General features: G+C 44.4%; 47 protein-coding genes (2 of these 47 cut by a window edge). 9 read left to right on the top strand and 38 right to left on the bottom strand.

What is annotated here, in order from left to right; translation table 11 throughout:
* The 10 genes from MKY23_RS28210 to MKY23_RS28255 form a co-directional block, all read right to left on the bottom strand.
* On the bottom strand, window positions 1–273 hold the 5' portion of the coding sequence (locus MKY23_RS28210) for an S-layer homology domain-containing protein (RefSeq protein ID WP_339834218.1). 3777 nt of this gene lie to the left of the window's left edge; 273 of the gene's 4050 nt are visible here — the first part of the coding sequence; its start codon is at window positions 271–273; the stop codon falls past the left edge of the window.
* Window positions 274–530: 257 nt separating this feature from the next.
* Window positions 531–1781, bottom strand: coding sequence for a TerD family protein (locus MKY23_RS28215; RefSeq protein WP_339834221.1), 1251 nt, complete (start codon window positions 1779–1781; stop codon window positions 531–533).
* A 240-nt stretch (window positions 1782–2021) separates the two neighbouring features.
* The gene (locus MKY23_RS28220) at window positions 2022–2432 is read right to left on the bottom strand and encodes a VOC family protein (RefSeq protein WP_253498920.1); all 411 of its coding nucleotides are present in this window, start codon (window positions 2430–2432) and stop codon (window positions 2022–2024) included.
* A 141-nt stretch (window positions 2433–2573) separates the two neighbouring features.
* On the bottom strand, window positions 2574–2849 hold the full coding sequence (locus tag MKY23_RS28225; RefSeq protein ID WP_339834225.1) for a hypothetical protein: 276 nt from the start codon (window positions 2847–2849) through the stop codon (window positions 2574–2576).
* A 68-nt stretch (window positions 2850–2917) separates the two neighbouring features.
* Window positions 2918–3622 (bottom strand): hypothetical protein, encoded by a 705-nt coding sequence (locus MKY23_RS28230; RefSeq protein ID WP_261769291.1) that lies wholly within the window; start codon window positions 3620–3622, stop codon window positions 2918–2920.
* Between the two features lie 145 nt (window positions 3623–3767).
* Complete coding sequence (locus tag MKY23_RS28235) at window positions 3768–4544, bottom strand: class B sortase (RefSeq protein ID WP_336121525.1); 777 nt, start codon at window positions 4542–4544, stop codon at window positions 3768–3770.
* A 22-nt stretch (window positions 4545–4566) separates the two neighbouring features.
* Window positions 4567–10629 (bottom strand): carboxypeptidase regulatory-like domain-containing protein, encoded by a 6063-nt coding sequence (locus MKY23_RS28240; RefSeq protein WP_339834232.1) that lies wholly within the window; start codon window positions 10627–10629, stop codon window positions 4567–4569.
* Between the two features lie 329 nt (window positions 10630–10958).
* Window positions 10959–12449: an aldehyde dehydrogenase family protein gene (locus tag MKY23_RS28245; protein ID WP_154985174.1), complete on the bottom strand. Its 1491-nt coding sequence runs from the start codon at window positions 12447–12449 to the stop codon at window positions 10959–10961.
* A 15-nt stretch (window positions 12450–12464) separates the two neighbouring features.
* On the bottom strand, window positions 12465–13550 hold the full coding sequence (locus MKY23_RS28250) for a 5-methyltetrahydropteroyltriglutamate--homocysteine S-methyltransferase (protein WP_154985173.1): 1086 nt from the start codon (window positions 13548–13550) through the stop codon (window positions 12465–12467).
* A gap of 222 nt (window positions 13551–13772) precedes the next feature.
* Window positions 13773–15512, bottom strand: a complete 1740-nt coding sequence (locus MKY23_RS28255) for an ABC-F family ATP-binding cassette domain-containing protein (protein ID WP_154985172.1) — start codon at window positions 15510–15512, stop codon at window positions 13773–13775.
* Window positions 15513–15976: 464 nt separating this feature from the next.
* Here MKY23_RS28255 and MKY23_RS28260 point away from each other — a divergent pair, with 464 nt between their 5' ends.
* Both MKY23_RS28260 and MKY23_RS28265 read left to right on the top strand, forming a co-directional pair.
* Window positions 15977–17260, top strand: a complete 1284-nt coding sequence (locus MKY23_RS28260) for a hypothetical protein (protein ID WP_154889706.1) — start codon at window positions 15977–15979, stop codon at window positions 17258–17260.
* Between the two features lie 73 nt (window positions 17261–17333).
* Window positions 17334–17732: a hypothetical protein gene (locus MKY23_RS28265; RefSeq protein ID WP_154889704.1), complete on the top strand. Its 399-nt coding sequence runs from the start codon at window positions 17334–17336 to the stop codon at window positions 17730–17732.
* Window positions 17733–17894: 162 nt separating this feature from the next.
* Here the strand turns inward: MKY23_RS28265 and MKY23_RS28270 are convergent, their stop codons facing one another.
* The 3 genes from MKY23_RS28270 to MKY23_RS28280 are packed head-to-tail and all read right to left on the bottom strand — an operon-like array spanning window position 17895 to window position 19134.
* Window positions 17895–18179 (bottom strand): aldo/keto reductase, encoded by a 285-nt coding sequence (locus tag MKY23_RS28270; RefSeq protein ID WP_318294955.1) that lies wholly within the window; start codon window positions 18177–18179, stop codon window positions 17895–17897.
* Window positions 18080–18748: an aldo/keto reductase gene (locus tag MKY23_RS28275; RefSeq protein ID WP_339834248.1), complete on the bottom strand. Its 669-nt coding sequence runs from the start codon at window positions 18746–18748 to the stop codon at window positions 18080–18082. Before MKY23_RS28275 ends, MKY23_RS28270 begins: the two co-directional genes overlap by 100 nt.
* On the bottom strand, window positions 18748–19134 hold the full coding sequence (locus MKY23_RS28280) for a metalloregulator ArsR/SmtB family transcription factor (protein WP_261769315.1): 387 nt from the start codon (window positions 19132–19134) through the stop codon (window positions 18748–18750). The genes MKY23_RS28275 and MKY23_RS28280 overlap by 1 nt, the downstream gene beginning before the upstream one ends.
* A 335-nt stretch (window positions 19135–19469) precedes the next feature.
* Here MKY23_RS28280 and MKY23_RS28285 point away from each other — a divergent pair, with 335 nt between their 5' ends.
* From MKY23_RS28285 to MKY23_RS28310, 6 genes are all read left to right on the top strand, one after another.
* Window positions 19470–20441: a YndJ family protein gene (locus tag MKY23_RS28285; RefSeq protein ID WP_261769290.1), complete on the top strand. Its 972-nt coding sequence runs from the start codon at window positions 19470–19472 to the stop codon at window positions 20439–20441.
* 132 nt (window positions 20442–20573) lie between these two features.
* Window positions 20574–21026 (top strand): HEAT repeat domain-containing protein, encoded by a 453-nt coding sequence (locus tag MKY23_RS28290; protein ID WP_154889698.1) that lies wholly within the window; start codon window positions 20574–20576, stop codon window positions 21024–21026.
* A 229-nt stretch (window positions 21027–21255) separates the two neighbouring features.
* Window positions 21256–23286: a right-handed parallel beta-helix repeat-containing protein gene (locus MKY23_RS28295; protein ID WP_339834252.1), complete on the top strand. Its 2031-nt coding sequence runs from the start codon at window positions 21256–21258 to the stop codon at window positions 23284–23286.
* Window positions 23287–23640: 354 nt separating this feature from the next.
* The gene (locus MKY23_RS28300) at window positions 23641–24351 is read left to right on the top strand and encodes a hypothetical protein (protein ID WP_154889694.1); all 711 of its coding nucleotides are present in this window, start codon (window positions 23641–23643) and stop codon (window positions 24349–24351) included.
* Between the two features lie 47 nt (window positions 24352–24398).
* Entirely contained in the window at window positions 24399–24965 is a 567-nt protein-coding gene (locus MKY23_RS28305) for a hypothetical protein (protein ID WP_154889691.1), read from the top strand.
* Between the two features lie 13 nt (window positions 24966–24978).
* On the top strand, window positions 24979–25827 hold the full coding sequence (locus MKY23_RS28310) for a hypothetical protein (RefSeq protein WP_154889689.1): 849 nt from the start codon (window positions 24979–24981) through the stop codon (window positions 25825–25827).
* Window positions 25828–26025: 198 nt separating this feature from the next.
* Here the strand turns inward: MKY23_RS28310 and MKY23_RS28315 are convergent, their stop codons facing one another.
* The 5 genes from MKY23_RS28315 to MKY23_RS28335 form a co-directional block, all read right to left on the bottom strand.
* Window positions 26026–27222: a DUF418 domain-containing protein gene (locus MKY23_RS28315; protein ID WP_308723238.1), complete on the bottom strand. Its 1197-nt coding sequence runs from the start codon at window positions 27220–27222 to the stop codon at window positions 26026–26028.
* 335 nt (window positions 27223–27557) lie between these two features.
* Window positions 27558–28037: a 23S rRNA (pseudouridine(1915)-N(3))-methyltransferase RlmH gene (gene rlmH / locus MKY23_RS28320; RefSeq protein WP_123067026.1), complete on the bottom strand. Its 480-nt coding sequence runs from the start codon at window positions 28035–28037 to the stop codon at window positions 27558–27560.
* 335 nt (window positions 28038–28372) lie between these two features.
* A complete protein-coding gene (locus MKY23_RS28325) occupies window positions 28373–28540 on the bottom strand; it encodes a CxxH/CxxC protein (RefSeq protein WP_090923561.1) in 168 nt (55 codons plus the stop codon).
* Window positions 28541–28937: 397 nt separating this feature from the next.
* Complete coding sequence (locus tag MKY23_RS28330) at window positions 28938–29459, bottom strand: hypothetical protein (protein WP_339834265.1); 522 nt, start codon at window positions 29457–29459, stop codon at window positions 28938–28940.
* A 594-nt stretch (window positions 29460–30053) separates the two neighbouring features.
* Entirely contained in the window at window positions 30054–31334 is a 1281-nt protein-coding gene (locus MKY23_RS28335) for a trypsin-like peptidase domain-containing protein (RefSeq protein WP_339839759.1), read from the bottom strand.
* A gap of 597 nt (window positions 31335–31931) precedes the next feature.
* On the opposite strand from MKY23_RS28335, the gene MKY23_RS28340 reads away from it, so the two are divergent.
* Window positions 31932–32144 carry a hypothetical protein gene (locus tag MKY23_RS28340; RefSeq protein ID WP_253498880.1) on the top strand — a complete coding sequence of 71 codons (213 nt, stop codon included), beginning with the start codon at window positions 31932–31934 and terminating at the stop codon, window positions 32142–32144.
* Here the strand turns inward: MKY23_RS28340 and MKY23_RS28345 are convergent.
* From MKY23_RS28345 to MKY23_RS28440, 20 genes are all read right to left on the bottom strand, one after another.
* Complete coding sequence (locus MKY23_RS28345; RefSeq protein WP_339834270.1) at window positions 32113–32919, bottom strand: MBL fold metallo-hydrolase; 807 nt, start codon at window positions 32917–32919, stop codon at window positions 32113–32115. The genes MKY23_RS28340 and MKY23_RS28345 overlap by 32 nt on opposite strands.
* 6 nt (window positions 32920–32925) lie before the next feature.
* Window positions 32926–33669 (bottom strand): two-component system regulatory protein YycI, encoded by a 744-nt coding sequence (gene yycI / locus MKY23_RS28350; RefSeq protein ID WP_090923623.1) that lies wholly within the window; start codon window positions 33667–33669, stop codon window positions 32926–32928.
* A gap of 521 nt (window positions 33670–34190) precedes the next feature.
* Window positions 34191–35471: a two-component system activity regulator YycH gene (yycH, locus tag MKY23_RS28355; protein ID WP_339834272.1), complete on the bottom strand. Its 1281-nt coding sequence runs from the start codon at window positions 35469–35471 to the stop codon at window positions 34191–34193.
* Window positions 35455–37305 (bottom strand): cell wall metabolism sensor histidine kinase WalK, encoded by a 1851-nt coding sequence (gene walK / locus MKY23_RS28360; protein WP_154985163.1) that lies wholly within the window; start codon window positions 37303–37305, stop codon window positions 35455–35457. Before walK ends, yycH begins: the two co-directional genes overlap by 17 nt.
* Window positions 37305–38027, bottom strand: coding sequence for a response regulator YycF (gene yycF / locus MKY23_RS28365; protein WP_154889677.1), 723 nt, complete (start codon window positions 38025–38027; stop codon window positions 37305–37307). The genes walK and yycF overlap by 1 nt, the downstream gene beginning before the upstream one ends.
* A gap of 291 nt (window positions 38028–38318) precedes the next feature.
* A complete protein-coding gene (locus MKY23_RS28370; RefSeq protein WP_339834276.1) occupies window positions 38319–39851 on the bottom strand; it encodes a peptidoglycan DD-metalloendopeptidase family protein in 1533 nt (510 codons plus the stop codon).
* 469 nt (window positions 39852–40320) lie between these two features.
* Window positions 40321–41079: a methyltransferase domain-containing protein gene (locus tag MKY23_RS28375; RefSeq protein ID WP_339839762.1), complete on the bottom strand. Its 759-nt coding sequence runs from the start codon at window positions 41077–41079 to the stop codon at window positions 40321–40323.
* Between the two features lie 378 nt (window positions 41080–41457).
* Window positions 41458–42138, bottom strand: a complete 681-nt coding sequence (locus tag MKY23_RS28380; RefSeq protein ID WP_339834278.1) for a hypothetical protein — start codon at window positions 42136–42138, stop codon at window positions 41458–41460.
* Between the two features lie 161 nt (window positions 42139–42299).
* The gene (locus MKY23_RS28385) at window positions 42300–43586 is read right to left on the bottom strand and encodes an adenylosuccinate synthase (protein ID WP_090923571.1); all 1287 of its coding nucleotides are present in this window, start codon (window positions 43584–43586) and stop codon (window positions 42300–42302) included.
* A gap of 444 nt (window positions 43587–44030) precedes the next feature.
* A complete protein-coding gene (gene dnaB, locus MKY23_RS28390) occupies window positions 44031–45392 on the bottom strand; it encodes a replicative DNA helicase (protein ID WP_090923572.1) in 1362 nt (453 codons plus the stop codon).
* A 1-nt stretch (window position 45393) separates the two neighbouring features.
* Window positions 45394–45837 (bottom strand): 50S ribosomal protein L9, encoded by a 444-nt coding sequence (gene rplI, locus MKY23_RS28395; RefSeq protein ID WP_090923573.1) that lies wholly within the window; start codon window positions 45835–45837, stop codon window positions 45394–45396.
* Window positions 45834–47831, bottom strand: a complete 1998-nt coding sequence (locus MKY23_RS28400) for a DHH family phosphoesterase (RefSeq protein WP_090923574.1) — start codon at window positions 47829–47831, stop codon at window positions 45834–45836. The genes rplI and MKY23_RS28400 overlap by 4 nt, the downstream gene beginning before the upstream one ends.
* 11 nt (window positions 47832–47842) lie before the next feature.
* Complete coding sequence (locus MKY23_RS28405) at window positions 47843–48754, bottom strand: DUF2232 domain-containing protein (RefSeq protein ID WP_090923625.1); 912 nt, start codon at window positions 48752–48754, stop codon at window positions 47843–47845.
* A 5-nt stretch (window positions 48755–48759) separates the two neighbouring features.
* Complete coding sequence (locus MKY23_RS28410) at window positions 48760–49062, bottom strand: MazG-like family protein (protein WP_090923575.1); 303 nt, start codon at window positions 49060–49062, stop codon at window positions 48760–48762.
* Window positions 49063–49266: 204 nt separating this feature from the next.
* Complete coding sequence (locus tag MKY23_RS28415; RefSeq protein WP_062836539.1) at window positions 49267–49692, bottom strand: CBS domain-containing protein; 426 nt, start codon at window positions 49690–49692, stop codon at window positions 49267–49269.
* 194 nt (window positions 49693–49886) lie between these two features.
* Window positions 49887–50921: an LCP family protein gene (locus tag MKY23_RS28420; protein ID WP_339834284.1), complete on the bottom strand. Its 1035-nt coding sequence runs from the start codon at window positions 50919–50921 to the stop codon at window positions 49887–49889.
* Between the two features lie 253 nt (window positions 50922–51174).
* Entirely contained in the window at window positions 51175–52767 is a 1593-nt protein-coding gene (locus MKY23_RS28425; protein WP_090923578.1) for an MFS transporter, read from the bottom strand.
* A gap of 265 nt (window positions 52768–53032) precedes the next feature.
* Complete coding sequence (locus MKY23_RS28430; RefSeq protein ID WP_339834286.1) at window positions 53033–55459, bottom strand: alpha/beta fold hydrolase; 2427 nt, start codon at window positions 55457–55459, stop codon at window positions 53033–53035.
* A 114-nt stretch (window positions 55460–55573) separates the two neighbouring features.
* Entirely contained in the window at window positions 55574–56470 is an 897-nt protein-coding gene (locus tag MKY23_RS28435) for a D-alanyl-D-alanine carboxypeptidase family protein (protein WP_154960421.1), read from the bottom strand.
* A 156-nt stretch (window positions 56471–56626) separates the two neighbouring features.
* Window positions 56627–57671: the 3' portion of an oligopeptide ABC transporter substrate-binding protein gene (locus tag MKY23_RS28440; protein ID WP_339834289.1), read on the bottom strand. The gene runs 782 nt beyond the window's last position; the window shows 1045 of its 1827 coding nt (coding positions 783–1827); the start codon falls outside the window, past its right edge; its stop codon occupies window positions 56627–56629.

A 57671-nucleotide genomic window follows, 5' to 3' on the forward strand; every position in this document is an offset into this window, starting at 1 on the left:
AGCAGTATTTCCACTGCCCATCATCCCTGTAACTTGTTCTATGAACGTCACATACAACTGGCCATCGAACAATGCAGCGCTTGAACCTCGATAGTTTGCATTGTTTGATGAAGAACTTTTAATTCCCCCATCATCAATAAATTGCCATGTTCCCTGCTGAATCGGAGTAGCACCCACACCAGCAGGTGTTATTCCTCCCAGCAAAAGCAGAAAAACTAAGAAGATGCTGATAATCTTTTGTCCTCGTTTGTTGAATACATTATGTATGTTCAATCCATTTCCCCCCTTATTCTATTACACTCGTGTCGACGCTATCGCAAGTATATCATGCAATCTCCAAATTTTTTCATTTTTCGACAAATAAAATAATGTACCCAATCACAAAGCATGGAAACTAACTAGTAATCTTGTATAAAACTCCCCGGATGTTTTTCCTGAGCTACGCTAGAGTTATAATCAAAAGCTAAAAGCCCAAGCCACTTTTCTGCTTGAGCTTTATCTCTTTACCCACACTTGAACGAACCATTTTACTACTTATAGTCATTCATCGGCCCTTTATCCATGATCACTTCTACCATTTTGGAAGATCCCATCTTGAGCTTGGGCCTGAACTCTGAATTCGGTTTACTATAGAGCTCCAATGGGCTTATGATTACACCGTCTGGTGTGTTATACAGTATTCCTGGTACACAGGTATATATCTTATCATTGTTATTAGCATTCTTAGCCGAGATCGTAACAGAGGTTCCCTCATGATTATCTATACTCATCGAGACCTTGTATCTGTAGAAAGAACCCGTCCCATTGGACTGAGCTGAATAAACGACAGGAACAACCGCGAGGATATCATCTCTTAATCTTAATTTGATCACCTCTGTCTTAATGGCTTGATTGCTTCTCCCCACATCACCCTTATGTTCCACAGCACCGTTACCAAAGCTTTGAAGTGGCGGTACGCCCTTCGCACCAAACATAGCTACATCAATCTGCTTACCATCCTTGGTGTAGACCAAAGCGTAGATATCATAATCCGTTCCAGTCTCCCATGATACTGTAGCTGTAATCTCTGGTGTTTTATCTATGAGTACTGACTTTTGCCCTTTTTCGAGGTTAATCTTACCCGTTACCTTTTGAAGATTTAATGATGATTTAGATGATTGAGTATTTGTCTGATCAGCAGTAGCTCCACTCAGTGAATCAGACACTTTTGGTGATGGATTTGGAGTAATGTGAGGCTCAGCAGGTTTGCTTGGTTCGTCCGCTTCAACCTCAACACCATAGTTTTTACACAATCCTTCAAGCCCTGAATTAAATCCGCGCCAGATTGATTTTGCCTTGGTTTGTCCATTTCTTAGATATAATTCCAGAACTACGATTCCATTTTCGTTCGTGAAGCTGGAGGGAGATAACTGAATAACTGTATTATCAGTACATATTTCAGCTGTCAGATTTTTCACATTCGAAAATCCTGTGTTATGATCCTCTGTCAGTGTTATAGCTATTTTGGTTATCCCTTCAGGAACTTTATCCATATCGAAATCAATTCTATGTACTTTGGTATTGCCTGCTTGCTCGGATGGTAAAAGAGTGGCTACACCTGTGGAACTTGTTGGTTGATTGTAAAAAATGATCCCGCTATCTCCTTGCACCTTGTCGGACTCCGTTAAAAGGAAGGCCGTTAGTGAAACATCGATGAGAGTAGAAATCTCGTGGCTAATCTTGATACTCCCTTTTGCCGCACTTAAAGTTGTATTTGCTCCCATCTGAAGAAACTGACTCATTCAAAATCACTCCCTATCCATTGATGTCTCGTACTCAAGCTGATCTTTTCGTTCCCAAAGCGCAGAATATGTACTGACTCACTTATATTACCACAAGAAGGAAATACTTAGGAGCTGAATCGCTGCCGTAGTTATGAGTTGCTTTTTTCCGCCAAATACAGATTTAAAAACGCCCTGTCTACTGATTTATTGAAAATCGTAAACAAGACGTGAGCTGATTTTTATGCGTATATTTACAGGTTAATGTCTATCATTTAATCGTTGAATCGCTTCTTTGGTTATCGGTTGAAAGAAGTTTACCATGTTGCCATCCGGATCACGAAATAGCATTGAGCGGTTTCCCCAAGGCATTGTGGTTGGTTGTTGCACCCAATCATGAATGTATGTTTTCAGGCGCACGTATTCCGCTTCGATATCAGCAACATGGAACTCCAAAATGACTGGATGGTTCACGGCCCAGGATGCATTGGTAGCATCCACTCCAAATAATGCTGTGGTCTGGGTGTGCCCGATGGCAAGTATGCATGATGGTAAAACAAACTCTGCAAATACAGGCGCAGGGCGCTCCGCTGTAACCCCAAGAACGTGTTCATAGAACGCCACAAGACCCTCTACATTGTCAGTAATGATACGTACAGAAGCAAAATTCATAACAGATCATCCTCCCTAATTTTCTACATTATTTATCCCTAAATCTTGTTACTTACCTGTCTCCCTTGCTGTACTGATCTGATTATAAAAAAACGCCACTGACAACGTAATGTCAGTAGCGTTTATAGGTACTCTTTGGACTTACATATCACGAAGCAGCGACTTATCCAATTCGCCTCTCCCCAAATAACCGCTGCAGAGAACAGGACGGTTAAGGATTTCATATAATTTTTTATTATTCGTTGTATGATCCTCAGACCACACTTCGAACGAGTCGAACTCTTCCTTCGAAACTTGATGGTACTCCGGGGAGTCTGTTATGCCGGTTAAAATCTCATATGCATAAATGTTATTGCCAAACATCCCTACAGATTGGGCACTGCCTGTTTTTATGCGGACATATTCGGTGTACCTCACGATGATCACTCTTCCTCTCATAACTTCCGATTTTCTTCTATTGCACTTAAAAAATTCGTCTATTGCACTTAAGAAAACTGACAGAAACCGGCTACAGGGTGTTCTATTTCAGTTCCCATTTTGGCGAAAATATATAGCGAACCAAAACCAAATGGATAATTGCCATCCTCTTGAATCAATGTATCGGGATAACCATCTTCATCGACTTGGAAAAAGAATGATAGTGACTCTTTCTTGAGTTCTGCGAAATAATAGTCTTCATCCTGAATCAGTCTCGGATTACCGCCCACCTTAATCAAAAAGGGCTGCTCCATGGATTCTTCGTCCATGCTTCTTTCTCCGTGTGAGATGGAGTGTCTTATCAGATCTTTGTGAGTAAAAGACCCCTGGATGCTTTCTGCTGAAACAGGATGTTCAATCACCTTGATCGAGCAATCAGGATAGATGTTATTTTCCAGATAGCTTTCACGATTTTCAGGGATAAAGATCGAGATCATGCTCTCTGGTTTGAAGGGATGGTTAAGGCTCAGATAAAAAGCATACTTTTGGTTACCTTCGTGGATGAGTTCAGATTGGTCGTCAAAAAACTCAGGTGCATTACCGCCGATCCAGCCTGCTCTATGTTCACTGGTTAAGAACGGTTCGGCATAATAAAGAATAGATTCTACTCTAGTCGTCAACATATTCGCTTGATTCTCTATCGGCACTTTACAACTCCCTCTCCGGAATCTGATATTTACTTGTTTATTCGCATATATAACACTCATCTCCATTATAAAGAAGACTCCTCTCTAATCCACCTACGTTTAACCTCAATCCTGGAACTTCATTAAAAGTCAGGGGATAACACAAAAAAACGTGTCCTCTAAAGAGGACACGCGAGATGAAACCCATTCATTTGGTGTCTGGTCATCGGCCTTAACGCTTTTTAGCAACTACCGCTAGCCGGCCATTTTCAGTCGAATATTCACATGTGGACAGTACAACAAGTTTATCACCATACTGAGCGTTTACACCTGTGTCGTAAAGAGCGAGTTTTTTGATATTCTGAACATATGAATCAAACTCGGTGGACGTCTGTACATCCCCAATTTGATAGTACTTAAACACGTCATCTGATTTACGATACACTTTGGATAGAATCACAGCAACAATCTCGTACTCTTCCTTTTCGTAAAGCGTACTAAACTCGAATGTAGCGTGCTCTTTATAAAAGCTTTCACTCTTGTATTTCATTAGGTCTTTAAACATCCAGCCACTTTTCATATGATGTCCGTGAATTAGCAAAATATCTGAACCCCTGATCTGGCTATGCCTGTCCAAAAAAGGAAGGCCACCTTGGGTTTCCTTCTTATCGAAATCATGATCCAGATAATAATCCGCATCCTGTGGATTTTGCATGACAGGATATTCAATTCGAGTGCCGTTAATCTTCAGCCAGCCCACAATGTCCGAATTCCGCTCGTAAAGGACTTGAAATTCAGGAAGCATGACTCGCTTTTTCTTCTTACTGAACAAAAAAGAGGGGATTGCATCCCCTCCGTTTTTATTCGACCCTTCCTCCCACATGTTCGCCAACTCATCTATTTTCTGTTGCTCAGCATAATCTCGCAGCAGCGTTCTTGAAATACCGATGAGAGAGAATACCAACACAAGGGAGGAAATGGCGATAAGAATTTTTTTGGTTTTGCTCATGTTCTTACCGCCTTTCCGGTCATTAAATGTGCTTTTTCTTCTTGTTACCGAGCAGACAGAAAGCGATCGTGATCAAGGACATCAGTGCCAAAATCATATAGAACATTGGCGATATACTGTTGTCTCCTGTTTTCGGAGCATCGTCCAACTCGTTGCTGACGTTATCCGTAACCTGGTCACCTTTGGTCGCTCCATCGTTGCCATTGTTGGTTCCGGTGTTGCCCGTGTTTGTTCCTGGAGTACCACTATTGGTTCCGTTGTTGTCGTTGTTCGTTCCCGGAGTACCGTTATTGGTTCCGCTGTTGCCAGTGTCAGTTCCTGGGATACTGTTATCGGTTCCTGGAACACCATTATCTGTTCCACTGTTCCCATTATTCGTTCCCGGAGTACCGTTGTTGGTTCCTGGAATACCATTATCGGTCCCACCGTTCCCATTGCTCGTTCCGGGAGTACCGTTGTTGATTCCTGGGATACCAGGGTCGGTCCCACTGTTGCCAGTGCTCGTTCCTGGAGTGCCGTTGCCGGTTCCACTGTTGCCAGTGTTGCCTCCGCTGTTACCACCGGAGCCACCACCTGAACGGATCGGCTTCATTGGCACATCGTATTTGACAATGTCAAAATCTACAGAAATCGTACCGCTAGTGTGCGTTTCGTATCCATCCTTCGTTACGACCAGATAGTAATCTGCTTCAGGGAATACCATGTACGCATAGAATCCATTAACATCGCTATCCTGCTCTGGACTCTTGTTGTCGTGCGGCGGGAAATTCGGAACCGCTGGAAGGGTTACTTTTGTACCCGGAATGCGGCCTTTGTCTCTATTCCGCTGTGTATCCGCATAATACAGTGTAACTTTGGCTCCTTCAATTTTCTTGCCCGTGCTCGCATTTCCTGTAGTTTCATCATAGACCGTACCGTAAGGGTCAACTAATTCCTCAGAAATATTCAGCTCCCCGTTAGCTTTCACGTCGAGTTGCGTCACTTTGAGAAGTAACTCCTCACCAGTCTCCACTTGATAACGAACTTCCATGGTGTACTTCTGTTCGCTTAAGCCTTCCACGGAGAACGTTCCGTTCGAAGCCATTGGAAAAGCCTTAGGACGACCATTTTCCGTAATATAATTACCGTCTCTGTCTTTCAGGTAGATATACATATGGCTGGTATGCAAGCTGTTAAATAGCTCTGTTGTTCCGTCCATTTGTTTGAGCATAATGATACCTACAGCCGTGATATCCGCTGGAATGGTCTCGTCTGTAACACTGCTGTTTACATTTGCTTTTTGTGTAAACTTAACAGGTACATCTCTCCCGCCTACCCGATACAACTTCGTATATGTGATCGTGTAGTCCGTATCAGCTACGGCTGGGACTGCATATTCACCCTTCTCATTCGTCTCAATCTGAAGCTCTTCACCTGTCTTCAGATCAGTCACCGTGATGGATGCATTCGGAATGACTTCTCCTGTATTGTTGTCACGCAGTACACCTTCCAGATAAGGGCGAGTATTTTTAAATTTAGCTTCAGCCGCTTTTTTCTCCGGAATCACACCCGTGCGAACAAAGCGTTCAGGGTCTGTCACATAACCATCTTTCGTATAATCGTCCTGCGTTACCGTATACTCCAGAGATGAAGGGAGTCCTTGCACAATAAGTGTCTGGCCATCGGTAAGCTCGAAGCTATCACCGTTCTTGATCATGCCCTTGCTGCCATCTGACTTCTCATAGGCGTAGGACTCATCTGATCCCTCACCTGTGAAGGTGATGGTGTACTTAAACAGCTTACTCTTATCTTCGTCTTTGCCTTTCACTGTGTTGCTGATGAGTAGTCCGCCCTTCAAAACGCGCACGTTTGTGAATGGAGCTTCTTCATCCATGCCTTTCATCACTTCGGAATAATACCGTTCCTCAGGAGTAGTCATGTATTCATCGGTTGTGTAATCTTTTTGGCTAACTGTGTACCTCAGATGTTTAGGCAGGCCTGAAATATCCAGTGTCTCTCCGTCCTTGAGGCGGAAGGTGTCGCCAGACTTGATCGTGCCTGTACTATTATCCGACTTCATGTAAGAGTAACTTTCATCTTTGCCTGTTTCTTCAAAGTGAATGGTGTACTCGAACTCCTTCGTCTTATCGCCACCGTTGCCCATGACCGTATTACTAATAGTCAGCTTGTTAACGGTTCGTTCGTTGATGAAGTCCGCTTTATGATCACCTTTGTTCACAATGGAGCCGGACAGCTCTCTCGTATCAGGTGTGGTCGTATAGCCATCAACGGTCGTATAATCGTCCTCAGTCACGGTATAGACCAGATTCGCAGGCAAAGCAGGAAGTATTGCAGATTCCCCATGCTTGAGGACGATCTTGTCTCCATTTTTGAGCGTTCCAGACGTATTATCCGATTTCTTATAGACATACTCTTCGTCCTGACCTTCACCAGTGAAGGTCACAGTGTATACAAACCCTTTGTTCGAATCACTGCCGTTGCCTTCTACCTTATTGGTAATGGTCAGCTTGCCTTGGGCAGGTGTTGGCACAATCAGTGGCTGATCCGAGGTTACTTTTACCCCGTCTACCCAGAGAGGTTTTCCCGGTGTATTACCTACATATACTTGATAAATCTTTGTTGTAGGCAACCAAGTATTTGTATCAATGTATGTTTCCTTCAGCTCATAGTAGCCTGGGTCAGGGAATAGAAGATTAAGTTTCCCTAAATTATCGGTTTTCCCTTTGATCACTGTTGTTCCGCTGTCTTTTTTATAGAGTGTAAATTCTACATCTTTCAGCGGATTTCCATTCGGGTCTACTTTTCTCAGAGGCAACAAGGCATTGGAGCTTGAACTACCTGCTACGTCTGAACTGTCCAGTGTACTTTCACTTCTAGCACTGACAGCACTCAGACTGTCATCGCCCTTCAGTTTTACCTCGTTGCCCATTTTGTCTCCGGCTTTCGCTTTCGAAGGGTCAACTTCAGTTTGGTATACAAACTGGTAAAATTTATTCGGGTTGTTCATTTTGAATTTGAGGACGGTAGTCCCATCTGCACCTGGTGCAACCTCTACTTGAACTTCGCTATTAGGGTCGCTCAGGTCGAGGGCTTCACCTCGTTCCAGAGTACCACTAGCTGTTAGTTTAGCAGGGTAGACGGCCATGCTAGGTGATGTCAGCACAAGCTTTCCGTTAACTTCATAACGTAAGTTCATGCCTGCACCCAGGGTATCCTCCAGATAAACGCCCTGCTTCATGTTAAACGGCGGAGTATAGTTTACTGTCCATTCCAACACACCTGGAACAGGTTTAGTTACCGACTTGCCCAGAGTCTGGATCGGCACGATAATCTTACGCTGTTCAGAGACAATCTTTTCTACTCCACCCCAAGACATATGGAGGTCAGCTTTGTTATATACCACTTGCTTGTCCGTGCCATTCGTCGTGTATTCGTTCAAATATTCCTCTAAAGCTTCGTTAGAAGGTCTTGCCTTCACCAAGATAACATAAGGACTTTCCAGTTTAGAGAAAGTGAACGTTCCTACGTTGCCATTATGGGTGAAGGAGCTTACGACATGAGCGTCAGTGCCTGGTTCAATAATGGTCTTGGCATCGTTTCTCGTACCGTAATCTGTACCTGAACTGTTGTCGGAAAATCCTTTCCAAAGCTCATAGTCTTTACCTTCGGAAAAAGGAACAAACTCCCAGCCTTCAGGCAATGTGTCCACTAACTTCATATTACTAATGACTCGATTACCGCCATCTTTAGCCATTTCTTCTGTGTTATATCCGGGCATGTTTACCCCTAGACGGAAGGTGACTGTCTTGGTTGTCCGGTCATAAGCAGAAATCGTCCATGCATCATTACTATCGTTTCTAATGTAACTGTTAACGTTATTTGGGCTAACATTTTCAAGTGTGCCATCGACTTTCAGCGGCCTTGAAGCAAAGAGCATATCCTTGTTCAGCATACGCAGGTGAAGATTGGCATTGTTTTGTGCTTGTCTTACGTTCTCACCATCAATGAGCAAAGCGCGATTAGAACTTGTTTTGCCTACGTTGATGTCCTGTCTGAAAAGGATGTCCGGGTTGGTCTCCAGTGCACGGAAGCTGAAGGATGCGGAACTATCCGTATATCCAGTCACCTTGATTAAATCCGCCACCACTTTACCATCCACCGTTAAAGGGATTGCCTTCATCGTCAGATTGGCTTCACTCGTCTTCAGCGTTCCTGCCTTATACTGCTTCCAAAGCTGTGCGGAAGTTACATTTGCTTTGATCTTCGCAATGGTTTCTGCACTCACTTCACCACTTACATCTACGGCATTGTCCAAGACGTCCAAACTACCACCATGTACGAGGACATCATATACTGCTGCATTCGGCAGAGCATATTGTGGGGCAAGGTTAACCGTCCACGTGATGCTACCTTGATTATAATCCTCTGTAGAAACAGCACCTGATTTGGTGAAATTATGTGCTCCAATGTTGACGATGGCCTCGTCCGTTACTGCCACAGGCCATTTACCCGTCGTTACATCGTTGTTCTGTATACCAGCCGCTGTATCCAAATTCCAGTTGGCGCGAGGATCAATTCTGAAGCTGGAACCACTTATTACTTTACTTTTAATAAATAAATCCACTTTACTGTTAATATTTCCAAAATTATACACACTATTTGCATCTGGTGTAATGGGTGTTAATCCAGATTCGGTGCCATCCTCTTGCCATTCAGCCGATACAAAATTCAGCCCGGCAGGTAAAACGTTAGTAATCGTAAAGTCCTTTAACCCATTTTTGTTATATCGGTTAACTGTGACTTTCCAGGTAATGGTCTCACTCGCATGATCGTATGAAGCACTGGATTGAATCCAGTCGGGAGCAAAGGACATCTCCAGCCCAGCCTGTACCAGCATGCTATCGTCTTGTCTCAGTTCCACTTTACCATTCATATCCCGGTGGTTACGTCCCAGATTGGTTGGTGGATTCCGATACTCGTAATAATACGATTCCTTAGGAATCCAGGTTTTATATTCTACTTTTGGTTCCAAACCTGTTCCCTGTGGAAAAATGTAAGTCAGCGATCCGTCTGCTCCAACAACTGGTGCTACGTTCTGATCGTTAACTTTGAAGGAGCCCTCCATATAAATACCGCGTGAATTTCCAGGGTTTGTATTATATGCTGAGGGATTCGTATAAAATGTCTTCCCGTCTAATGGCAATTTGATCGTTTTATCAAACTGATCGGATGCGGATACGGTTGACTGCCAAGTAATCGTGCCTTCTACGAATTGGGCCGGTTGAATTCCGCGATAACTATATTGATCCCACCTGATCATTCCAGGCGAGGTTAACGTGATACCGTACTCTGCTGTAACATTTGGATTCTCTAGCTGATATGTACTACCAAAGATGTTGACAGGCTTTTTATCTCCATAATTCAATCCCGTTACATCTGCATCAGCTGTCGTTTCGAAACTGAAAGTAACACCTCGTCCAACACCATTGAAAAAGTTATCATCACCATCGAAGACAACTCGAATGCTATTTGGAGTAAAATAGGTAGTACCCAGTTGTTTAGTGCCTGAGTCAGTCTGTGCATACAAGGTTCTGGTCGCTGTTGGAAGCACGACTTCCTTGAAGTGATCTTCTCTTTTCAGCTCAATCCAGTCACCCTTTTGAATGTATTTCTCAGGATCTGCATTCGTTGGATTGGCATCATCTCCATTGACAGGTATCTTGAGCCCTTCCGATTTGAGCGTAAATGGTTGTCGTCCCTTAATAATACCGTTCAGATCAATGACCACATTCCCTTGCTTCAACTCCAGCGGAAAGGATACATTAGATTCCATAAAAACTGCTGTTTTATCCATTGGGACAGCTGCCAGCATTATGGAATTGTTGGGTACATCATATACTGCCTCGGATACTGAAGTTGGTTCTTCCATACTCATCGAGTCAGATTCGCTAACTGCGCCCATTCCATTATCGTTAGGTACACTCTCTGCATATGCGGCAGTGGAGAACATCACTGTCTGCATAACAAGCATAATTGCCAGAAATAAGGACAATAGCGGTTTACCTACATTGCGTCTTTGCTTCAATACGAGAATCTCCTCCATTTCTAAAATTTATGGCGAAACTGGCATACCTGACCATTATAAATTAGAGGTCTAACCAAATTCTGACCACCCGTATATTTGCCCTTTAGAGATGATATGTACTGAGTTGCCTCCATTAAATATGTGTTACATTTATAGCGTTATAATATTGGTTAAGAATCTTATATGTAAGCAAAAAAAGCGCTCTGTCTACTGATTAACAATCAGTAAACAAAGCGCAAATGAAGAGCCTACATTCAATGTTTAATTCTAATTTCACATCATATTTATTCCCTGCACACTGTCGATGTGGTGTGTTATTCGATTAAACTCTATTCAGGTATATATGGAAGATCCAGCATCTTCGGAACGTTGATCACATGTTTTTCCGTATACGTGAGAATACCCTCTGCGCCGTATTCACGGCCAATACCCGATTGCTTGAAGCCACCAAAAGGGAACCGAACATCAAGCCCCTGCACAGCAGCTGTATTAATCATGGTTGTTCCAGCTTCGAGTTGACGTGCCAAAGAGATGGCATCCTCTTCTTTTCCCCACACAGAACTCGTAAGTCCATATATGCTCTCATTGTGCAGTTTAATAACCTGCTCTTCATCGTCAAATGGCAGAACCGGAACCGTCGGACCAAACTGTTCCTCCACGACAATCGGATCATGAACATCGCAATCCAAAACAAGTGTAGGTTGCAGGTAGTAACCTTGTTCAAACCGCTTTTGATCGAGGATTTGGCCGAGAGGGATGACCTTGGCCCCTCGCTTTTGCGCATCTTCAACCAGACCATTCACGTACTCTCTCTGCTTCAGATTATTAACGGGCCCCACCGTCGTATTTGGATCAAAAGGATCGCCAATTCGAATCCAGCGATTGGCCGCCTCTATATATTTTTCCACAAAAGCATCATAAATCGAACGGTGTACATATACGCGTTTGGCAATCATACAGATTTGGCCTGTTGTCAAGAAATTAGAGATGACAATTCGGCGCATCGCTCGCTCATCCTGAACATCAAAGCTTTCCAAGAAAATCGCTGCATCATTCCCACCAAGCTCCAGCGTCATATCTTTAATCGTTTCGGAAGCGGCTTTGATAATATGTTTCGCTGTTGCAGTTCCACCTGTAAAGGCGATTTTCGTCACAAGAGGATGACTCGTCAGTTCAACGCCCACATCCGCATCACCATATACAACATTGATTACACCTGCCGGGAACTCGCTTGCAATGATCTCTGCCACCTTCGCCGCCGCCAGTGGTGCATATGGACTCGGTTTAAGCACAATCGTGTTGCCCGCAAGTAAGGCAGGAGCGATCTTGATTGTAGATAAAGCAATAGGATAGTTCCATGGACTAATCGCTGCCACCACACCGATTGGATCATAGGATACAATCGTTTTACCATGGTCATGCTCCTGAACCTCGTCCGCCAGAACGGATGCAGCTTCATTACAAGCAAACTCCATCCACATCAGCGAAACAAAAATTTCACCATGTGCATCATACAGAGGCTTGCCATGCTCTCTAGACAGCAAATGCACAATGTCATTCTCCGCTGCTCTAATTTTCTCTATCGCCTTGCGCATCCGAGTAATGCGTTCACCAATGGAGGTCTGCTTCCACGTTTTAAAAGCCCCTGCCGCCGCTTCAATGGCGGTGACCGCTTGTTCTTTGGTCGTGACAGGGAAATAACCTACGATCTCAGTTGGATTGGCCGGATTCTCTTTTGCTAACTGCGAAAGGGATTTTACATGTTGACCGTTAATGAAGGCTTCAACTGTAACTGTCTCTTGATCTGCTTGAATTGTCATATGAAATCCCCTCCCTTAACTCCATACTTCCTCTGCAATTTCCTTAACGTAACGAAGTTTACGCCATTGTTGTTCTTCAGTTAGAATGTTGCCTTCCTCGGTGGAAGAAAAGCCACATTGTGGGCTCAAACAAAGTTGATCAAGGGGAACGTAAGTTGCTGCTTCTGCAATCCGGGCTTTAATCTGCTCTTTATTTTCTAACTCGCCGGTTTTCGATGTGATTAAACCAAGCACGATTTTCAAATCTGTTCGATTCACATATTTTAATGGCTCGAAACTACCTGAGCGCTCATCGTCAAATTCTAAAAATAACCCATCTACATTTAAGCCTCCAAAAATAACTTCAGAAGCATAATCGTAACCACCTGTTGAGAAAAAGTTGGATTTATAGTTTCCCCGACAAATATGCATCGTCACAACTAAATCCGCCGGTTTATAAGCCAAAGTTTCATTAATCATGCGTTGCATCGTTTTCAACTCTACTGCCGGTTCCAACCCTTTAGCGCGCAGTTTATCATGACCAGCCTCTGAGAATAGGTCTGCCCAAGCTGTATCATCTAATTGCAGATAACGACATCCTGCGTCATAAAAGGATTGAATGACCTTTTGATATGCTGCAATCGTATCCTGAAGGAATTGCTCCCGATCCGTATAGCTGTTGGCGCCGTTTTCCAATCGATAGAGAAGCATATTCGGACTTGGAATAGTTTGTTTTGCCACGGCGTCCCCTGCATGTTTTTTCAAAAACTTAAAATGATCCACAAAGGGATGCGTAGAGAAATCGACCTTACCCACAACTCGAATTCCGCCCTTGCGAGTCTGCATGTTATGGAATTTAGGTCCATCAATTTCCTCATACAGCTCTACACCGTCCAAACCACCCAGGAAATCAAAGTGCCACCAGCTTCTGCGAAACTCACCATCCGTAATAGCGAGTACGCCATTTTCTTTTTGTTTCTCAATCAATCGGATGATCTCTTGATCTTCCACATCTTTTAGTTCTTCATATGTAATCGTGCCAGCTTTGTATTGTTCACGCGCCTGACTCAAGTTCGCAGGACGTAGGAAGCTTCCAACATGATCGTTACGGAATGGTATCATAGAAAAATCTCCTTCTAACTTTTAGTTTCCTGAGTATAGCATGATCAAAATGATTACCTGTAATATGAAAAAAGCATGACTGGTCATAGCTTTTAGCAATAGCCAGAAGGCCTTAGAAAGCAAAAAATCCACAACCACATAGGGTCATGGATTTACAGGGTGTAGCCCTATTTTTAAATCATCGTTCATTAATAAAATTGTACCCGTCCTCAACTACTATGATTATAGTTGCTTGATAATGCCTTCCAGCTCATCGACCAAGCCTTTTGCCCGTTCAAAATCGGTATTTTTCAAAGCCAATTCAATCTGCATTTCAACAGCCTTTTTATTTTGTTCATTTTGCAAATAGTCTTTATCGAAATGACTGGCGTATATCATCTGTCTGAATTTGCGCATGCTCATTTTTCTGATCGTCTTATTCTCAATAATGAGTACATAATCCATACCGTTGACGACCGAATAGAAATCATGCGAAACCATGAGGATCGCGCCTTGATATTCTTCGATGGCTCTCTCCAGTGCAATCTGCGAATAGATATCCAGATGGCTTGTCGGTTCGTCAAGAAGCAACAGGTCAGCTTGCACCCCAGCAGCTTTAGCCAGTTGAAGCATGTTTTTTTCGCCGCCGGACAGTGATTCAATCTTTTGATCCAGGATTTCGCCTTCAAAGCCGTAGTTCACAAGATAGGCTCTGATCTCATCATACGTTTCAAACCCGGCATCAATGAATTCATGTAGGATTGTATTTGAATCTTTGAGCGTTTCGCCTTGAAGCTGTGATAAATAAGCCAATTTGAGATCCTCATTGATTTCGATGGATGGCTGATTGTTTTTAAAAATATCCCGAAGCAACGTTGTTTTTCCGGTACCATTGGGGCCGATGATGGCTACTTTATCTGTCGATTTGATCTCGAAGTTCACATCTTGCAGAACCAGTTCATCAAAGGAAACACTATAGTTATCGACCTTGATCGCGATGCCGTCTTCCACTTGATGATCCAGGCCAAACCGAATATTCGGCTGCTTGATGTCGACAAACGGTGCTTTGATTCTGCGCGCTTCCAAACGTTCTTGAAATTTCACTCTCGCTTTTAACGCTCTTCCTCTGGAAGCTTCCGAATTAATCGTTGCGATGGCTCTGAGATTTTCGATGACACCATCGTATCTTTCGATCTCTTCCGCTTCAGCAACTGCGATTTCCTGCAGTTCAATCTTCGTCTGAAGCAAGGAGAAATTATACTCGATATATCGTCCGTCAAACTCCTGAAGCTCCATGTTCTCAAGGTGAATGATTTTGTTGAAGCAATGATTCAACAGATAGCGGTTATGCGTAACGACGAGTAACATGCCTTTATGGGAATTAATCAATTTTTTTAACGCATTGAGATTTTCAAAGTCTAGAAATACATCCGGCTCATCCATGATCATCAGATCCGGACTGTGGAGCATTTCCTTCATGACTTGAATAAGCTTGAATTCCCCGCCGCTTAAGGACGATATGCTTGCATCCTTCAGCTTCATGAGGTTGGCCAGGTTTAGCTGTTTATGAATGGTGTTTTCATAATCATCTCCGCCCATGGCCTCCAGTGCGTCCAAAGCCAATTGCACTTTTTCCATCAGTGAATCCATATCCGATGTGTTGGCCATTTCCGCATAAATCGCTGTGATCTCATCCTGAAGCTTGATAAATTCTTCTGCGATATATTCAAAAACCGTCATTTCTGTCGTTGGGTCTACCTGTGAGAACTGACTCATATACCCGATTGTGCAATCCGGATCGATCTCCAGCTTCCCCTCGAACAAATGTCTTTCCGGGTCCATCAAGATTTCAATCAACGTACTCTTGCCACTACCGCTTGTGCCAATAAAAGCGCAGTGTTGGCCCTCTTCGAGGGTAAATGAAATGTCTTTGTAGAGTTCTTTTTGTGGAAACGAGAAGGATAGATTTTGGGCTTTAATCATGGTGTTACCTTTCTTGGTATCTAGAATAGTAATTTATTGTTTGGGGTTGTTACAGAACGTAAGTTTGAATAAACCTGAGGTTGTCGATTCTCAGCGTAACACTGATTGAGGGCAAGTACAATTGATTTGTATTTCTAGGCTCGAACCAAAGTTTGGCTATGTCGTATCTTGTGATACGACTCTAAGTGCTATTATGAAGAAACAAGTTTAGGACAGTCATTTTTTATCTTAACTTACTCCGTCTAGTAGCCATTAATAATGTAATTCTACTATATGAATTATCTGAAAGAAGTCACGTTAACTACGATCCGAAATGAATCTATCTCTAATTCTCAACACAGTTAAGTTACACCCTTAAACGCCAATATTTTACTTTATTATTCCCATTATTTCAAATTTAAACAAAATTAAGTTGATAAGCAAAGAAATGAAGTGTATTATATTGTAAAAAAAGGAGGTATTTTATGTTTAAGAGAAAAGGATTTCTATATTTGTTTTCTTTGGTACTATCACTATTTATACTCACCTCGGAGGTTAATGCAGAAAGGCTTAATGAACTAGAGATAGAATCAATCGTACCCTACAGTAATGAGATACATCTTGATTGGAATGATATTGGTAATACATATAATGTGTATCAAGATAAGAAATTGATATATTCAGGTTCAGATAGTAACTTCATAGTAGATTCATTAGACTCAGGTTCCCTCTATTCCTATAAAATTGAGGCAATTGATGAACAAGGAACTGTTATTGATAATTTAAGATTGCAAACATCTACAGATAAAGTAGATAAAAATATCAATGAGAATTTGAATGATCTCATCATTACAACTGTATTAAATGACAATAAGGTTAAAATTATTTGGGAAGATATTGATGGGATTAATACATTTCAAGTTTTCAAGAATGGTCAACTTATCAATACAGTAAAGGATAATGTTATAGAAGATGAGATAGAATCGAATTCTTTGACGTCTTATAACATAGTAGGAAAGAAACTTATTGATGAAGAAAGAATGACTGCTGTTAAAAAGTATATTGAAGAGAATTCTCTTAAGTTAACTCCTATTGAAGAAGATATGTTATTCTATGATGAAATCAGTCTAATAAAAGAGATTGATTCAACAGATATTAATCTGGCTACGAATAAAATTGATTTTTCCACACTTCAAAGCTCAACTTCAACGAAATCTTGGAGTATGAGATATACAACTTTTTTAGCAGATCCGTGGGTAAGCAATCCTAATATATTATCTAAATATGCTTGGTTTACAGGAGACAATAGAGGATTTACCGCCACAGGAAGTAGCTTTAGAACAAGAGCGGACATAAGCATTTGTTTTTGTTCTGCAGGTCGTTCCGTATCTTTGTCTAAGGCTGTAGGAACAACACATGGTTACGATTCAAACAAAAAATTCTTAGAGAGCGGTACTGCATCTTCTTCTGGAATAGAATTAAGTAATGTTGATACGAGCAATAGCTCTAAAATAACTTTCAAATTAAATCATGCAGTAGGTAATCCCTTAGTCACGGCTCTAGATATCGATTATGTTGTAAATGGGGAGTTCTACAGTAATGGAAATTATAAGCTTGCCGGAGAACATGATCAGGCACCCCATCATGAGGTTTATTTAATAGGAAATAATAGTGTGAGTTATCAAACAATGCACCAAGCTGAAAGCAAGGGTCTTTCTTACCTCGCTCCGCCTATGCCAAACAAGAAATGGTCTAAATCGAATTTCTAAAAACTGTTTAACAAACTCTTCTGGAATTAGAATGTCGAGAAGAGTTTGTTTTGTTATCAGGAGGTATATACAAATGAAAAGAGCACTTATTAATCTAATTTCAGCTCTATTATTTAATTTACTGTTGGCCTTTTGCTCTTATGTACCGCTAGATAAAAGACTTCCCAATTCGTCCTATTCATCATTTAGTGACACTTACTTATTGTTTTTCTTATACAGCTTTCCTTTATATTTTGTATTAGGATACATTTGTTCTGTTGTATTTGATAAATTAAAGATACAAACAAGAGGAGTACAATTCTACTTAGGCTTAGCTATTACTTATGCCTTGGCGATATGTATTTCATTTGCTTTTATTATTATTTTTTTCACCAATGAGATGGACAACAAGCTAGTTGTATTATTGTTTTGTTTCTTAGGTGCAGTTTTACATGGATTTGTCTCCGCACTTTTTAGATTCAGAATTCGTTAAGAGTACATTACATTAGAAATCATTGTCCCTAAACGTAAGATATTTTTCTTTTAGGAGCTTACGGCTCCAATATTATTAGTGTTTGTGGTACATTTCTCTGCGTTGTTTGTAACAGTACGATTAGAGCCATCCTTTGTCGGATGGCTCTTTCGTTATAAGTGATTACGGTCTACTGAATAGCTTCATTAATTTGATGTAAATCGGATGGACCATAAGACCTGTCGGGCTTACGGAGTATCTTTTTCCCGTATCCAAGCGGCGAATATGTTCCATTTCCTCTGCATTCAACTCAAAATCAAATAATTCACTGTTCTCTTTTATCCGCTCAGGATTTGACGATTTTGGGATCACAATAATGCCCCGCTCCAGATGCCAGCGCAAAATGACTTGTGCCACCGATTTTCGGTGTTTATTAGCGATTGCAAGCAGTTCGGGGTGCTCCAGCAATTCTTTGCTCCCCTGCCCCAGGCCTCGTGCAGAATCTGATTTTTCACCATATAATCATGCAACTCACGTTGTTGGAATTCCGGGTGTGTCTCGATCTGATTCACCATCGGCAAAATCCGGGCATGTTTCTTAAGATGCTCCAAATGCTTGATCTCAAAATTAGCTACGCCTATGACTTTGATCCGGCCTTCGTCGTATAACTCTTCCATCGCTCTCCAAGCATCCACATAATGGGCACCGGCAAAATGAATTAAATACATATCGAGATACGTTACGTTTAGTCTTTGGCAAGTTCGCTCAAATGTCTTTTTCGTCGCATGATATCCGAGATCCGTTGTCCAAGCTTTCGAGGTAATAAAGAAATCTTTCCGAGGAATGTCACTTTTTTGAATGACTCGGCCTAGCGCTACTTCATTTCCGTAAATTTTCGCTGTATCAAAATGGCGGTATCCGATTCGAATCGCCTCTTCAACCGTTTTTTCGAAAGATTCCCCCTGCTTGATCTTATATAGGCCGAATCCGAGTTGCGGAATATCGACTCCGTTTGCTGCTTGCATTGTACGTTTCATCAAATATCGTCCCTTTCATTGGTTCGGGATCGTGATTCCGTGGCTGGCTCCTCACATTGTTCAAATAGCTTATCAATTTCACTCGCCAAGTTTTTCAACGACTTCAGCTTGCTTCCGGCGTCCAGCCGATAAAAGTTACGCGTTCCTTCTTTGTGAACGCTGATAATCTGCGCGTCTTTCAGTATTTTCAAGTGATGTGATACAGCAGGCCGGGAGAGGTGTGTTTGCACTCTGATCTCACCCACACGCATGCCCGTTTTCTGCGGTCCTTGAATCAAAGCCAACAATAGCGCCTGCCGAGTCTCGTCTCCGATGGCATTCAGTACCTTCTGGTTGTTCTTAAATTCGGTCGCGATTGTATTCAAAAATTGCTGTTCGACGGGAATCTCCCCTTTTCGTTGAACCGTTTAATTCTTTTGACGAATATAAGATACCACGATCTCAGACACAGCAGCACTTCGGGAAAGAAATGCAAGAACAACATTTTTCCAATTTCACAGGATTTTTAGAAAAATTGCTGTGACTTGTGGTGATAAGGTTGACCATGTTATCTAGAGGGTCTCGTTTTATATGCTAGGCCATATTTTGAAAATCAAATGTGTTAAACTTAAACGAGCATTGCCCATCTATTCTAATGAATGCTACATAACTGAATGTAGGCCGTTTATACAACAAATATAGTTAGAAAGGAACTGCCATGAAGCGTTCTCTGAAGCAACCAATGAGGTCATTATTAATGCCTGTGATTCCCGGTGTAATCATGACGATTCTTATATTTTATTTGGATTACTTCCAATTCCAACTTGTTGAGAAGTTCATACTGTATGCGGCATTCGTCATCGTTCCTCTTGTCATTTTACTTTTGAGATATGATGCACAGAATAAACAGCAACGAATAATGTTTGTTCTTATGAAGTGGCTTCAATATCCGGCCGCGCTTCTTACCCTATTTTCCGTCATGAGCAATAAGATGTGGGGTTTCGAAGGCACAGCAATACCAGGCATGCTCTCCCTGGGTTGGCTACTGTTCACAGTACTGCTGGGCATCTATGGCTTGACCACGATTGTGATAGCTAAAGGAAAAGCAGCGGAAATAGCCATTGGCGCGGGACTTGTTTACTTTTTTATCGGGGGAATATGGTTTACGTTATATCAATATCAAGTGGATCTCTTCAATGCCAATGTTACTACGCATGCCTTAAGCTCGGTTCACTTTCATTTCTCATCTGCGATCGTTCCAATTTTCATTGGTGCACTGGGACGGATTATGGCGAAAAAAAACTGGTATCCCTGGGTCGTTGCCATCGATATTATCGGACCGCTATTGATTGCTTTTGGTATGATTTTCTCCAAACCGATCGAGTACGTTGGTGTCGCTTTGTTCGCTTGTAATATTGTGGTGTATACGGCTTATCTCCTGACTTACTTGAGGAAAAATAATTTAAATATGAAGGCAGCCTTCTTCCTGGGCCTTTCTTGTCTAGCCTTTTACACGGTTGTTGTCATCTCCATCTTCTATCCGTTACTGAAAAAGATGTACTCCTTAACCATACTCGACTTTATTCCTATTTACGGAGCTCTACACGCATTTGGTTTTGTCTTATGCGGATTGATTGGTTGGGTGTACATGGTAAACTCTATTCAGGAGAAAAAGATGGCCAAGGAGAATAGATGGGTTGGTACATCTTTATGAGTTGGGTGAACATGGTTTTAGGCTAACCCATCGGCTTCATAGGAGTAGTTTAGTCAGGTTCGTGCTATAATAGGGATCACATAAATAACATTCATCATTTGCCGAGATGGCGATGATTAAGGAGATTGAATCTTGACGAACAACCATGATAGTGGAGCAGTTAACGGACTACCAGAGAACTTTGAAGAGCTCAAACGAGCGGCTAATCGGTCTTCAAGCTGGAGAGACAGACTGAATGCGGTGAACGAATTGGGGAACTGGGACACAGAACCTACCATTAAGTTACTGCAGAATGTTTTGAAAAATGATCAAGTGTTCCAAGTGCGCGAAGCCGCATATCTCAAGCTCAAACAGTTGGGTGAAGAAGTACAAATGCCTGCCAAAAACAAAGGCGAGCTGTTTAAAGGTACGAACAAAATTTTGCTACGGATCAAAAAAAGCCTTCCCGAAGGTCACACATTTGAGGAATTCAAGGAAAAACTGCAAAAAACACGTCTGGATCTCTATGATACTTACGAGGGCGACAAAGATGCTGAGTTCGACTCCTGGCTCCATGGTATTTGGGAGACACTAGGTAGAAGATAAGATGGCTGCCGTTCACCGTATGAATAGCAGATTGCAAAATAATAGCCGAGTAAAAAGCCACTTCAAAAAATGGAGTGGCTTCTTTATTTCTTCAGGGTCATCTCCATCAGATCAATGTCACTAGAGCACCTGTTCATAAAACATCCTTCTTCCTGTATATCCCAATACATTTATTTACTAGTATAATAGTGGAAACCAAAAAACATTTTGAAATAGAAGGAGAGCTGTTATGGAATATCATGTATCCATACATGGGAATGATCAAGGAAAAGGAACCGCAGATCAACCCCTTCGTACCATATCACGCGCTGCGGCTCATGCCATGGCTGGTGATACCGTTATTGTTCATGCGGGAGTATACAGAGAATGGGTTAACCCAGCGAATGGAGGAACAGCCGAGCATCGAATCGTGTATCGATCCGCAGGAGACGGTGAAGTCGTCATTACAGGAGCTGAGCGGGTTACCGACTGGAAAGCTGAAGGAAATGACGTTTGGAGCACAGAAGTGCTGAATTCCATCTTTTCCGTTCGTAATCCCTTTGAAGTGGAGCTTAGTGGAGACTGGTTGTTCGACGGGCCCTTCCCAGTTCATCTCGGCGATGTCTATTTGGATGGAAAGTCATTGTATGAATGTGCTAATGTTGAAAGCGTTCACAATCCGGAGGTTTGGCCCGAAGCCAAGTATTCCGAGGATTCACTGTTGAAATGGTATGCCGAGGTCGATTCTACGACGACGAAGATTTGGGCTAATTTTGGCGGAAAAGATCCTAGAAAAGAAAATGTAGAAATTAATGTACGTCCTTATTGCTTCTGGCCTGAGAAGCCAGGATTGAACTATATCACCGTGAGTGGCTTCATATTGCGTCAAGCTTCGCCTCAATGGGCGCCACCTACGGACTACCAGGAAGGTCTGATCGGACCACACTGGAGCAAGGGCTGGATTATCGAAAACAATATAATCAGTGAATCCAAATGTGTTGGTATTAGCCTAGGTACCGAAATGGGTACAGGGCACACCAACTCTTTGGAAAAGCGCAGTAAAGGTGGGACACAACGGGAGCAGGAAGTTATTTTACGAGCATTACGCTCCGGCTGGCATAAAGATCACGTCGGCAGTCACATCGTTCGAGGGAATATAATTCATGATTGTGAGCAGGCAGGTATTGTGGGTCATATGGGCGCAGCTTTCAGCCACATTTACCAGAACCGGATTTATAACATTCATCATAAACGGCTCAGACATGGTGCCGAAGTCGCCGGAATTAAACTGCATGCTGCACTAGATACTCAAATTAGCGAAAATATAATGTACAGTTGTTACCGAGCGCTTTGGCTTGACTGGCAGGCACAGGGCACTCGCATCAGCCGCAATGTATTTTTTGACAACATTTCAGAAGACCTCTTCGTTGAGGTGTGCCATGGTCCATATATGGTGGATCACAATCTATTCCTCTCACCTATGAATTTCAGAAATATGGCTCAGGGCGGGGCATTTGCCCATAATTTATTTGCAGGCCGATTTGTCGTTCGTTCCGAGATCACACGGATTACGCCATATCACTTCCCTCATGAGACAGCCATGGCGGGATACTCCAATATCACTGGAGGCGACGACAGGTACTACAACAATATCTTCTTGGGTGATAATGACGCCGACGCCAATAAGGAACCTGTTCCAATCACCTTTTTTGAACATCTTCCCCTCAAACCAAGGGATGCCGTTGGAGAGAACGGGAAGACGGTCATGGATGGTGTGCCGGACGATTCCATTTGTTATCTGCATGCTGTCGGACTTGGCGGCTACGATCAACATCCGAATGTCAAAGATAAGAAGTGGTGGGAATACACCAAAGAAGAGCTTATGGAGCTTGGTGATGCTGCAAAGGATTTCTTTATAGGAAACGCTGTTCTTCCGGTAGCTATGGGTGGCAATGTATATCTCAACCATGCGGTTCCAAGTGCTCACGAATCCGATGGGAAGGTCTCTAAACAGAAGGGCATAAACGTTGAGATTGATCCTGCTCTAGGTAAGGTGCAGATTCAGATCAATGAGGCCGAATTGCTTCGAGGTACCTCTGCCATGGTGATTACTACCGACCTGCTCGGAAAAACGTATCACGCCGATATGAAGTACGAGGAACCCGACAGCACTCCCTATCGCTTAGATTCTGACTTTATCGGCACAAAAAGACCGGATGCAGATGTTACACCAGGTCCGTTTGAGTTAAGGGAGAAGGGTATTGTTGAGTTTGGGATTTAGTTTGTTATTGAGGGTCCAGTCACCCAAAGTGACTGGATCTTTTTTGTGTGAAGCCTATATTCCGATAATCAGGAAATAAGGCTCTAATTGAAACGAGGCTCTGATTTTATTTGGGATAGCCTCTTACTTCAAAACATAAGAAAATAAGTGTGAAGATCACTTTTGACTTGCAACTGCTCAACGGAACTTTTTTTCTCTAAATACTATATTGTAACTTTACATGGAAATTAAAAATACATATATATTAATATATATGTATTTTATTGTATATTTACAATTTAAATAAAAATGGTAATATATCCAAAGGGAATAACAGTAAGTATTACATAAAATTATATTTAGGAGGAGAATAACTTGATCAAAAATAAAATTTTATCACTGTTGCTTTGTGTTTCTTTGTTCGCAGTATCCACTCCACAAACATTTGCTAACGGTGCAGTTGATCCAAATCCCAACACTGAAAGAGTGCTCACTGAAAAAATAAAGAGTGATACTTTAGAGATAATAGAAAACTCTAGAGGTTCAAATAGTGTCCAACCTCAGAGTGAAGTTCGTCCAGCTAATATCTTTAGGATTGTTATGGAGGCAGCTAAATTGCTCTTTGGAGCAACTAAAACATATAATAAAGTTACAGAGGCCTATGTTGAGAATGCTATCGAAAATGAGTTTAAAGATGAACTTCCTTTCTTAGTCACTCGGAATTCTTTAATTGAGGAATTTTGGCTTATTGGCACGAATGAATATGTGGAACTTAAATTCGGTACTAGTGACCGAGGATTAGAACATATCTTAAGCAAACATCATCCAAAATATTGGACTGGTCTAGGATACAGAGAATATAATTCATTTTTCAACGACACCACCAGCATGAGAGATATTATAAGTATTATTGCAGTAGTAGCAAATCAAACCCAAAACAATAAAAATAAAATAATCGCAAACAACAGTGGTAACGTTTCAGTAGATGGTACTTATGACGGTAAAAAGTATAGACTTGTTGTTAGTAGCGACTATGAAGTAGTAACTTTATATCCTTTGGGCTGGAACGTAGCTGAATCTAAATAATTTTTAATAAATATATTTCGTTAAGAGGATCGATATTTGGAGGGCTTATGGTTTCCATTCAAACGTTTCTTATTCCACCGCAACAATCACTTCCAGAAGTATATTCTTGTATGGGGACTGAAGAGTTGCGAGAGCTTTTTGTCGCAGTTGAACATTTTGAAAGTTTATATGTTGGCCAGAGTGATGAAATTCCTATGAAGAGTAATGAGCTTAATATTGCCGTTATTGTTCAAGATACTCACCAACTACTGATTGGATTTGAACAGTGGGGATTAGATTTGTGGGGATGCTATTTGTCAGTCTTAAAAATTTATATTGAAAGTGGATTTGAATATGGTGAAGGAATATACGGTATCGATCCAAAGTTGATATGCTTTAAAAAGATTGATAATAGGTTGATAGAAGTAACTCTAAAATATGATCCATTGCACGTAGAAAAGACTATATCTCAATTTATTTTAGAAGAACGTGATTTTCTTCAACAACTCATTACTGGAGCATCCAATTTTTATGCTTATATGAATAGCTACAATATCCATACAAGTAAAAAAACACTGAACTTCCTCTCTCAAACAATAGAGTTGTTAAAACAAACATATTCGAAAGAATTGTGAGGCGATTTTTTGCATGCGAAGATTAAAAGTATTTAGTATTGTTTGTGTTCTTTTCTTTGGAATTTCTACCACTATCTTTGCTAATGAGTCTACTTCAAATAGTGAAGCTTCGGAATTTATATTGAGAGAGTATCTTGAGGCCTCGGTTAATCAAGACTATGAGAGACTTAGTAGATTGACTGAAGACCATCGTTATAACAGTTTAGAAGAGAAGCAACAAGAGTATAAATCTTCTCTGGAGAATCCTTCAGAAGTACCTCTTTCATTTACAATCATTGATCAACAAAGAGTTAGTGATAAGGAATATAATTATAGTGTGAAGCTAGAATTTCCAGACAATGAAATAATAAACCTACCAATAAACATGAAAAATATCAATGAAAACTGGAAAGTAATTATAAGTACACAGCCAGTCAACGAGCAAAAGGGTTACGAAATAATAGAGCACGCTGATGACAATCTGATGATCCAAAAGAATCAAGCCCTAGCTGAACCTCAGCCTAGCACAAAATGCACTTGGAGCTTTTCAGAGAGAGTAGATGGACGCACATTCACCTCTTTGTGCAAAAAATTCGACTTATCTACCAAAGACTATAGAACAACTCTAAATCTTCAACAGTATAACGATCATAAAGATAAAATTATTCCTCTTATTAAATATGAAATATTTGAAACTAAGTTCTTTGGAGATAATCTTTGGGGATACACTGATGTATACGGAGAAAAAAAAGGAGTTGGCTTCAAAGCTGAAATTTTTGGAGATACTTTAAAAGCAACTAACTGTTATATCAAATTTTCAATTGAAAATAGCAAGAATACAGTTACTACCTTTAAAGGATTTGGGGAATTATATAGTTTCTGACCAAATGGGGCTGCCCATTTCATATTAATTAGAATGTCGACACCCCAAATCATTACAATTATTTATCATCCTTTATGTACATTAGATTAGACGTAAAGGCTCGTAATTACGTAGGGAGAGTAAATTATCCTACTTATACGAGCCTTTTGTTTGTTTCAGAACGATTCAACACATTGCTTTTGGAGAAGTTTGGTGATTTCATTCCTTTTTTCTTGGCTTCCCTCTCAAGGACATATATGTCCCAATCCTTAGGACATATTCCACTGGTCCGCTACTAAATTTTTTGAGATATAGATGACTGAACAATAATTGAATACCATATACAGAGAGTGCAATAATCACTCCAGCAAATACTCCAGCACGGCCAAACAGCCCCAATCCATATCCATAATAAATCGTTGTACAGATTACACTCTGCATTAGATAATTGGTCAATGAGAGACGACCAACCGCCTCGAACTTGACGAATATACTAGCTCGACTGTTTACAGAATAAAGTAGAGCAAACAAGTAAATGTAGCCTAGTGCGAGCAGTATCCCTCCCAACATCGATCCAAATTCGATGCACAACCAGTCTTCGGCATTGAATTTGGGTCGTAGCACACTATAAACTTTAAGCAGCAAACCGATTGGTAGCAGAAACAAAGCACGGCGAATATACATAGATCGCATCGCTAGTGGATCATTAAATGTACCAATTCTAGCAGCACGCATGCCAAGCAGAAACATTGGTAGTGTCATAAGAGGAGCTAACACCAAGGCTAACAGGAGTATCCCTTTATCCGACTCCCCACCGAATGGACTAACACTATTACTAAAATCTCTAATCTCTGTGTAGCTACCGTTTCCAAAAACATTCTGACTCTGTATGATATAACTCTCCATATGTGTCGATACATCAGCAATTGGATTCATTGGATTGAACTTCAGAATATCCAGCAATCCAACTCCGGTGAGTAGCATTAACGCCAAGATAAATAACGTTTTTGGATTTCGATTTAGAAACAGAAGCAAGAAGAATCCGAGTACACCGTAGATCGTCAAGATATCCCCTTCCCATAGATAAGTTATGTGAAGTATCCCAATAACCAACAACAGTAGGAAACGACGAGCCAAATGGTATTTCGGTCGTAAATCTCGTGATTCTAGACTTTCAGCCAGCTTAATCATTCCAAAACCGAACATAAATGCAAAAATCGGCATAAAACTACCCACCACAGTGATAAGAAGTAAGGAGTGAAGAGTGCGGTCTGCACCATCGATTCCTAACAGTTGGGGTTCACTCTGTCCAAACATTCCGTATTGGAAAGCCAGCATATTCGCCAACACAATGCCTATCAGACTGAATCCACGTAGCCCATCAATTAATTGGACGCGATTTTTTGATGAGTTCAAACAATCACCTCTTTTTTTATAATCGGCCTTATATCTATCCTTTTATTTACTGTAGATTTTTCAAATCCTATATAGATTAAAAATAGAGACTTACTTAGGCAACATTTCTTTTTATAAAAAGTGCTTGAGGGCTGAGACCTAGTATTTCTCCTCGCTCTTCATTCAAATTCAGTTTACATGGTATCATATAAAATTAAAAATTTAATTGATTACTTAATGAAAGAACTCTCACTTGCTTGTGTGACAGTCTTTATAACCAATAGGCAGGGCAGTCCCTCCTCACGAAGTGGGTACACTTCCACGCTCGGAAAGTATAAAATGTAGAAATTTCTCCCTTACTTGTGGTATGGTTCACCCCGATTTATCTTCACTGCACGATAAATCTGTTCCACCAGCACCAGCCGCATAAGCTGATGCGGCAGGGTCATGCGCCCGAAGCTTAAGCGCTGCTTCGCGCGGCGCAACACCTCATCGGAGAGCCCATGGCTTCCTCCGATGACAAACACGACATGGCTCGTCCCATATGTGCCGAGCTTGTCGATCTCTACAGCCAGCTCCTCTGAACTCCAGAGCTGGCCATCCAGTGCGAGCGCGACGACGTGCGCCTCGCTCTTCACATGCGCGAGGATGCGTTCGCCCTCGCGCTCTTTTACCGCCCTTACCTCGGCTTCGCTCAGGGTATCGGGCGCTTTCTCGTCTGCGACCTCGATCATCTGAAACTTGATGTACGGGGCGAGCCGCTTGGCATATTCCTGAATGCCCAGCGTTAAATATTTTTCCTTCAATTTGCCTACGCCAATAATTTGAATCAACATATGATCATTCCTCCTGAATCGTCCTCTTGCCATCCATCTATATGTTAGATGCTTCAATCGCATCGTTTATCCACACCATAATCATTCCAAACTCTAACGATCACCACAAACCTTATTCAGCTCGAATCGCCCACTTTTAAAATCTCCCACGCCACAGCCGCTCGCTCCCTACAAACGCAAAAAGAGCGCTCAACACGCTCTCTCTGCACCTTGCTGTGATGTTCATACCGGATCAAACCAAGTCTAACGCCAGGAGCAGTACCGCTGCCATTCCATGCACAACACATATCATAGCAACATCCAATAGCACCCCTGGCGGCCTGCTCTACAGTACGCTAAACGACAAGGAATTCCGCGTGCTGATCGCACTCAGCGCATTTGGCAGGCGGGTCCCAGTCGGCAAATTCCGTCTCCTTCAGATCCACGATATCTGGAGCGTCCTCATATTCATCTACAAACATGTCGATGGCAATGTCCACGTGTTCTTTGCATACAACGTACATCCGTCAAGCATCCTTTCTGTCACCAGCTATGTTCCCGATTCACAACCGCTTATCCCATTACAGGATAGCCACTTCTCAGTTCTATCACACCTGCCGCGGAAAAGAAACCCCCACCTCGCAGATCGGCGCAAAAACTTGCCACTCTTGCACCAAAAAAAGCCTCTTCCTCAAGATGTGCACATCTATCTTTCCCATAAGATCAAAAAAGCACCCCCTCAACAATACCCACTCACAGGTATCCTTGCTGGAATGCTTCAACTTTAATTTTAACTTCAAGCGTACATTCGCACTTTTGCTCTTACCCTAACTCTACCCTTGTCGTTGCCTTTACTCTATCTCTGATCTTGTCCTTACTCTTATCTTTACCTTACGGTATACTTACCCCTCAGCTCCCAGCCTACTCCAATCCCGACTGAGCCTTCGTGAGCAATTTCCCGCCTTGAAAAGCAATTACCGCGTTGCCGCCGTTGCCAGCTGTGCCTTTATAGTTGTACACCACCATGTTCTCGGCTTCACTTAGTGCTTCACCTTCACCGCCTAGAATGTTGATGACCTCTTCCACGGTCATGCCAACCTCCAGCTTCTCATACTGGGCAAACGTAATCAGTACCCCGTCTCCTTTTCCAGCAGACCCGTTGTTTCCTCCAGCTGTCGGTGTTTTGCCACTCGTCCCTTGTCCAGCAACGCCAGCTGTACCAAATTCATTCAGCTTTTTCTCAAGTGCAGCAATTTTCTGTGCCTGCTCATCACTTTTAATTCCCTGCTCAGTCAGCTTTTTCTCCAGGCCAGCAATCTTCTCCTGCAACGCGCTCGTATCTACTGATGCAGCTGGTGTGCTCTCCGATCCACAAGCAGATAACAACAGCATCGATAGTGCCAAGCTTGTTCCTCCAAGTACCTTTTTCTTCAACAGATTCATGTCCGAATCCCTCCATTTTCAGATTAGCTAGCCAGATCACACGTTATCCAGCTGTTATTTGCAACAACGATCTATGTAAACACATTAAGAACAGTTTACCATACAGGCGAACAAATGTATCTGCGCCTTTCGCTCCAAGTCTTTCTGTCTATATAAATTGAACTAAAGATTTTACACAGTCCACTCCGATGACAGAATAACCTGGAAAGTAGCGGTTATCCCCAGATTTTTTTTAATTCCCTTTTCCAAAGGGAAAATCCGGTGATAAGCGTATGCTTTCGATGTAGCTTTCTTGCAGAAAGCTTTCAGGCGAGCGCTTCGCTTTTCCAGGTTTTTTCTGTCCTCTTCGTTAACGTGTAAAAGAATAGTTCAACTTATATAGTTGTGTCCTGCCCTACCCTTAGGTTCTACCCCATAACCCATGAACATAAAAAGAGTGGTCAGATATTCTGATCACTCTCTCTACTATCATCTTGTCTCATGATCACCTTATCAGTATGGCCATGTTCCATGACATATGATCATTTCAGTGAAACAACCTGCACATCATGCTCCACTGTCACAGCCCCACAAACTTCATAAACTCCGCAAGCCTTACTCCGGCTTATCCGTCAGCTTCACAGACACTTTCTCCGCTTTGCCATCCCGATAGAATGAGACCTCTATTGAATCGCCGATCTTTTTCTTATCGTACAGGAATTTCCGCAGGTCCAGCGTGGAGGTAATTTTTTGCCCATCAAATTCCGTAATCACATCGTTCAGCTTCATGCCTGCCTCGGATGCCGGGCCGGAAGCTTCCAGTACGACTACACCGCTATCCACGTGGGATGGCAGTTTGAGATCCTTGCGCTGATCATCATCCAGTGGAGCATATGGATTGCTCAGATCAACCGTGTACACGCCCAGATAAGGACGGGATACTTTGCCGTTCAGCAAAAGGGAATCCACCGTTTTCATCACTTCGTTCATCGGAATCGCGAAGCCGAGACCCTCAACGCCGGTATCCGAAATTTTCATCGTGTTGATGCCTACAACCTTGCCGTTCAGATCAACCAGTGCTCCGCCGCTGTTGCCTTCATTAATGGCTGCATCTGTCTGAATAACGTTTTGCTCCCAGTCGTATACCCCATCCTGATTAATGGATACAGGCAAAATCCGATCCGTATAACTAACGATCCCCGATGTCAGCGTACCGCCAAGACCCAGCGGATTACCGATTGCCAGTACCGTCTGGCCGCGTTGCAGCTTGCTGGAATCACCGATTTCTGCCGCCGCTCCGAGGCCTTTGTCGTCCGTTGACAGTACCGCGATGTCACTCACCCGGTCTTTACCTACCAGTTTGGCTTTATGTGTTTCCCCGTCCACCGTCACGATCTCCAGATCACTGGCACCTTCCACGACGTGGTGATTGGTCATAATGTAGGCTTTGCCATCTTCTTTTTTAAAAATAACCCCGGACCCCAGCGCGGAATCTTCCATCGACAGGCTACTGCCTGTTTTATGATTCACGATGCTGACAACAGAAGGACGTACTTCTGCCGCCGCGTTGATGATGCGGTCATACGGGTCAGCGACCTGTGCGGTCTGTGCAGTTCCTCCGCCACCTTGACCCGCAGCATTCGCCAGAGGAAGCTGCGTTGCAGGCTGGCTGATGAAGCTGAACAGCGTAACCGTCACGATGGAGCTAATCACCGAACTGATCACAGCTACCTTGACGGTAGAACTGAATTCCGAGCGTGATCTACGCGGATTGCTCCAGCGATCACGTGCGCGTTTTCCGCCTCCCGGGCGGATGATCTGAAGTTTGCCTTTCTGTTCAGGTTCGGCGCGTCTTGATACCTTGGTTGAATAAAAATCGTCTCCAAACAATCCCATCGTGATCCTCTCCCCTTCGTTGTCACGCATCAAGACCCTGACTGCCGCCCAAGTTATTGCATGGATGACCAGTGAAACTCCCTGTTTCCCCATGCCTTTTTGCTTTTTAACAAAATGGTCTTGCACATCGCCGCATTCCGGAACCAGGCCAGGAACGAACGTATATATACAACAGGATGGCACTGCATCCGTGTGCTCTATCAATCATGCTCTCGCCTATTGCGAGATTTGAGATTCCATTTCATACGCAAAAACAGCCAAAATCATAATACTCCTTATATACTAAACACTTTATATCCCAAAAAGTTGCATAATTACGTAAATAAACGTAAATTTTCGCGATAACTCCCTTAACAATAAAGGTTCATACTATCTATCACCACAAAATGGGATACGCTAAGCGCTATTCTTTTGAATTCATCAAACTTTTTCAATCACATTTCATTCCAAATTCAAAGCGGTACAGCTACAATTTCAGCATACACATCCCGCCCAGAGAATGTTAGCGGCAAAAAGAGGAATGTTTTCCACCCAGCCTGACTACAATAATAGTAAAAGAACAATTCAAAGCTTCATAGAATGAAGGAGGATTCCACAATGGAACGCACGCGAACACTCACAGCTATGGACGAAGTTCATATGGCGGCCAAGCTGGCTGATCTCAAAGAAGAACATTATCGTAACACACTGGCGCTCAGCACCATCATTGAACTGCTTATTGATAAAGGCATCCTCTCACGCGAGGAAGTGGAGCGCAAAGCCGCCGAACTGGACAGCTTTATGGCTCACCCACCCTATCCCATGGTGTAGGACGATCATAATACGTATCACAGAGCTTGAACTCATGATCCCGATAAAAACAGCCACGGATTTCCATCGCATCACGCACCGACATTTTAGCCAAATCCATCATATTATGATCCCGGCTGAGATGTGCCAGATACGTACGTTTGATACGTCCATTCATCAGTTCACTAAGCGCCGCACCTGCGGCTTCGTTCGACAAATGCCCGATGTCACTCAAAATCCGGCGCTTGGTGTTCCACGGATACCGCCCCATGCGGAGCAATTCGACATCATGATTCGCCTCCAGCACAAGCACATCCGAGTCCGAGATCGCATCGCGAACCTTGTCGCTCATATAGCCGAGGTCTGTCGCCACGGACAATTTCTCGCTGCCATCGTCGAATGTATAACCTACCGGTTCAGCCGCATCATGCGAAATGCCGAACGACTCTACACGCAGCGAACCAAAATCATGCTTTTCACCCGTTTCAAAAATCCGCCGGTTCTCCTCCGGAATTGCTCCGACCGACTTCTCCAAAGCTGCCCACGTATTCGTATTTGCATAGATCGGTAAATTATATTTCCGGGACATCGCACCTAGTCCTTTAATATGATCCGAATGTTCATGTGTCACCAGAATGCCATCCAGTTCCGTTCCCGAAATCTCCCTTTCCAGAAACAATGCCTCCAGCCGCTTCGCGCTAAGACCCGCATCAATCATGAGTGAAGTGCCCCCATGCTGAATGACTGTGGCATTACCTGTCGAACCACTGGATAACACCGTAAAATATATCCCCATAACGCATTACTCCCCTGGTTTATCTGACTTGGGACTGAATACATCCCCACTGATGCCCTGCACGTACAACACTTCGCCACTTTCCAGCACGAACCGCCATGCCGGCATCGCTACCTGTATATCTGAATTGAACAACTGACCATAGTAGCCCAGCTGAATATCTTTCACAATTGCATTGTTTGGCAAAAAGTTTTCGATCAGCGTTCCCAGCGCCTTTGACGCCGGAAGTACCTGCTGATCGCTCTCCTCGGCGGTTGTAATCCGCACGGGAGTCTGATGATAACCCGTGATTTTCTGGTCGCTGTAGAACAGCTCCAGACTCACGTTAAAGAGCGGCCATTTGCCGTCCACCAGCGGGTGGAGCACAAAAGCCCCATCTTCCGCCATCAGCTGATCCAGCCGGTACGTGCCAATTTGCGGAATCTCCGCCTGCAGCGCGTCCGCCAGCTCGCTTGGCGAGAAGATCAGCTTGCTGTCCACCGGCTCCTCCAGCTCCACTTCAATCCCCGACTTATCCTCTTCGGTAAACTCATAGGACAACTTCGGCAGCTTCGGCGTTTCATTGGGAATCGGCGCCAGCACCTGAATGCCCTTCTCTTCCATCGCCTGCTGTGTATTATCTGCGAGCGAGGTGAAGTCCAGATTGGCTCCGGCCGTCTCGCGTGCATCCATCCAGATCTGATATCCCAGCACCAGATTCAGCAGCAGAAATGCATATATTAATACATTTTTCGCACGTCCCCAATCCAGACCATTCACCTCCTTATTTACCTGATCGCCTAATATATCCTTGCTTCTACGTTGCCAACGCAGCCTCGTATCCTAATAACCCGTAGCCAGGCACACGTTTCGCCTTCTTGTTCAGCTACTTAGAGTTTGTTTGGGCTCGTTTTGGCTCGTTTTGGCTTATGTGACTTTGGTTTTGCTTGGCTTGGTTTGACTTGTTTTGGCTTGGCTTTGTTTACCTCTATGCCGATGGCCCCTTCAGGCTAACGATCACCAGGAACCTTATTTGCCTCATTTCAGGCTCATTTTAATTCTAACGATCAGGAGAAGCCTTATTTCGCGTAAATTCAGACTTTTCAGCCATAATCAGCCCATTTTCACCGAAATAGCGTCTGTGGTGATCGTTAGGTTTTCAAAACGTCGCAAGTCTAGCATATAACGTCTCTGGTGATCGTTAGAATTCCAGCCCCGCATAAATGCTTTCGATTTAGTCCCAGCTTCTAATTTTCCTGTTTATAGAAGGATAACATCCTTCTTGTGTTCTGCTAAGACACCGTCGTCTCCTCACCGTTGCCAAAACGGATCACCCAAACCGGGATCAGCCGCAACCCGTCCTCCATCGCAGATGGACGATATGCCGGGTATACATCCACGACTTTGCGGTTTTCACCCGCTACTTTGCGGATCAGATTTTTCAGTTTATCCCCGCCGGGCAGCTTGATGGACTTCTTCGTCTCCGCACCTTCGTTCAAATATTCCAAGGATCGTTCATAACTAGATACCGTCTCCTGCTGCATTTCCATGTTGATCGTGCCGAAACGGAATTGCATCGAATCCAAGATTGGGTAACTGCCGTAATACTGCTGGAACTGCAACTTCGTTTTGTTGTCAGCTGATTTGAGCATCATGCGTGAGCGCCCTTTCCAGCCACCATGCTGATTGACAAAGTCAACCGCAAACAGTGCGTCCTTGGACGCATCACTCTGTCCAGCTGGCGGTGCCGCCGGGTCTGTATAGCTGATCCAGCGTTGCTCCTGCTTCACTTGCAGACTACGTTTGCTATCCGTATAAATCTCTGATCCATCTTTTTCCCGAATATTCCGGGTCATGCTTGGATCAGTGAACAGACTGCGCTGCATCTGCTCTACCGTGAACTGCCCTGTCGGCACATCTGCCTCAATCGTATCCAGTGCCTGCGTCGGAATATAATATCCGCCTTCCATTAGCGTGTACGGTGTCCAGCTCGTCCCAAAATCGACATGTTGCTGCACATCCTGCACCGTCAAGTCGGCCTGTGTGGCCTCATAGACCACATCTCCCTTGGCACTGAAAAAAAGCGCATGAGCCTTTGTCTCATCTGGAGTTGTATATATAGCGATACGGTTGATTGTCTCTCCTTGAAAAAGAGAATCTGTTCCTAAGCGCATCACTCGCTGTAACAAGGCCACTGGCATGCCCTCCTTAAACGACAACTCAAAGCCGGGACTCTGCTTACGAATCTGATCCCAATTCACCGACTGCACATTGCGACGCTGAAAATCCTCGAACGTCCGGCCTTTCAGCCTGGAATAGATCAATTGATAGAACGTGTTGCCAGGGTAAAACACCGTATGTTTATCCTGACCCAGATGAATAATTATCTGATTCGGGAAAATTAACTCCTCAATATTACGCTCTTGACCCATATTTTCGGTCTTCACGTAGTTTGTCTCCGAGGTCACCACAGAGTCACCGCCCCCAGGAAGACGATAGATCAGGAAATAACTCTGGATCAGACTGGCTGCAACCAGTGAAGCGAGCACCAGAGATTTAATCCGTTCCTTCAAGGTGCTCACCTCCCTTATCACGCATTGGCAATGTGAACGTTACCGTTGTGCCAACGTCTACCTCAGACTCAAGAGAGATGCTTCCATCGTGAGCTTTTACAATTTCCCGGGCAATGGACAATCCAAGCCCTGTGCCCCCCATGCTGCGAGAGCGAGCTTTGTCAACGCGGTAAAAACGCTCAAATATCCGATCCAGATCTCGCTGCGGAATACCCATACCTGTGTCAGATACGGAGATAGCTAACGTATGCTCATCGCTGCGCCGGGCGGCGATCGTAATGGTGCCACCCTCCAGCGTATATTTCAATGCGTTGGACACTACATTGTCCAGAACCTGGTCAATCTGATCCCGATCGAGTGGAACGGCTGGAATATCATTTTCCACAGACAAGACAGACTGAATGTCCTTCTGGTGCATCTGGAAGGAGAATCGATCCGTGACTTCCTCCAGCATCTCCAAAATATCGATAGGTTGCTTGCGTAGCAATGCTTCCTTGGAATCCAGTCTGGACAGGTGCAATAGGTCCGTCACCAAACGGATCATGCGCTCGGTCTCATTCTGAATTACACCGACAAAACGTCCCGCCAGCTGCGGGTCTTCCAATGCTCCATCATCCAGCGCTTCGGCGTAACTTTTAATCGTGGTGAGCGGTGTACGCAGCTCATGCGATACATTCGCTACAAACTCACGCCTGGAGTTTTCCAGTTCTTCCTGCTCCGTTACATCCTGAAGTACCGCAATTGTGCCGGTGATCCCCAGCTCACGCCGGTGTACAGGAGTGAACGTCATGCGAATCACGACCGGCTCTTCCTGACCTGCCGGAGCAATCTGGAGCAATGTTGAGCCGGTGAAACCACTTGCCAGTGCTTCCGCGTCCTCCGGATCAATACCCAGCAGGACAGCAAAGTGCCTGCCTTCAATATCCGATGGGCGCATGCCGAGAATGTTGCTGGCACGGCGGTTGACGAGAATGACTTTGCCATGCTCATCCGTCGCAACAACACCATCACTCATATTGGTCAGGATCGAGGTCAGCTTCTCTTTCTCCTCTTCGTTCTGGGAAAGAGCATCTCGCAGCCTGCTGGTCATATAGTTAAATGCCTGGCTAAGCTGACCAATCTCATCTGTGCCAAATACCGGTGTCTGCTGATCGAAGTTCCCTTCTGCAACCGCGGTTGCCCGCCTTGTCACTTCCTTAATCGGCTGGGTGATCGTATGTGACAGAATGACACCAAGTACCGCTGTTAATACCAAGGCGATCAGAATACCGGATATGAAAATCTTGTTAATGCCTTCCATCGTCGCGTACAGCTCGTTCATCGAAGCGGCGATGTAGACTGCACCAATAATTTTGCCGCCGGTTAAAACTGGCTTGGCCACGACTTTTTTGCGGACATTATCCTCGTCTACGATATATTCCTCATTATCCCGAATGCCTTGCAATGCACGGCTGACAACGGTCTGGGTATTTTTTCGCCCAATATAATCGGAATGTGAACTTAGCGAAGTCGTAAGCACCTTGCCGCTGGCATCCAGCACCTGAATCTCGGCACCGTTGATGTTGAACAGATTGTTTACCAGGACACGCAGGTTCTCCGTTTTGTCCTCTCCACCCTCCGCTTCTCCACCAGCCATCGTCTGACCGACTAACACCGACAGCATCTCTGCCCGTGCCTGCAAATCTTCTGTAAAGTTGCTGGTGAGCGAGTTCTTCATCGCACTTACAAAATAAACCCCGATCAATTGCATCGCAATTAGAATCAGCAGCACATATATAATAATTAATTTCGCCTGAATCGTTCGAAAGAACGAAAATTGCGAGAATCGGCCCATTATATCCCCACGCTTTTGGCACTGCGCACGAGATAACCAAGCCCCCGGCGAGTCAGAATCGTTTCCGGCTTGCTCGGATTTTCTTCAATCTTCTCCCGTAGCCTGCGAATCGTCACATCCACTGTACGCACATCTCCAAAATACTCGTATCCCCATACGGCTTGCAACAGATGCTCTCGTGTCATGACTTTGCCCGAATGCTTGGCCATATAATAGAGTAGCTCGTATTCCCGATGCGTCAGATCAAGCGGTTCTCCGCCCTTGTACGCCGTATACATGTCCATATCAAAAGCCAGATCAAACAGCCGCAGGATCTGCTTCCCTTCTTCCTCTGGCGCTTCTACAATCGCTGTAGGTTTCTGTTGTCTGCGCATCTGAGCCTTGACCCGTGCCAGCAACTCCCGTGTGCTAAAAGGTTTGGTTACATAGTCATCTGCGCCTAGTTCCAGACCGAGTACCTTGTCGATCTCTCCGTCTTTGGCTGTCAGCATAATAATCGGGACCTCCAGATGAGCACGCACCTCGCGGCACACATCCATCCCGTCCTTGCCCGGAAGCATCAGATCCAGAAGCATCAGATCCGGTTTCTCGGATAACGCCAGTTCGACCGCACGAATACCATCAAACGCACAGATGACCTCGTATCCCTCTTTTTCCAAATTAAACTTCAGAATATCTGCGATGGGCTGCTCGTCGTCCACCACCAAAATCTTTCCCTGCATCGGCTGAATTCACCCCTATATCCTGCTTAATCCGCCACTGGCGCTGTCTCTCTAATCTATTGCATTGCTTATAGTCCATATCATGTTGTGTGTTGAATATAGTCTACGACTTATACTCTCTAGTTTAACATACCTGAGGCACCGTCACATCCCGATCCCCCTCTTGGAAGCCGTTTCCTGTAGAAATATTTCACACCAAAAAAACAAGGCCAGCTATACAGCGGGCCTTGTTCTTATCTCAGCATCGTGAAGCGATGCCTTGTGTACTATACTCAATATCGTGATATATCCTTAATTCAGATAAGTCATCGGATTTTCTGCTGTACCATTTTTCAAAATCTCAAAATGCAGATGTGTTCCTGTGGAACGTCCGGTATTGCCCATCACGCCGATACTGTCGCCCTTTTCCACCACCTGGCCAACATCAACACTGATGCTATCCAAGTGACCGTAAAGTGTTTCATATCCGTTGCGATGGTTAATAATGATGACATTCCCATAACCGCTCTTTTGGCCTGCAAAAGTAACTACACCTTCATCTGCAGATTTCACATCGCGATTACCGACCAGATCGACACCTTTGTGTTGACGCCCCCAACGTTGACCGAAGCTGCTGCTCATCGTCGCATTGGATACAGGCCATGCAAACTGTCCTGTGCCTTCGCCAACCACTTTGGTTCCGCTCAGTACGACCTCAGTCACCGCAGTTTTGAGAACTTCCTGACCCAGCCATTCTTCGCGAACGACTTCGCCGTTTTCTTTGGTGATGCGATACTGCATATTTTTTAGCCCGCTTTGGCCTGGACGAACCACTTTCGTCGTACCTGCCTTCAGCTCAGCACTTTTGCGCACCTCAACCTGTGGTTTCACTTCAATCTGTTCTACCACTTGCTCCACCGATTTAACCGTGATTGCTGGCTTTGGTACGGTCAGAGTCAACTCCTGTCCAATCTGGAGGGATGTCTCCTTGATGCCCGGGTTATGTTTACGAATCTCGCTTTGTGTAATCTCATATTTGGCTGCGATCGAAGAGATCGTATCCCCTTCTCGCACTACATAGGTTACAGGCGCGTCTTTACCAACGGTTAAAGCTTTAACCGCCTCGGACTCATCCCATATTTTATTCGGGTCCGCCTTCACCGTATCCGTTGTCACTTCTTCTTTGATGTCTACGGATTTTAACGTTGTACTTGGCCCGTTATCTTTTTTAGAAGAATTCGCCGATACCGACTTGGTTTTCAGTGAGCTTCGCACAGCCGATGCCGGTATGTATTTGCTCTGTACTTGTTGCAGGATCTTGTCTGCCGTTTCCTGATCCTTCACAATGCCGACGACTTCACCGTTCACTTTAAGCTCCACGCCTTTGGCATAAGCCGTTAACATGTTGCCCAGTTTGTCCAGCGTTTGCTCGCTGTTCACTTCGGGTTTATATGCCCTTACCGTTTCCGTTGTAATTCCGTCTGTGTTCAGCACCATCTCTGCATCCGGATACTTCTCCCGGTATTCTTCGGTTTTTTTCGCAAACAACTGCTGCAGTTGTGCCTCGTTGGCAATGGTTCCAACTTCAGTGCCTTTAACTATAACCTTATAATAAGGAACCGTATTGGAAGCCACATATTGCTTAACTCCGAATCCAACCGATGCTGCAATCAGAATGCCACAAGTTGCGGTAATGATCCATTTGCGCGATGACAAAATTCTTTTCTTATTTGAACTGAAGTTGGACATGCTCATGCTGTTTTTGTCTTCGGCCGTCCGGTGTTCTCCGGATTGTTCGTGTACCCGGTGTTGATCCGGTTGGCGTTTGCCTCTGAAACCTTTCATGATTCTCTCCTTTTCAGCACTTCTTAATCCGCATTTGAATCGGACTTCACTTCATGGTGAGTCTTATGCAAGTAAGTTCATTGTTATGATTATTTAAAAAAGCAGGACTTTAGCTGTGCTCTTAAAAGTGTCAAAATTTTAACCTTTTATCACACCCGTATACTTTAACACAGGTTTTACAATCATTTCAACTCTTATCCTCACAAAAAAAATCCGCGTCCTATCTGGTTTCCCTGATATATCCATTGGTTAGAGCGTCTGTTCCATCACCCATTATGCCTCAACTCCAGTTATACTATGTACTTTTTATCTCAATCTAAGACTAGGTTCTAAGACCTACTGAATTGCATTCAATTTTTCATGTAAATACAAAAAAATCCCCCATCAGAATACCTCTGATGAAGGATTAAAATCGGCTTGTTCTACTCTTAGTCTGGCAGGCTCATCACGCTTAAAGCAAGATTCATTATTAATTATTCTTGGTTGCACCTATGATAAACCGCTTTTGTTGCACTTCCCAGAATCCATGCCGCTCCATCTCCAGATGGATCTCCCATAATGGTTCACGGAATCGTTCTACTGTAAAATCTGGTACTTGCCACGGGATGGTGTTTAGATAATAAACCAGAGGCCCGATATCATAGAAACGCTGTACAGGCGTAGCTTCACGCTGATCCCAGATGTGAAAACCGTTTCTCACCATCTGATCTACGGCGAAATCGAGCTCCCATCCAGCATAATCAGTTGGCATTGGGATGCCTAATCGATCATTGATCTCCCGGCAATCCGACCAACCAACCTGCTGTGTCAGAAACACTCCACCTTCTGAAAGTACACGCCATACTTCCCGTGGATCATACGATTCATGTTGATTGATGATTAAATCAAATTCTTCATCTGCAAAAGGAAGCTGAGCATCATCTATTACAGGATACACATTTACACCTAACGGGCTAAGACGATCCTTCGCAATTGCTATGTTTGGGGCATATCCTTCCGTTGCACAGGTATACGGGGGCAAAGGAAGCAGACTCGACAGCAGCTCACCACCGCCTGTGCCCATGTCCAGCATTCGCTTCGCATCATTCATACAACTCCGTGCCATCTCGTCGTAAGACCAGCACAACACACCACTCTGCATCCGCCCACTATCCGTAATATATCCAAAATCCCAACCATGGAAGGGCTGTTCTGCTTCCTTTAATCCTTGCTCAAATCGTTCCTTCATTGCAGCAAGTTGTTCAGCCGGCATCATTGATGATGTATTTATCGTATTTTTAGAACCTGCATTATTTGATGTCTTCATAGTTATTAGGCCTCCAATAGTCCATTTCATGCTTTTCTCCGGTATCGGTACAAAGGCATGAACGGAGGGCCACGACTCCTTGGCCTGAGAGCCGGTGTTAAGGAGAGGTTCTGTTGTTATATATCGTGTTCTTTACGGTTCATTCTCATATACTATTCCTCCTGGGTAGGTAGTTCTCTACTATTTCATGCAATTATATGGGGAAAGAATCATGGATTTCAACATGAATGTAACATTTCTCCAGTTTAACTGGTTATTCTAGTTGGAGGATACGGGGCTAAGAAGGTACTGCGACCCTTCTTATTCCGCTTGCAGGACTTGCATCAAATCATCGTATTCTTCACTCGTGAGATACTTCGAGATCACCTGTTCAATCTCTCGCAGCTCCTGCTCGGTCAGTCCACCCTCCATCGCTCCTGAGATCTGTTGCATTTCCTTTTGGGGTAACTTGTTCATCAACAGAGTGAAAATACGTTCTTTTTCCTCCGTCGGCAGTTTGTTTTTGGCGCCTGTAATGTCATCTGGTGTAACAACGATTGCATCATTATCCTTTGCATTGTTACTGTTCGCTCCTTGACCACTTAGCTCGTCACGTCCAGCCGCTGTTCCGTTACCATCTACGGTTCCATTTCCAGAACCCCCGCTTGCCCCTGCTCCGCCCGTTTCATCGTTGCTTGGGGTTCCGGAGTTCGTCGTTCCGTTGCCCATCACCGAAATTGAATTCTCCGGAGCCTTTTCCTCTTTCGTTCCCGCTCGCTGATCTGTATCCTCTGACTTTTCCCCCTCACTGGACTGCTTGCCTCCCAAGGCCCCTTGGAACATGCCCATCAGACCCATGGGCTGACCTTCCCACTGTATATTAAAACTGGCTAGCAATGACTTGGCATACGATTGCACGATTAAACCTGTCGTAAGCAACGTCAGTGAACTGACCAGCAACACGATAAGCACCATTTTGACAAACCACATCAGCAACTTCATCTCTGTTTCTCTCCCTCCATATACATTTCATTCGTTCAACGTATATCCTGTTATCCAGTATTGACGGAAATCTCGGGATTATATCCGAAACAGACACAAAAAACCTCCAGTCGCCGCTGAGTAGCAACAACTGGAGGTAGATCTATCATTCATATATCATGTTATACGTAGATTGGCAGAACCTGATTTGTCTGCTCACGGTTACGACCTACAGAGAAGATCGCGATCGGAATACCTGTCAGTTCAGATACACGCTTCACGTAGTTCTGTGTGTTCACCGGCAGATCTTCCAGCTTCTTCGCTCCTGTAATGTCCTCACTCCAACCTGGCATTTCTTCGTATACGGCTTCACATTCAGCCAGCATTTTGAGGCTTGCCGGGTAGTGAGTGATTACTTCACCACGGAATTTATAACCTGTGCAGATTTTTACAGTATCCAGACCTGTCATAACGTCCAAAGAGTTCAAGGACAGCCCTGTAATGCCACTTACACGACGAGCGTGACGAACAACCACACTGTCAAACCAGCCCACACGACGTGGACGTCCAGTTACGGTTCCGTACTCATGACCTGTCTCACGGATCTGGTCGCCGATCGCATCATGCAATTCGGTAGGGAATGGGCCGTCACCTACACGAGTTGTGTATGCTTTCGCTACGCCAATAACTTGCTGAATGCGTGCTGGACCAACACCTGAACCGATACATACGCCGCCTGCAGACGGATTGGAAGAGGTCACATATGGATACGTACCTTGGTCAAGGTCCAGCATCACACCTTGTGCGCCTTCAAACAGTACTTTTTTATTCTCATCAATGGAATCATTCAGCACAACCGATGTATCCTTTACATAAGGACGAAGAATTTCTGCATAACCAAGGTAATCCTTCAGAATCTCTTCTACATCAACCGGAGTACCGTTGTAAACTTGCTCGATAACACGATTTTTTTCTTTTACCAAGTGACGCAGCTTCAATTCAAAATCTTCTGCATCCAGCAGATCGACCATGCGGATACCGATCCGGGCAGATTTGTCCATGTAACAAGGGCCGATCCCTTTGCCGGTTGTACCGATTTTGTTCGGTCCTTTACTCTCTTCCTCCAGTGCATCCAGAACCATATGATAAGGCAGGATGATATGTGCACGCTCACTAATGGACAGGTTTTTCGTTGTAAATCCGTTATCATGAATATAATTAATTTCTTCGATAAGTGCCTTCGGGTTGATAACCATACCGTTACCAATTACACAAGCTTTGTCTGTGTAAAAGATACCCGATGGAATCATCGTCAATTTATATTTTTTGTTGTCGATAAGGATCGTATGTCCAGCATTGTTACCTCCTTGGTAACGAGCCACCACATCAGCGCTCTCCGCCAAATAATCCGTAATTTTACCTTTTCCTTCGTCTCCCCATTGCGTTCCCACTACAACTACCGTTGACATAGTTAACATACCTCCGTGGGTGCCTTGCGCACCTTTGTATTGGTCTGTCCGTCCTCTATCCCGGCAGGCATGTTACGCAATAAACCGACTGAGAAGCGTGCTAACGGACAGTAAAAATGTCCTTCCGTTACATTCAAGGGAAGGTTTGTGCTGCTTTAACGCAGCAATATTAGTGTACCAGTCCCCTTTTTCAAAGTCAAATGAAATGGCGAACAATTATATATGTCACTAGCTTAATGTTCGGAATTATGACCGAATTTCACAGTAAAAAACCGGTGATCTCAGTCTTGTTAACTTGACTGCATTTTCACCGGTACTTTTACATTTGCAATGGATTGACGCTATATACGGTATACATCCTGATATACAACCGAGCTATTCACCTATTACAGGTTGTACCGGATAGCCTGTGCACCCCTGTTCAGAGCAGTCGCAGTCTACCCGCTACATCGCGAAGGCATCATTATGTGCCCTCTCGTAATTGACGAATTTATTAAAGTTTTTCAAGAAGACTAATTCTACGGTTCCTACCGGACCATTACGCTGTTTAGCAATAATGATCTCGATAATATTTTTCTTCTCGGTTTCCTGGTTGTAGTAGTCATCCCGGTACAGGAAGGCTACGATATCAGCATCTTGCTCGATCGAGCCGGATTCCCGCAAGTCACTCATCATCGGACGTTTATCCTGCCGTTGCTCTACACCCCGGCTAAGCTGAGACAAGGCGATAACCGGAACTTCCAGTTCCCGGCCAATCTGTTTCAGCGTACGTGAAATCTCGGATACCTCTTGTTGACGGTTCTCCCCGGCTTTACCACGTCCACTAATCAATTGAAGGTAGTCGATCAGAATCATACCGAGACCCTTCTCTTTTTTCAGACGACGGCATTTCGCGCGAATATCAGCTACCGTAATCCCTGGCGTATCGTCGATGTAGATGTTGGCTTCGTTGAGAGCAGCAATCCCCATGGTCAGCTTCTGCCAGTCTTCATCGCCTTTGAATTCCCCTGTACGAAGAACTCCCGCATCCAGATTGGCCTCGGCGCAGATCATCCGTTGTACGAGCTGTGCCGCGGACATCTCCAGACTGAAGATGGCTACCGTTTCTTGTGCCCTGATGCCTACGTTCTGAGCGATATTCAAAGCAAAGGCGGTCTTACCTACAGATGGACGCGCCGCTACAATAATCAAGTCACTACGCTGGAATCCAGCGGTCATCTTGTCCAAATCGATGAAGCCGGAAGGGATTCCTGTTGTCGTTCCCCGGTTCTGATGCAACGTTTCGACCTTGTCGAACACTTCCATGAGAACATCCTGGATGGCGATAAAACCACTGCTGGAGCGTCTGTTGGAAATCTCCAAGATGCGGCGCTCCGCTTCCCCGAGCATACCTGCAACATCTTCTCCGCCTGTGTAGCCTTCACTTACAATCTGCGTAGCTGTGCGAATCAGACGACGAAGCATCGATTTCTCTTCGATAATCTGCGCATAATAATCCACGTTGGCCGCTGTTGGCACACCGTGAGCAAGCTTGGCAAGGTAGCTTACGCCACCGATGTCCTCCAGCTCACCTTTATCCTTCAGACGCGAAGTCAGCGTAACAAGGTCAATCGGTTGATTTTCCTCACCTAGCTGGATCATCGCTTCATATATCAATTGATGGGGCTTATCGTAGAAATCCTCGGTTTGCACCCGTTCCATCGCTGTAATCAGAGCTTCGCCCTGCAACAGGATTGCACCCAGCACAGCCTGTTCGGCCTCTAGGTTCTGCGGGGGGACCCGGTCGAATAACATTTCGCCGCCCATCTTACTCCTCCGTTACCTGTACCTTCAAGGTTGCCTTCACTTCAGGGTGAACCTTGACGATCACTTGCGTTACACCGAGCGTACGGATCGGATCATCCAGCTCAATTTTGCGCTTATCTATTTTCAGGCCCTTTTTGGACAAAGCTTCCGCGATCTGTTTGCTCGTAATGGCACCGAACAGACGGCCACCCTCACCCGCTTTTGCCTTGAGTTCCGTTACTTCTGCCTCCAGCTTTTTCGCAAGTGCCTCAGCTTCCGCTTTCTCTTCCTGCTTAAGTCTTTCTTCAGCTGCCTTCTGATTGTCCAGTGTCTTCATGTTACCCTCCGTTGCCGGACGCACAATTCCACGTGGCAACAGGAAGTTCTGTGCATAACCCTCAGATACTTCCTTCACTTGCCCCTTCTTGCCTTGACCCTTCATATCTTTTATAAAAATGACTTTCATTCGAATAACCCCTCTTCCTTTTCGATTTCAGCCAGGACGTTCATCAGCCGTTTCTCCGCTTCTCCCAGCGTTCCTTCAAGCTGCACTGCAGCATTGGTTAAGTGACCGCCGCCACCTAATCGTTCCATAACGACCTGAACATTCATGCGACCCAGTGATCTTGCACTGATGCCAATCAGTCCATCCGTTCGCTCACTGATGACAAATGAAGCGACCACGTCGGTCATGTTCAGCAATGTGTCCGCCACCTGGGCGATCATCATCTGTGAGATCTTGTTGCCAGGGCCAGTGACCGCCAGCGCAATGTTCCCATATACCATTTTAGCATGCTTTATGATTTCTGCCTTAGCAATATATTCTGACAGATCCTCTTTCATCAGCTTCTGGACCATAATGGTATCTGCACCACTACGACGAAGGAAGCCCGCTGCTTCAAACGTTCTGGAGCCGGTATGCAGTGCAAAATGCTTCGTATCCAGCGTGATGCCGGCTAGTAGGGCCGTTGCTTCAAGTGGAGTGAACTGTACCTTTTCGTGAATATATTGCAGAAGCTCCGTAACAAGCTCAGCGGCAGACGAAGCGTACGGTTCCAGATAGATCAGTACTGCATCATTAATAAATTCCTCACCCCGGCGATGATGATCCACGACCACCACACGCGTTGCAGATTGCACCAGTTTAGGTTCCATCGTCATTGAAGCCTTGTGGGTATCCACAACAACCAGCAGTGTGTGCTCTGTCATCAGCTGCGTCGCTTGCTCCGGTGATATCAAAGCTTTGGACAGCTTCTCGTCCTTGTTGACCTGTTCCATCAGCCGTTCAATAGAAGGATTCATACCGTCCAGCACAATACGAGCCTCAACGTTGTACAGACTCGCTGCCTTCCATACCCCAATGGATGCACCGATGGCATCCATATCCGGCATTTTATGACCCATAACGATTACACGGTCACTTTCCTGCATCAAGTCCCGCAAGGCGTGAGCAATAACCCGCGCTCTGACGCGTGTGCGCTTCTCCACTGCATTGGACTTACCACCGTAAAACGATAAACGCTGACCCGACTTCACAGCCGCTTGATCTCCGCCTCGTCCAAGTGCCATATCCAGACTGGATTGTGCCAGTTCTCCCATCTCGCTGATGCTGTCTGAACCCGATGCAAGGCCAACGCTTAGCGTCATCGGCACTTTCAGATCGGCTGTCATCTCCCGAACTTCATCCAGAATAACAAACCGGCTCTGTTCAAGCTCCTGCAGAGACTTATGATTCAGCATCATCAAGTAACGATCCGACGAAAGACGACGGAGATACACGCCATATTGCTTTGCCCAGGCTGTAATCTCACTGGCAACTCGTGCGATCAGCGCTGTACGTTGTTGGTCATCCATGCCTTGAGCAGCCTCATCCAGATTGTCCAGAACGAGAATACCCAGCGCAATACGTTCATTCTCATATTTATCCCGCAATATAGCTAACTCGGTGATCTCGTACACATATACGTACCGCTCCTGCGGGTTGTGAATTACACCGTAATACCGATCATCCAGTTGGAATTCATCATGGAATTCCTTGGGGGAAGGTTCTTTGGATCCATCCTTATCCTTCTTCTCCTTCGGCTGGGGAAGATGTGGGAACAAGTTAAGCAGTGAGCTGCCGACGACCGTCTTCTCATGGAACATATCTGCAACGAAGCGGTTGTGCCACTCTATCGTACGATCCTCGCTATACAGCACAATTCCGAAGGGAAGCATGCTAACCGCCTCACCTTCCATACGTTTAATACGAATGGTAAGGCCATTAATATAGTCATTAAGCTCGCGGCGGAATGCAAGTTCTGCCTTGATCATGACGATTCCCAGCGCCGAAGCCAGTATCAGACTAATCAAACCAAGCGTCCAGTTATAGATAGTAACTAACATCACTAGTAGCAACAGCAGTATGAACGCCCATACGGTATAATAGCCGTGCCAGCGTTTCTTTAGAAATTTAGGCATGACTCATCACCCTATCGTTTTGATTTCGATATTGCCTCACGGATCGGGAACGCCAGATCAATAATTCCGACAATGCGAAGCGGACCAATGAAAAACACTGCTGCTCCCAATAAAAATGGGATAATCGGATTCCATTTTCTTGTATATGAGAGGAAAAAGAAGAAACCGATGGCTTGAATCATGAAACCAAGATTAATTAATGGTGACAAGTTCATCGCAATCATCTTCCAATATGATCCGTCGTTTTGTCTGGATACGACCTCAATAATCAACGCGAGGAAGTAATACCAGATCAATGCACGTGGCATACGCCATTCTCTTGCAGGTGGAAGTTTGGATACGTTCAAGCCCATAACACTCAGAATCGGACGAGCAATGATATGTGTAATGAATGCCATGACCATCGACGTAACGACCAGGGCAAAAGGAATCATTAACTGTGTTTGTTTCGCGATATCTTCAGTCATTTCAGGTGTCCAAACGAAACCATTGATCATCTGATTCGAAGAATTCGTGAGTGGCTCAATCGTTAATTGCACCACATCTCTGATATAACTGGACAGATCAAATTGGAAAATGAGACTGCCCACCAACAGTAACAACAAATATTCCGCCAGCATCGTTCCGGCACCTGTCATTAGAGCAAACAAGGCCGATTTTTGTTTCTTATACGCGTGACCCATAGCGATGGCTGGCAAAATCAAGATCACCATGAACAACAGATAAATCGGATGGACCATCACCAAAATAATAGCAACCGGCACTAGATGCAAAATAAAGGATTTTACAGATAGTGAGGCATACAAAATAACTCCCGGAATCATCATAAAAAATATAGAGAGCACCGATAAAGGAGTTAGTAGCGAAAGCAGCAAAAGTAAAAGCACTGCACTCCAGACAGCTGATTTAAAGCTAAATTTCAACAAATTCACCTCTTACGCATATGATCTTCTAGCGCGGAAATATCCTGGTACCAGTCTTCCAGCTGGTGACCTTCCTGTTTATGCTTTTTTAATTTCTCTACAAGCAGAGCATCGAGATCCTTAAACGGAATACCGAGCCGACGGCCCAATATGTAACTGCTCATCATTAAACTGGCAAGACTATCTCCGATTCGAATCGTGCTGCCTTCCCACAATGCTTTGAATAATCGGGATACTTGATCAAGTACTTCGGTTTTCAGCCATTCAATCACTTTAGCCCGCTTGGCTACATCCAGTTCTTTAGGCATTTGGCGAAAGTCACTCTCCCCCGAAAAAGCTTTATTCTCGATTATAGCATAAAAAAGGGGCCTGCAAAATTACCCCCAAAAGCGGAGAAATTCTCCGAAACTCCATGACAGGTGCGATGCCGAGCCCCGTTTGTCTTATCATATATATTCGTAATAATCGCTTTGATTATCCCTGCAAGCCCGCCATTTCTGAAAAGTAATCAACTATTTAGCTTTTATGGACTCCTTGGCAACAATTCCTTCACAGTATTCAATGATCTGACTGCGTCTCACAATGCCGATAAAACGTTCCATATCATCCACGACCGGGACAAAGTTCTGCACTTTGGCTAGATTAATTAAATCCTCCATATTGGCATCAATGGATACCGGCTTGATATCAAGTCTCAACGGAACGTCCTTGAGAAGAAATTTTGAAGCGTTTTCAAATGATATCTTCCCCTCCGCATTTTTCATATACCACAACAGATCGCCTTCCGTAACCGTACCAATATATTTGCCTTCCTTATTCAAAATAGGCACTGCTGTAAACCGATGATATTCCATCCGTTCCAGCGTTTGCCGCAGTGTAGAGTCCGACGTAACACATGTAACCTCTTGTTTGGGCAGCAAAAAAAACGCGATGTTCATACCCTCATATATCCTCCTTGTCTATTTCTCGTTCAACTAGATCGCTCAACTTATATTATACGTTATAGAACGAAGGATGTTCCAAAAGGATGAAGTTCTTACGCGATGAAAAGCCTCACACAAAGAAAAAAACAGCAGCCCGCTTAAACGTACTGCTGATTGTTGTGTAAGACAAACCATCTGTATGGAGTTAACTATTCAATCTTCTGCCGGTCAGGAATCATGACTTCACCGGCTGGGGTCGATTGATCCATCCAGTTTTTAATCAGCTCTTTAGCATATTGAACATCTTTCTCATCGGCACGCCCATAATAAATGCCATTTTTACGCATACCTTCGCTCAAAATCGTAAAGCTGGAAACCTGTGGTTTTTCCTGTGTCAGCACTTGTTTTGCCAGATCAATGATAAAGTTTGGCTGCATGTCGGTCTGAAAATTATCACCCATGATCTGGAATAACTCGGGGATCTTCGCGATCTGATTCAGATTCAACATTTTGTCTGCAAAAGCATTCAGAAAAATTTGCTGTCGATTCGTACGGTTAAAATCACTGTCTTCCCGATATCTCACGTAATAGAGTGCTTCCTGTCCATCATAGATCGGTTTGCCGCCTTTTACCGTGAACTTTTCATGGTTTGGATCTTTGTTCACGATATCCTTATCAATTGGCAGTGATATGCCTCCGAGGGCGTCAACCACCTTTTTGATCCCCTGAAAGTTAATCGTTGCGTAATAACCTACGTCTGCATTAAGAAACTTTTCCACCGTATTGATGGACATATTCTCCCCACCGAAGGCGTAAGCATGCGCGATTTTGTCATAATCATCCGTCCCGTCTTTGTCCGCATCTCTTCCTACGATCTGCACATACGTGTCACGCGGGATAGATACCAGAAGCACCCGAGATTCCTTCGGACGTACCACAGCATAGATGACTGCATCCGAACGTCCGCGTGACTTCTCGTAGTCTCGTTTATCGGAGCCCAGGAGCAACACAGAAAATGGTTCTTTACGATATACTGTTGGATCAGGCGTTTTATTACCTTCCTGCGGCACGTAAGATTGCGTTAGCTGCGCTTCTACTGTATCCGCCAGAAACAGGTCAAAAGCGGCCACAGCGAGCTGCTGACGGAAAACATAACCGCCAATGATCAGAACGACTAGGGAGATAAGTGTTATATAGAGGCCTTTGCGACTTTTTTTCTTCTTTTCTTTAGTTCTGCTTTTCATCCGTCGATTCCTTCTTCACTCTCAAAATTGAAATTCATTACTACCCATTAAACGTGAGCAACGTCTGATGACACGCCGTTCTCCAAACTTTTATTTCTCTTTGGGCCGGAGTACCGCTGATGCTCGTTCTATTGTAATCATTCCTGCATCATGAAAAGTTACAATCGGGTTAAATTGAAAAGAACAGCGCCCCCTTTTTCGGTTACAAAAGGTTCACTGTTCCTCCGTATCTTCTCATTTTACTCTCTACATATTATGTGGATCCCAACGATCCCTCCGGTTGCTGCTTCTGCTTCTCTTTTTGACGAAGACGTCCCGTTACTAGAGCCACGATCAAGGTTAACACGCTAAAAATAACTGCTGACCAGAACAGTCCATTGTACCCCTGGCCTGTCGTTTGATGTACAGCCTGAAGCAACGTCTCCCGTATATTGGCATCTGGAATCTTGGACAACCCCGCCATGAGACTAGAGACATCATTTCCTGATGTTCCACCAGAAGCATATTGCTCCAGCGCGGCCGGTGGTACTTCGATTCCTCGATCCGCCAGACCTGACTGGATGTTCGAGCCCAGGTTAGAAAAAGAACGTGCCAGGAATCCGGCGAAGATCGTCGGTGCAATCGCCATCGCCATTTGACGGAACAAAGAGCTGGTTGCTACTGCAATACCTTTATTGTTCTCACCTGCCTGTTCGGTTACAAGAACGTTGACTGGCGCACCCAGCATCATGCCAAAACCAATACCGACAAGGGTACTCGCAATAACAAACTGCCAGATATGCTCTACCCACAACGGGAATAATAGGAAGCCAATCGCAGAGAGCAAGCCAGCTACCGACAATGTCCAGATTGGTCCTTTCCGGTCAACGAGGTATCCTCCTCCTCCTGCTCCAATCCCTGAAGCCAGTGCGAGCGGTGTAAACCAGTAGCCTGAAGCTGTGCTGGATACGCCTAGATATTGCTCTACAAAACCCGGAATGAAGATAACAGAAGCCAGAATGGCTCCTGAGAAAAAGGCAATGAGCAACGTCCAGCGGAAGGACGCAATGCCAAGCAGTTTTGTGGAAACGACCGGTTCACGGTCGGACCCTTCCAACCTTTTTTCCATAAAATAAAAGATCACCAGCACAGCTACACCCACTAGAAAGAAGCTATAAAACATGGGAGAGGCCAGGCTTTGAAGCATGTTCACACCGTCCAGATTACTGAAGCTGTACATCAGACTCAATACGCCTAATGTTAAAACCGCTATGCCGCTCCAATCGACAGCTGCCCGGCTGAGCTCCTGTTCTTCCTGGATATAACGAATTCCGGCAATGAAAAGCAAGATTGCAATCGGTACGTTGATGAGAAACAACCAGTGCCAGTTGCCTGTAATATCAAGGATGAATGCGCCGATGTTAGGGCCAAGAATAGCTGCAATGCCGTTCATGCCTCCCAGTAGCCCCAGAGCTGTACCCTGCCGCTGAGCAGGAAACTTGCTAAGCACATAAGAGCTTGCGATGATAAATATCCCGCCTCCACCAAGCGCCTGAATGACCCGGGCGATCAAGAAAAAGGTAAACGAAGTGCTTAACGCAACAAGGAGCGATCCGATTCCGAATAAAGCAACCTCAATGAGAAACAGTTTTTTGCGTCCAAATCGATCTGACAGCTTACCCGCAATGGGTACACTGATTGCAAGCCCAAGCGTGTATAGCGTAATAGTCCAAGCACCCCATGTTGGCGAAACACCAAACGAGGCATTTAATGTGGTCAGCGACGATGTAATTATTCCGTTATCCAGTGCGGCCATAAATACACCCACGGCAAAGAGAATCAATGGCCATTTCATTTCTTTTTGCATCCCGGATTCCTCCTTCATCTGATTCTGTACACTCTCGTACAACTCTTAATACCATCTATATAAACCTGAATGAATAAGAATGACTCACTGGTCATTTTAAAATAAAGCGAGTCTATATGTCAATTGATGAATATCGATTAGACCCAATTTATGTAACACCTGCACTCCATTTCAATGATGTATTCTTCAGTATCACGATTTTAAAAAAAGAGGTTGTTCTCTGATCCCTTAGCGGAATCAGAGAACAACCTTAGATCTTATTTTTTTACTGCATCAGATGACGGTTCAGGAATTTCTCTATCGCACGATAGAGATCCAGTTGATTCTCTACATTGGCGAAGCCGTGCCCTTCATTCATTTTCAACATATATGGCACGTCTACTCCACGTTTACGCAGTGCTTCGACAATCTGATCGGACTCGGCCTGTTTGACACGCGGATCATTGGCACCCTGAACAACAAATAGTGGTGCTTTCATCTGATCGACATGGAAGAGCGGTGAGATTGCGGTAAGCAGCTCTTTGTCCTTCACCGGATCACCGACACGCTCATAAAACAAATTGCGCCCAGATTCCCAATATGGCGGTAGCGAGTTAAGCAGCGTAAAGATGTTAGATGGGCCTACATAACTAACCCCAGCAGCGTATACGTCCGGGGTGAAGGCCAGGCCAGCGAGAGCCGCATAACCCCCATATGATCCACCATAAATTGCGACTCGCTTCGGATCAACTGTACCTTCTTTTACCAGCCAGTTCACACCGTCGGTGAGATCATCCTGCATGGCTTTACCCCACTGCTTATTGCCTGCCTCTAGAAACTTCTTACCATAACCTGTTGATCCACGGAAGTTCACTTGCAGGACTGCATATCTGCGGCTTGCCAAGAACTGGACATCCGGAATATATCCCCATGAATCCCGGGCCCAAGGTCCACCATGCGGAAGAACAACCAAAGGAAGATTCGATGCCGTCGCACCTTGTGGCAGTGTCAGATATCCATGAAGGTCCAGGCCATCCCGAGACTTGAACATAATTGGTTTCATATCTGCCATTTTGGTCTCATCAATCCATGGAGCCGTATCCGCCAGCTTATCGAGCTTGCCTGTTTTGGAATTATAGAAATAATATGTGCCCATCGATTTGTCACTGTATGATATAAAGAGTGCCTGCCCATTATCACTTGTGCTTATAATACCAACCTCTTTGCCAGGCACCTTGGTTTTGATATCCTGCATGAGTGTCTTAAACTCGTTGTCAAAATACTCATAGTTGACCTTGTCTGTCTCATAGACTGCTGCAAGGATCTTGCCTTTTTCTTTGGAAGGAATAACATTGCTGACATCCACATCTTTGTTTTCAAAAAGAGTTCTGGTTACCTTCTTTGTTGACAGGCTATATTCCACGACAGCCATCTTGTCTTGCTCCAGATTGGATACTGCGTACAGGTTTTTGTTGTCGCTTGTGAACATGACAGGAACAAACGTATCTCCCAGATCTGTTGTGAGCAGTGGCTGGAACGGCTGATTCTCCGCATCACGATACAATAAGGAAGATACATTGCCATCACTGGATATGGCTACACGAATTTTTCCTTCATGGTCTGTCATCCAGCCTGTAATGTTACCCGGATTCTCGGCAGCAATAACTGCCTCCCCTGTCTTGATATTGATACGGTATACGTCAAAAACTCTCGCATCACGCTTGTTCATGCTTACCAAAATTTCATCTGGAATATTCTCCAAAGGATCGACAAGCATAGCTCTTGTATTTGGATAAGGTGTGAGATCTTTGCTATTTTTTCCATCGATATCTGTAATATACAGGTGGTAGTTCTCATCTCCAGCCGCATCCTTTGCATACAACAGCTTGTCATTCGTTGCCCATGCAAAACTAGCAATACTGCGATCTGTTTCACTTGTAATACGTACAGGCTTATCTTGACCATTTGCCGTAACCACGATGTTCATCCGATTGTTCCACGGCTCCATGTAAGCCAGATGTTTGCCATCAGGGGACATTTGAAAACCTGCCTGAGCAGGCTGTTTGAAGAAGTCCTCAAGCGGTGTGACCCCTGCTTTCTTCACATCAAGCCCTAGGGCAAGGTATAGTGCACTAGCAAATTCCCCATGCGTTACTGCTTGTTTTGCATGAAATGCATTACCTTCGATAATGAAATGTTGTTTAACTCGGACAGCATCATTCGCATGTACAGCCGGGATTTGGTCAGCATCACTGTAGATCACCTGTATACCATTATCCTTCAATTCGAAAGCCCGTGTGAACAACGAAGCCATCTGGGCACGTGTAAGCGGAGCATCTGGCGCATACCCTTTGGTATTACCTTGAATGAGATCACCTTGTTTCAGCGCATAAATGGCTGGTGCTGCTGCATGATCGGACAGAACGTCTGCAAAACCTGTAAGGGTTGCCGGAGCATCCAGTTCAAGCACACGCTGCAGAATAATCGCAGCTTCAGCACGTGTAATAGGTGTTGCCGTTTCTTTCATTCCATCTGTGGTGCCATCTATGTATCCCAGTTGTTGCAGTGTCTGTGTTGCCTTGGAAACGATAGATTCCGAGACAGCCGCCGTAGGTTTGACTGCTTCGGCCGCCTGTACGGCAGGCTGAATCAAGGCAATCGACATGGCCATGGACAGCGTGAGTGCATACACTTTTTTGCTAATCGAGTTCAAATGTTTTCCCCCTTATAAGTGAATTACAGGATAATGTGGAACTATACGTATCCTATTTTACTATGATTATCCATTTCGGAACAGCGGCAACTCTCCTTGACACGGGTGGTATGTTTAGTTTACTTTTGTGTTCGAAAATCCGTAATTCAACAGCTTGCGCGTCTCAACGAACCGCCCTTCCCTCGTATCTGATCCAAATACAACCGAAATTAGCCGTTTGCCATCTCGCTCAGCCGTTCCAACGAAATGATACCCCGTATCCTTGTCATATCCAGTCTTTAATCCATCATTACCTTCATAAGCATATGGACCCCCGATTGAAGATAACATCCAGTTTGTATTGCTCATATAGATCCCCTTTTGGTGCAACGAGACTTGCATTTGATTGGAAACTTTAAGAATCTCGGGGTGATGGTTAAGCAAATATTGGGCAAGCTTGCAGGCATCCATCGCAGTCATTAACGTTTGACCCTGGATATTATGTGGACGATAAGGACCAAGCATAGTCTCGCTTAGACCTGTAGAGTTGGTGAAGTGAGTATCCCCTGACAGACCAATCTCAGCAGCCTTTTGATTCATCCGCTGTACAAATTGATGTTCTGAACCGCTGATATGTTCCGCCAAAGCAACGGTAGCATCATTGGCAGAATATACTGCCACCACTTGGAATAACTCCTGAACAGTGAATCGATCCCCCTGTTTGAGTGCAAGCTGATTCCCGCCAACAGAGCTGGCGTAACGACTAACATTAACAGGATCATCCCAACGAATATCTCCTCTCATTGCAGCCTCCATTACAAGTAGCTCGGTCATTAGCTTGCTGATACCTGCAGGAGCAATTTCTTCGGAGCCATTGTAATCCATCAGCACCTGTTCCGAATTCATATCCATCAAAACAGCCGACTCGGCTTTAATGCCTGGCTTACCAACCAGCATGTCCGGTTTTACTCCCAAATATATAATAACTAGTAAAGTGAATAACATTCCTGCGCGTTTCCACCATATTTTCATCGATTCATCACCTCTTACCTATATAGACGTAGCAAAGAGGCATTTTGTCTGCACTTTTTTGAGAAAAAATTAAATTTTTTTTATTTTTTGGTTACAAAAAAAACATGGACTCCATACACCCCATGCCAGAGTGTTGGAATCCATGTTTATTAATAATTACTGAGCAACAACCGCTTTATCTGCATTTACAGCCAGATCGCTCAAGTATACGCCAGTTCCATCACCAATCGCATAGTTCATTACACGTTTGTTAACTGGTGATACCACAGCACGGTACAACGTTGGGAATACTGGAACTTCATCTACCATGTATTGTTGCCATTCATTGTAGATCTCTTTACGTTTCTCTACGTCAAATGCTTCAGCAGAGATACCACGTGCCAGCAATTTGTCGTTCTCTTCACTGGAGAAACGAGGGAAGTTATAGAGTGCATCGCGTCCATACAGACCTGATGGATCAACGTCGATACCAACACCCCAAGCCGCTTGGTACACATCGACATTAGGATCATCTTTACCTGTGTTACCTACACGGTCGTAGAAGTTGTTAAACTCGATCATTTCCAAGTTTACTTTCAGACCGATTGCTGCCCAAGATTGAACATAGTAACGTGCAAGTGGCTCAGCTGTGTCGCCACCTGTCATAGAAATAAAATTGATTTCAAGTGGTGAACCATCTGGCTTCGTACGGAATTCTCCGTCCATTTTATAGCCAGCTTCGTCAAGCAATTTCTTTGCAGCTTCCGGATCATATTTCACACCTGGATTGTTGGAATCATGGAATTCAGGGTGAGAAGGTGGAATCAGTGTTGTTGCATTCCAGCGAAGACCGTTGTAGAAACGTTTACCTACTTGGTCATTATCTACAGCCATCCACATCGCTTTACGCAGGTTTTTATCACCCATTTTTGCGTCAGGATTAGATTTAACTTTATTGTTCTCAGCATCCCATGTTCCCAGTTTGAAACCGATGTACGTATACGCACGGTCGATTGCACCCAGGAATTCAACGTTGGAGAGGTTCGCATTGTCTTTATACTGATCTGTCGGGAAGGAGTCTACCAGATCTACACCGCCAGATTTCAGCTCTTGAACAACCGTTGTCGGGTTGATTACTTTCAATGTTACTTTGTCCAGTTTTGGAGCTCCACGCCAGTAGTCATCGTTTTTAACAAACGTTACAGACTCACCTGGTGTGATC

This window comes from Paenibacillus sp. FSL R7-0272 (assembly GCF_037969905.1).
GTDB lineage: Bacteria > Bacillota > Bacilli > Paenibacillales > Paenibacillaceae > Paenibacillus > Paenibacillus polysaccharolyticus.

What these genes read in the sequence shown, in the direction of transcription:
- MKY23_RS28215 (WP_339834221.1), bottom strand. Translation starts at nt 1,781, where the DNA reads ATGAGTCAGTTTCTTCAGATGGGAGCAAATACAACTTTAAGTGCGGCA.
- MKY23_RS28220 (WP_253498920.1), bottom strand. Translation starts at nt 2,432, where the DNA reads ATGAATTTTGCTTCTGTACGTATCATTACTGACAATGTAGAGGGTCTT.
- MKY23_RS28230 (WP_261769291.1), bottom strand. Translation starts at nt 3,622, where the DNA reads ATGGAGATGAGTGTTATATATGCGAATAAACAAGTAAATATCAGATTC.
- MKY23_RS28235 (WP_336121525.1), bottom strand. Translation starts at nt 4,544, where the DNA reads ATGAGCAAAACCAAAAAAATTCTTATCGCCATTTCCTCCCTTGTGTTG.
- MKY23_RS28245 (WP_154985174.1), bottom strand. Translation starts at nt 12,449, where the DNA reads ATGACAATTCAAGCAGATCAAGAGACAGTTACAGTTGAAGCCTTCATT.
- MKY23_RS28250 (WP_154985173.1), bottom strand. Translation starts at nt 13,550, where the DNA reads ATGATACCATTCCGTAACGATCATGTTGGAAGCTTCCTACGTCCTGCG.
- MKY23_RS28255 (WP_154985172.1), bottom strand. Translation starts at nt 15,512, where the DNA reads ATGATTAAAGCCCAAAATCTATCCTTCTCGTTTCCACAAAAAGAACTC.
- MKY23_RS28260 (WP_154889706.1), top strand. Translation starts at nt 15,977, where the DNA reads ATGTTTAAGAGAAAAGGATTTCTATATTTGTTTTCTTTGGTACTATCA.
- MKY23_RS28265 (WP_154889704.1), top strand. Translation starts at nt 17,334, where the DNA reads ATGAAAAGAGCACTTATTAATCTAATTTCAGCTCTATTATTTAATTTA.
- MKY23_RS28275 (WP_339834248.1), bottom strand. Translation starts at nt 18,748, where the DNA reads ATGAAACGTACAATGCAAGCAGCAAACGGAGTCGATATTCCGCAACTC.
- MKY23_RS28285 (WP_261769290.1), top strand. Translation starts at nt 19,470, where the DNA reads ATGAGGTCATTATTAATGCCTGTGATTCCCGGTGTAATCATGACGATT.
- MKY23_RS28295 (WP_339834252.1), top strand. Translation starts at nt 21,256, where the DNA reads ATGGAATATCATGTATCCATACATGGGAATGATCAAGGAAAAGGAACC.
- MKY23_RS28305 (WP_154889691.1), top strand. Translation starts at nt 24,399, where the DNA reads ATGGTTTCCATTCAAACGTTTCTTATTCCACCGCAACAATCACTTCCA.
- MKY23_RS28310 (WP_154889689.1), top strand. Translation starts at nt 24,979, where the DNA reads ATGCGAAGATTAAAAGTATTTAGTATTGTTTGTGTTCTTTTCTTTGGA.
- rlmH (WP_123067026.1), bottom strand. Translation starts at nt 28,037, where the DNA reads ATGTTGATTCAAATTATTGGCGTAGGCAAATTGAAGGAAAAATATTTA.
- MKY23_RS28325 (WP_090923561.1), bottom strand. Translation starts at nt 28,540, where the DNA reads ATGTACGTTGTATGCAAAGAACACGTGGACATTGCCATCGACATGTTT.
- MKY23_RS28330 (WP_339834265.1), bottom strand. Translation starts at nt 29,459, where the DNA reads ATGAATCTGTTGAAGAAAAAGGTACTTGGAGGAACAAGCTTGGCACTA.
- MKY23_RS28335 (WP_339839759.1), bottom strand. Translation starts at nt 31,334, where the DNA reads ATGGGATTGTTTGGAGACGATTTTTATTCAACCAAGGTATCAAGACGC.
- MKY23_RS28340 (WP_253498880.1), top strand. Translation starts at nt 31,932, where the DNA reads ATGGAACGCACGCGAACACTCACAGCTATGGACGAAGTTCATATGGCG.
- MKY23_RS28345 (WP_339834270.1), bottom strand. Translation starts at nt 32,919, where the DNA reads ATGGGGATATATTTTACGGTGTTATCCAGTGGTTCGACAGGTAATGCC.
- walK (WP_154985163.1), bottom strand. Translation starts at nt 37,305, where the DNA reads ATGGGCCGATTCTCGCAATTTTCGTTCTTTCGAACGATTCAGGCGAAA.
- yycF (WP_154889677.1), bottom strand. Translation starts at nt 38,027, where the DNA reads ATGCAGGGAAAGATTTTGGTGGTGGACGACGAGCAGCCCATCGCAGAT.
- MKY23_RS28370 (WP_339834276.1), bottom strand. Translation starts at nt 39,851, where the DNA reads ATGAAAGGTTTCAGAGGCAAACGCCAACCGGATCAACACCGGGTACAC.
- MKY23_RS28375 (WP_339839762.1), bottom strand. Translation starts at nt 41,079, where the DNA reads ATGAAGGAACGATTTGAGCAAGGATTAAAGGAAGCAGAACAGCCCTTC.
- MKY23_RS28380 (WP_339834278.1), bottom strand. Translation starts at nt 42,138, where the DNA reads ATGAAGTTGCTGATGTGGTTTGTCAAAATGGTGCTTATCGTGTTGCTG.
- MKY23_RS28385 (WP_090923571.1), bottom strand. Translation starts at nt 43,586, where the DNA reads ATGTCAACGGTAGTTGTAGTGGGAACGCAATGGGGAGACGAAGGAAAA.
- dnaB (WP_090923572.1), bottom strand. Translation starts at nt 45,392, where the DNA reads ATGGGCGGCGAAATGTTATTCGACCGGGTCCCCCCGCAGAACCTAGAG.
- rplI (WP_090923573.1), bottom strand. Translation starts at nt 45,837, where the DNA reads ATGAAAGTCATTTTTATAAAAGATATGAAGGGTCAAGGCAAGAAGGGG.
- MKY23_RS28400 (WP_090923574.1), bottom strand. Translation starts at nt 47,831, where the DNA reads ATGCCTAAATTTCTAAAGAAACGCTGGCACGGCTATTATACCGTATGG.
- MKY23_RS28410 (WP_090923575.1), bottom strand. Translation starts at nt 49,062, where the DNA reads ATGCCTAAAGAACTGGATGTAGCCAAGCGGGCTAAAGTGATTGAATGG.
- MKY23_RS28415 (WP_062836539.1), bottom strand. Translation starts at nt 49,692, where the DNA reads ATGAACATCGCGTTTTTTTTGCTGCCCAAACAAGAGGTTACATGTGTT.
- MKY23_RS28420 (WP_339834284.1), bottom strand. Translation starts at nt 50,921, where the DNA reads ATGAAAAGCAGAACTAAAGAAAAGAAGAAAAAAAGTCGCAAAGGCCTC.
- MKY23_RS28425 (WP_090923578.1), bottom strand. Translation starts at nt 52,767, where the DNA reads ATGCAAAAAGAAATGAAATGGCCATTGATTCTCTTTGCCGTGGGTGTA.
- MKY23_RS28435 (WP_154960421.1), bottom strand. Translation starts at nt 56,470, where the DNA reads ATGAAAATATGGTGGAAACGCGCAGGAATGTTATTCACTTTACTAGTT.